Annotated in this window: 50 protein-coding genes (2 of these 50 cut by a window edge); 20 read left to right on the top strand and 30 right to left on the bottom strand. The window is 73.2% G+C overall.

The window, feature by feature from the left end; translation table 11 throughout:
* Positions 1 to 454, bottom strand: the 5' portion of a protein-coding gene (locus ACFVGS_RS18095; RefSeq protein WP_384422190.1) for a CapA family protein. 677 nt of this gene lie to the left of the window's left edge; 454 of the gene's 1,131 nt are visible here — the first part of the coding sequence; the start codon lies at positions 452 to 454; the stop codon falls past the left edge of the window.
* Between the two features lie 145 nt (positions 455 to 599).
* Between ACFVGS_RS18095 and ACFVGS_RS18090 the strand changes: the two genes are divergently transcribed.
* Positions 600 to 1,973 (top strand): serine hydrolase domain-containing protein, encoded by a 1,374-nt coding sequence (locus ACFVGS_RS18090; RefSeq protein WP_385693021.1) that lies wholly within the window; start codon positions 600 to 602, stop codon positions 1,971 to 1,973.
* A 13-nt stretch (positions 1,974 to 1,986) separates the two neighbouring features.
* Here ACFVGS_RS18090 and ACFVGS_RS18085 read toward each other — a convergent pair whose 3' ends face one another.
* Positions 1,987 to 2,841: a hypothetical protein gene (locus ACFVGS_RS18085; protein ID WP_385693020.1), complete on the bottom strand. Its 855-nt coding sequence runs from the start codon at positions 2,839 to 2,841 to the stop codon at positions 1,987 to 1,989.
* 61 nt (positions 2,842 to 2,902) lie between these two features.
* On the opposite strand from ACFVGS_RS18085, the gene ACFVGS_RS18080 reads away from it, so the two are divergent.
* Positions 2,903 to 3,355, top strand: coding sequence for a hypothetical protein (locus ACFVGS_RS18080; protein ID WP_384422196.1), 453 nt, complete (start codon positions 2,903 to 2,905; stop codon positions 3,353 to 3,355).
* Positions 3,356 to 3,371: 16 nt separating this feature from the next.
* Here ACFVGS_RS18080 and ACFVGS_RS18075 read toward each other — a convergent pair whose 3' ends face one another.
* Positions 3,372 to 3,971: a hypothetical protein gene (locus tag ACFVGS_RS18075; RefSeq protein WP_385693019.1), complete on the bottom strand. Its 600-nt coding sequence runs from the start codon at positions 3,969 to 3,971 to the stop codon at positions 3,372 to 3,374.
* A gap of 170 nt (positions 3,972 to 4,141) precedes the next feature.
* Between ACFVGS_RS18075 and ACFVGS_RS18070 the strand changes: the two genes are divergently transcribed.
* Complete coding sequence (locus tag ACFVGS_RS18070; protein ID WP_385693018.1) at positions 4,142 to 4,789, top strand: NADPH-dependent F420 reductase; 648 nt, start codon at positions 4,142 to 4,144, stop codon at positions 4,787 to 4,789.
* Here the strand turns inward: ACFVGS_RS18070 and ACFVGS_RS18065 are convergent, their stop codons facing one another.
* Together ACFVGS_RS18065 and ACFVGS_RS18060 are read right to left on the bottom strand one after the other, a co-directional pair.
* On the bottom strand, positions 4,790 to 6,217 hold the full coding sequence (locus tag ACFVGS_RS18065; protein ID WP_385693017.1) for an aspartate ammonia-lyase: 1,428 nt from the start codon (positions 6,215 to 6,217) through the stop codon (positions 4,790 to 4,792).
* A 443-nt stretch (positions 6,218 to 6,660) separates the two neighbouring features.
* Positions 6,661 to 7,722 carry an asparaginase gene (locus ACFVGS_RS18060; protein ID WP_385693016.1) on the bottom strand — a complete coding sequence of 354 codons (1,062 nt, stop codon included), beginning with the start codon at positions 7,720 to 7,722 and terminating at the stop codon, positions 6,661 to 6,663.
* A 109-nt stretch (positions 7,723 to 7,831) separates the two neighbouring features.
* Between ACFVGS_RS18060 and ACFVGS_RS18055 the strand changes: the two genes are divergently transcribed.
* The 5 genes from ACFVGS_RS18055 to ACFVGS_RS18035 all read left to right on the top strand — a co-directional run bounded on the left by ACFVGS_RS18055 (position 7,832) and on the right by ACFVGS_RS18035 (position 13,522).
* On the top strand, positions 7,832 to 8,287 hold the full coding sequence (locus ACFVGS_RS18055) for an Lrp/AsnC family transcriptional regulator (protein ID WP_385693015.1): 456 nt from the start codon (positions 7,832 to 7,834) through the stop codon (positions 8,285 to 8,287).
* Positions 8,288 to 8,666: 379 nt separating this feature from the next.
* Positions 8,667 to 10,157, top strand: a complete 1,491-nt coding sequence (locus tag ACFVGS_RS18050) for a hydrolase (protein WP_385693024.1) — start codon at positions 8,667 to 8,669, stop codon at positions 10,155 to 10,157.
* A gap of 89 nt (positions 10,158 to 10,246) precedes the next feature.
* Positions 10,247 to 11,059: an endonuclease I family protein gene (locus ACFVGS_RS18045; RefSeq protein ID WP_384422207.1), complete on the top strand. Its 813-nt coding sequence runs from the start codon at positions 10,247 to 10,249 to the stop codon at positions 11,057 to 11,059.
* Between the two features lie 67 nt (positions 11,060 to 11,126).
* Positions 11,127 to 12,002 carry a helix-turn-helix domain-containing protein gene (locus tag ACFVGS_RS18040; protein ID WP_385693014.1) on the top strand — a complete coding sequence of 292 codons (876 nt, stop codon included), beginning with the start codon at positions 11,127 to 11,129 and terminating at the stop codon, positions 12,000 to 12,002.
* Between the two features lie 122 nt (positions 12,003 to 12,124).
* Positions 12,125 to 13,522 (top strand): alpha/beta fold hydrolase, encoded by a 1,398-nt coding sequence (locus ACFVGS_RS18035; protein ID WP_385693013.1) that lies wholly within the window; start codon positions 12,125 to 12,127, stop codon positions 13,520 to 13,522.
* Between the two features lie 72 nt (positions 13,523 to 13,594).
* On the opposite strand, the gene ACFVGS_RS18030 is transcribed toward ACFVGS_RS18035, so the two are convergent.
* The 6 genes from ACFVGS_RS18030 to ACFVGS_RS18005 form a co-directional block, all read right to left on the bottom strand.
* Positions 13,595 to 15,007: a serine/threonine-protein kinase gene (locus tag ACFVGS_RS18030; protein WP_384422213.1), complete on the bottom strand. Its 1,413-nt coding sequence runs from the start codon at positions 15,005 to 15,007 to the stop codon at positions 13,595 to 13,597.
* Between the two features lie 10 nt (positions 15,008 to 15,017).
* Positions 15,018 to 15,797, bottom strand: coding sequence for a serine/threonine protein kinase (locus tag ACFVGS_RS18025; RefSeq protein ID WP_385693012.1), 780 nt, complete (start codon positions 15,795 to 15,797; stop codon positions 15,018 to 15,020).
* A 222-nt stretch (positions 15,798 to 16,019) separates the two neighbouring features.
* Positions 16,020 to 18,065, bottom strand: a complete 2,046-nt coding sequence (locus tag ACFVGS_RS18020) for a glycosyl hydrolase family 32 (protein ID WP_385693011.1) — start codon at positions 18,063 to 18,065, stop codon at positions 16,020 to 16,022.
* Positions 18,066 to 18,091: 26 nt separating this feature from the next.
* Positions 18,092 to 19,558 (bottom strand): hypothetical protein, encoded by a 1,467-nt coding sequence (locus ACFVGS_RS18015; protein WP_385693010.1) that lies wholly within the window; start codon positions 19,556 to 19,558, stop codon positions 18,092 to 18,094.
* 13 nt (positions 19,559 to 19,571) lie between these two features.
* Positions 19,572 to 21,215, bottom strand: a complete 1,644-nt coding sequence (locus tag ACFVGS_RS18010; protein ID WP_384422219.1) for a peptidoglycan DD-metalloendopeptidase family protein — start codon at positions 21,213 to 21,215, stop codon at positions 19,572 to 19,574.
* Between the two features lie 14 nt (positions 21,216 to 21,229).
* Positions 21,230 to 22,210, bottom strand: coding sequence for an alpha/beta hydrolase-fold protein (locus ACFVGS_RS18005; RefSeq protein ID WP_384422221.1), 981 nt, complete (start codon positions 22,208 to 22,210; stop codon positions 21,230 to 21,232).
* A 241-nt stretch (positions 22,211 to 22,451) separates the two neighbouring features.
* Between ACFVGS_RS18005 and ACFVGS_RS18000 the strand changes: the two genes are divergently transcribed.
* Positions 22,452 to 26,102: a LamG-like jellyroll fold domain-containing protein gene (locus ACFVGS_RS18000; protein WP_385693009.1), complete on the top strand. Its 3,651-nt coding sequence runs from the start codon at positions 22,452 to 22,454 to the stop codon at positions 26,100 to 26,102.
* A gap of 66 nt (positions 26,103 to 26,168) precedes the next feature.
* Here ACFVGS_RS18000 and ACFVGS_RS17995 read toward each other — a convergent pair whose 3' ends face one another.
* Positions 26,169 to 27,119, bottom strand: coding sequence for a hypothetical protein (locus tag ACFVGS_RS17995; RefSeq protein WP_385693008.1), 951 nt, complete (start codon positions 27,117 to 27,119; stop codon positions 26,169 to 26,171).
* Between the two features lie 351 nt (positions 27,120 to 27,470).
* On the opposite strand from ACFVGS_RS17995, the gene ACFVGS_RS17990 reads away from it, so the two are divergent.
* Complete coding sequence (locus tag ACFVGS_RS17990) at positions 27,471 to 28,187, top strand: flavodoxin family protein (protein ID WP_384419288.1); 717 nt, start codon at positions 27,471 to 27,473, stop codon at positions 28,185 to 28,187.
* 17 nt (positions 28,188 to 28,204) lie between these two features.
* Here ACFVGS_RS17990 and ACFVGS_RS17985 read toward each other — a convergent pair whose 3' ends face one another.
* Complete coding sequence (locus ACFVGS_RS17985; protein WP_385693023.1) at positions 28,205 to 29,593, bottom strand: amino acid permease; 1,389 nt, start codon at positions 29,591 to 29,593, stop codon at positions 28,205 to 28,207.
* Positions 29,594 to 29,908: 315 nt separating this feature from the next.
* Positions 29,909 to 30,523, bottom strand: a complete 615-nt coding sequence (locus tag ACFVGS_RS17980) for a TIGR03086 family metal-binding protein (RefSeq protein ID WP_385693007.1) — start codon at positions 30,521 to 30,523, stop codon at positions 29,909 to 29,911.
* Between the two features lie 62 nt (positions 30,524 to 30,585).
* Here ACFVGS_RS17980 and ACFVGS_RS17975 point away from each other — a divergent pair, with 62 nt between their 5' ends.
* Entirely contained in the window at positions 30,586 to 31,542 is a 957-nt protein-coding gene (locus ACFVGS_RS17975) for a helix-turn-helix transcriptional regulator (RefSeq protein ID WP_385693006.1), read from the top strand.
* Between the two features lie 75 nt (positions 31,543 to 31,617).
* On the opposite strand, the gene ACFVGS_RS17970 is transcribed toward ACFVGS_RS17975, so the two are convergent.
* The 3 genes from ACFVGS_RS17970 to ACFVGS_RS17960 form a co-directional block, all read right to left on the bottom strand.
* A complete protein-coding gene (locus tag ACFVGS_RS17970) occupies positions 31,618 to 32,724 on the bottom strand; it encodes a ricin-type beta-trefoil lectin domain protein (RefSeq protein ID WP_385693005.1) in 1,107 nt (368 codons plus the stop codon).
* Between the two features lie 26 nt (positions 32,725 to 32,750).
* Positions 32,751 to 34,397 (bottom strand): glycoside hydrolase family 27 protein, encoded by a 1,647-nt coding sequence (locus tag ACFVGS_RS17965; protein WP_385693004.1) that lies wholly within the window; start codon positions 34,395 to 34,397, stop codon positions 32,751 to 32,753.
* Positions 34,398 to 34,484: 87 nt separating this feature from the next.
* Positions 34,485 to 35,912 carry a non-reducing end alpha-L-arabinofuranosidase family hydrolase gene (locus tag ACFVGS_RS17960; protein WP_385693003.1) on the bottom strand — a complete coding sequence of 476 codons (1,428 nt, stop codon included), beginning with the start codon at positions 35,910 to 35,912 and terminating at the stop codon, positions 34,485 to 34,487.
* A 566-nt stretch (positions 35,913 to 36,478) separates the two neighbouring features.
* Between ACFVGS_RS17960 and ACFVGS_RS17955 the strand changes: the two genes are divergently transcribed.
* On the top strand, positions 36,479 to 36,682 hold the full coding sequence (locus ACFVGS_RS17955; RefSeq protein WP_385693002.1) for a hypothetical protein: 204 nt from the start codon (positions 36,479 to 36,481) through the stop codon (positions 36,680 to 36,682).
* Positions 36,683 to 36,736: 54 nt separating this feature from the next.
* Positions 36,737 to 37,285 (top strand): hypothetical protein, encoded by a 549-nt coding sequence (locus ACFVGS_RS17950; protein ID WP_385693001.1) that lies wholly within the window; start codon positions 36,737 to 36,739, stop codon positions 37,283 to 37,285.
* 123 nt (positions 37,286 to 37,408) lie between these two features.
* Here the strand turns inward: ACFVGS_RS17950 and ACFVGS_RS17945 are convergent, their stop codons facing one another.
* Positions 37,409 to 38,080, bottom strand: coding sequence for a GntR family transcriptional regulator (locus ACFVGS_RS17945; RefSeq protein WP_384419308.1), 672 nt, complete (start codon positions 38,078 to 38,080; stop codon positions 37,409 to 37,411).
* Between the two features lie 159 nt (positions 38,081 to 38,239).
* Here ACFVGS_RS17945 and ACFVGS_RS17940 point away from each other — a divergent pair, with 159 nt between their 5' ends.
* The 3 genes from ACFVGS_RS17940 (at position 38,240) to ACFVGS_RS17930 (ending at position 41,041) form a co-directional block, all read left to right on the top strand.
* Complete coding sequence (locus tag ACFVGS_RS17940) at positions 38,240 to 38,839, top strand: hypothetical protein (protein ID WP_384419311.1); 600 nt, start codon at positions 38,240 to 38,242, stop codon at positions 38,837 to 38,839.
* 88 nt (positions 38,840 to 38,927) lie between these two features.
* Entirely contained in the window at positions 38,928 to 40,229 is a 1,302-nt protein-coding gene (locus tag ACFVGS_RS17935; RefSeq protein WP_385693000.1) for a VWA domain-containing protein, read from the top strand.
* Positions 40,229 to 41,041: a hypothetical protein gene (locus tag ACFVGS_RS17930; RefSeq protein WP_385692999.1), complete on the top strand. Its 813-nt coding sequence runs from the start codon at positions 40,229 to 40,231 to the stop codon at positions 41,039 to 41,041. Before ACFVGS_RS17935 ends, ACFVGS_RS17930 begins: the two co-directional genes overlap by 1 nt.
* Positions 41,042 to 41,185: 144 nt before the next feature.
* Here ACFVGS_RS17930 and ACFVGS_RS17925 read toward each other — a convergent pair whose 3' ends face one another.
* The 5 genes from ACFVGS_RS17925 to ACFVGS_RS17905 form a co-directional block, all read right to left on the bottom strand.
* Positions 41,186 to 41,872, bottom strand: coding sequence for a response regulator (locus ACFVGS_RS17925; protein WP_384419319.1), 687 nt, complete (start codon positions 41,870 to 41,872; stop codon positions 41,186 to 41,188).
* Positions 41,869 to 43,161 (bottom strand): sensor histidine kinase, encoded by a 1,293-nt coding sequence (locus tag ACFVGS_RS17920; RefSeq protein ID WP_385692998.1) that lies wholly within the window; start codon positions 43,159 to 43,161, stop codon positions 41,869 to 41,871. Before ACFVGS_RS17920 ends, ACFVGS_RS17925 begins: the two co-directional genes overlap by 4 nt.
* Positions 43,162 to 43,204: 43 nt before the next feature.
* Positions 43,205 to 44,374 (bottom strand): acyltransferase, encoded by a 1,170-nt coding sequence (locus tag ACFVGS_RS17915; protein WP_385692997.1) that lies wholly within the window; start codon positions 44,372 to 44,374, stop codon positions 43,205 to 43,207.
* Positions 44,367 to 45,413, bottom strand: coding sequence for an alpha/beta hydrolase (locus ACFVGS_RS17910; protein WP_385692996.1), 1,047 nt, complete (start codon positions 45,411 to 45,413; stop codon positions 44,367 to 44,369). The genes ACFVGS_RS17915 and ACFVGS_RS17910 overlap by 8 nt, the downstream gene beginning before the upstream one ends.
* 201 nt (positions 45,414 to 45,614) lie before the next feature.
* Positions 45,615 to 46,271, bottom strand: a complete 657-nt coding sequence (locus tag ACFVGS_RS17905; protein ID WP_384419329.1) for a maleylpyruvate isomerase N-terminal domain-containing protein — start codon at positions 46,269 to 46,271, stop codon at positions 45,615 to 45,617.
* 147 nt (positions 46,272 to 46,418) lie between these two features.
* Between ACFVGS_RS17905 and ACFVGS_RS17900 the strand changes: the two genes are divergently transcribed.
* A complete protein-coding gene (locus ACFVGS_RS17900) occupies positions 46,419 to 47,552 on the top strand; it encodes an NAD(P)/FAD-dependent oxidoreductase (protein ID WP_384419331.1) in 1,134 nt (377 codons plus the stop codon).
* A gap of 226 nt (positions 47,553 to 47,778) precedes the next feature.
* Here ACFVGS_RS17900 and ACFVGS_RS17895 read toward each other — a convergent pair whose 3' ends face one another.
* Complete coding sequence (locus tag ACFVGS_RS17895; RefSeq protein WP_384419440.1) at positions 47,779 to 48,213, bottom strand: MarR family winged helix-turn-helix transcriptional regulator; 435 nt, start codon at positions 48,211 to 48,213, stop codon at positions 47,779 to 47,781.
* Positions 48,214 to 48,363: 150 nt separating this feature from the next.
* Between ACFVGS_RS17895 and ACFVGS_RS17890 the strand changes: the two genes are divergently transcribed.
* Positions 48,364 to 48,729: a hypothetical protein gene (locus tag ACFVGS_RS17890; RefSeq protein ID WP_385692995.1), complete on the top strand. Its 366-nt coding sequence runs from the start codon at positions 48,364 to 48,366 to the stop codon at positions 48,727 to 48,729.
* Positions 48,730 to 48,902: 173 nt separating this feature from the next.
* Here the strand turns inward: ACFVGS_RS17890 and ACFVGS_RS17885 are convergent, their stop codons facing one another.
* The 6 genes from ACFVGS_RS17885 to ACFVGS_RS17860 all read right to left on the bottom strand — a co-directional run bounded on the left by ACFVGS_RS17885 (position 48,903) and on the right by ACFVGS_RS17860 (position 54,452).
* Positions 48,903 to 49,673, bottom strand: a complete 771-nt coding sequence (locus ACFVGS_RS17885) for a hypothetical protein (protein ID WP_385692994.1) — start codon at positions 49,671 to 49,673, stop codon at positions 48,903 to 48,905.
* A gap of 97 nt (positions 49,674 to 49,770) precedes the next feature.
* Positions 49,771 to 50,409 (bottom strand): dihydrofolate reductase family protein, encoded by a 639-nt coding sequence (locus tag ACFVGS_RS17880; protein WP_385692993.1) that lies wholly within the window; start codon positions 50,407 to 50,409, stop codon positions 49,771 to 49,773.
* A 45-nt stretch (positions 50,410 to 50,454) separates the two neighbouring features.
* Positions 50,455 to 50,934 (bottom strand): (2Fe-2S)-binding protein, encoded by a 480-nt coding sequence (locus ACFVGS_RS17875; protein ID WP_384419343.1) that lies wholly within the window; start codon positions 50,932 to 50,934, stop codon positions 50,455 to 50,457.
* 47 nt (positions 50,935 to 50,981) lie between these two features.
* Positions 50,982 to 53,357, bottom strand: coding sequence for a molybdopterin cofactor-binding domain-containing protein (locus ACFVGS_RS17870; RefSeq protein WP_385692992.1), 2,376 nt, complete (start codon positions 53,355 to 53,357; stop codon positions 50,982 to 50,984).
* Between the two features lie 352 nt (positions 53,358 to 53,709).
* Positions 53,710 to 54,165 (bottom strand): glutaredoxin domain-containing protein, encoded by a 456-nt coding sequence (locus ACFVGS_RS17865; protein ID WP_385692991.1) that lies wholly within the window; start codon positions 54,163 to 54,165, stop codon positions 53,710 to 53,712.
* Between the two features lie 11 nt (positions 54,166 to 54,176).
* Positions 54,177 to 54,452, bottom strand: coding sequence for a hypothetical protein (locus ACFVGS_RS17860; RefSeq protein WP_384419352.1), 276 nt, complete (start codon positions 54,450 to 54,452; stop codon positions 54,177 to 54,179).
* Between the two features lie 230 nt (positions 54,453 to 54,682).
* Between ACFVGS_RS17860 and ACFVGS_RS17855 the strand changes: the two genes are divergently transcribed.
* Positions 54,683 to 55,477, top strand: coding sequence for a type 1 glutamine amidotransferase (locus ACFVGS_RS17855; RefSeq protein ID WP_385692990.1), 795 nt, complete (start codon positions 54,683 to 54,685; stop codon positions 55,475 to 55,477).
* A gap of 119 nt (positions 55,478 to 55,596) precedes the next feature.
* A protein-coding gene (locus tag ACFVGS_RS17850; protein WP_384419357.1) for an OsmC family protein crosses the window boundary here: on the top strand, positions 55,597 to 55,724 show its 5' portion. It continues 316 nt past the right edge of the window; 128 of the gene's 444 nt are visible here — the first part of the coding sequence; it begins with the start codon at positions 55,597 to 55,599; the stop codon falls past the right edge of the window.

Raw genomic sequence — 55,724 nt, 5'->3', positions numbered from 1 at the left:
CCCCGGCGGTGCGCAGCCCGGCGCCGGCGAGGGCGTCGAGGGTGTCGTCGAGTCCGCGCCTGCCGTAGTCGAGGACGTGGTTGTTGGCGAGGACGACGACGTCGGGGCGTACGACGGTCAGCGCGGGCAGGTTCGCCGGATCCATGCGGTAGTGGACGGCCTTGCCGGGCGCGGGTACGTCGTTCCGGGTGACGGCGGTCTCCAGGTTGACCACGCGGGCGGCGGGCCCGGCCGCGTCGAGAAGGTCGAGCGCCTCGCCCCAGGGGTAGGCGGGCGCGGCGGGCCGGGGCACGGGCCCGGAGACGGCCTCGGCGAGCGTCACGTAGTCCCGCGCGTCGCGCACGTACCGCTCGGGCAGCGCCGGGTCGAGGGGATGGGGAAGGATCTGGTCGACTCCCCGGCCCAGCATCACGTCGCCGCAGAGGAACAGTCCGGTCAGGCCGCCGCCGCCCATACACCCAGGCTAGTCCCCCGGACGTCATGCGTTCCGATGATCGAGATCGTTCCGGGGACGGACGCGGGGCGCGGGCGGGCCCGGCGAGGATGGTCGGTCCGCGCACGCATCGTGCGCGGACGACCGACGGAGGGGGACTTCCTTCATGCGCTCCACGCGCTCCTCGCGCACCACCCGTGCGACCCGCTTAACCGCCCCGCCCCTGGCCCGCACCACGGCCGTGCTCGCGACCGCCCTGCTCGCCCTGTCCGTGGGGGTGCTGCCGGCCCAGGCCGCCGACGCCGCGGGGGCGCCGGCGGCCCCGACGGCGGCAGTCCACCGGCTGCCGGCCCTCGACCGGGCGGCCCTGCGCAGCTCGCTCGACGCCTTCCACGCCGCCGGCATGTACGGCGCGTTCTCGGCGGTTCGGGACGGCTCCGAGCAGTGGCGGGGCGCCACCGGCGTCGCCGACCCGGCCACCGGGCGGCCCATGGCCCCGGACCTCGAGCACCGGGTCGGCAGCATCACCAAGAGCTTCACCGCCGTCGCGATCCTGCAGCAGGTGGAGCGCGGCCGGATCGACCTGGACGCGCCCGTCGGCCGCTACGTCCCGGACCTCGTGCCCGGCGAGCGCGGCCAGCAGGTGACGGTCCGGATGCTGCTCAACCACACCAGCGGCATCGCCGACTACGTCCTGTCCGCCTTCCCCGGGCTCCTGGAGAACCCGGGCCGGACGCTGGACGGGAACCGGCTGCGGCACATCGCGCCGGAGGAGCTCGTGCGCCTCGGCCTCGCCGCCCCGCCGGTGCAGGAGCGCGGGAAGTTCGCCTACGCCAACACCAACTACGTCCTCGCGGGACTGATCCTGGAGCGGGTCACGGGCCAGGACCCGGAGGCGTACATCACCCGCCACGTCATCCGCAGGGCCGGCCTGCGCCACACCTACTTCCCGGCCGCGCCGTCCCTGAAGGGCCCGCACGCGGGGATGTACGAGTCCTTCTTCGGCCTCATCGACCCGCCGCGCGACTACAGCACGTACGACATGTCGTGGGCGAGCACGGCCGGCGCGCTGGTGTCGACGACGAACGACCTCAACGTCTTCTACCGCAAGCTGCTCACCGGGAAGCTGCTCGGCCCGGCGGCGCTGCGCGCGATGAAGACGACGGTCCCGGCGTACGAGACGGCGCCCGGCGAGGAGGCCGCGATGCGCTACGGCCTCGGCCTGTACACCCTGAAGATGCCGAGCGGCGGCTGGTACTGGGGCCACGACGGCGCGGTGTTCGGCGCGGGCACCTGGTCGCTCGCCACGGAGGACGGCCGCCGCCAGATGTCCGTCGCCTACAACCTGATGAAGTACCAGCGCCTCGACGAGCAGGGCCGGCCGCTGCCGGAGCCGATCACCCCGGCCCTGTACGCCTTCGTGGACGGCGCCCTGAGCGGCGGCGCCCCGGCGGACGGGCAGCGCCCGCGCTCCGCCGCACCGAGCACCGCCGGGCTCCCGCCGCTGGTCGACCGGCTGCCCGTGGCCCGGGGGCGCTGAGCTTCCGGGCGCCTCAGCGGAAGGCGGGGAGGGCGAGGGCGATCGTGCCCCAGCCGACGAGACCGGTGATCGCCACGAGGATCAACGGCAGGGCCAGCCAGGCGAGAACGGCCCCCAGGCTCTTGCACGCGACCACGCGCGCGGGGTGCCGGGGGTGGTAGGCGACGTGGTACGCGTCGCCCCGTAGGCCGCTTGTGCCGGGAGCCTGGCGGAGCCTGCCGTCGGTGGCGGTGTAACCGAAGGCCACCTGGCCGTGGATGAGGACGGGCCGCGCCTCCACCGTGATGCCGTGGCGGGGCAGGTACCACTCGTTCCACAGGATCGCCGCCGCGCGGACCGCCAGCCGGCCGATCGCCAGGCCGGTGCCGCCGAGCAGCAGCACCGCGAGCGCGCGGCTCACCCGGTCCCCGGCGCTCACCACGCCCGCGGCGAGGGCGACGAGCCCCAGGCCGACCGCGGCCATCGCGCCGCGGATGACGATCTCGGCCGGCTGTCGCGGCTCCGCGTCCTCCTCGGCGTCCACCTCCGGGCCGGCGTCCGCGTCGGCCCGGGGCGTGACCGTCACGAGCGCCGAGCCGTCCACCGGCTCCTCGTCGGTGGGGCGTTCGGGCAGCGAGCCGTTCACCGCCTCCGCGAAGACGACGGCCGAGGCCCGGCTCACGCCCTCGATCCGGTACAGGGCCGACTCGGTCCCGGCCGGGGCCGTCAGCTCCACGGCCACCATCCGTCCGTTCGCGTGCACGTGCGCGACGGCGGCGAAGGGGATGCGGACCTCTTCGTGGGGGCGACGCAGGAGCAGTCCGCCGCTGTCGGCGCGGAGTTCGGCACCGTCACCCAGGAGGACGGGTATGGACGAGATGATCGGCATGCGCGTGATCGTAAGGGGCGGGGGTTCCCCCGAGGTACCCCGAAGACGTACGGTCACCGCTGTGGACATGGTCATCCTGGTGCTCAGCGTGTTCGTCCTGGCGGGCGGCGGCCTTTTCCTCTTCGGCCTCCTGTGGCTCAGCGGCGAGCGGAGCGAGCTCCGTGCGATGACGGAACTGGCGGAGACGGGCGTCGAGGTCCGCGCGGCCCTGGTCGCACTGCAGCCCCTGGTCCGCACCGACACGCTGCGCGCTCACTACGAGTATCCGGCGGCGGACGGCTCACGGGCCCGGCACACCACGGGCGTCAGCCCCAACCCCCTGTACCGCGTGGGCGAGACGTACTCGCTGGTGCGGCTGCCGCGCGTGGCGAAGAAGGTCCACATGGGCACGATGGCCGCGGTGCGCAAGGAGCGCGCGGACCGCGAGAGGTACGTTCGCCAGGCCGTGTGGCTGGTGATCGCGGGCTTCACGGCGTGCGCCACGGCCGTGACGGGCCTCGTCCTCGTCCCTTGACCCCGCTCGTCGGCGCTCAACGGCCCACCCGGGCGGCGCGGCGGATGGTGGCGTCCACCAGGGCGAGCGCTTCGGCCGCGGTGCGGCCCGGGGCGCGGTTCCAGGGGCCGACGAGCTCGGTCCAGCCGCGTGAGCGGAGCTCTTCGAGCATCCACGCCCCCGCCTCGTTCATGGTGGCCGCGCTGCCGTAGCCGAGGCGGTGGGCGGCGAGCATGGCCCCGCACACGCAGCGTGCGCCGCGGGCGTCGCGGAGCCTGTACGGGGTGTTCTGCCAGCCCCACTCGGTCAGGACGCGCCGGGCGTGCGCGAGGTGGACCGAGGGGCGCACGTCGGGGCTGCCGATGCGTCGCCAGACGTGCAGCCGGTCGGGCAGGATCGCGCCGAGACGTCCGGGGAGCGGCCGTTCGGCGGGCTGGGGGGCGGGGAGGGCGTCGAGGGCGTCCGCGACGAGCCGGTCCACGGGGACGGACAGCAGTCGCCGCCAGTCGGCGGCCTCCTCCCGTACCGGCAGGGCCTCGGCCCACCGGGCGACGATCTCCCGCCAGGCCGCGGTCTCCAGCAGGGCGGCCGCTTCGCGGTCGAGCGCGTCGGGGGTGGTGGCTGCTGCGGTGGTCATGCGGGCGACTCCACGACTCGATTGTTCCCACTTCGGTAGGAATGTCGGCCTTGTCGGGCGCGCACTTGAGTCGTACGCGCCTCCGCGGCCCCGCGAGGGTTTACGGTCGCCCCTGGGAGTCCCCCACGCCACGGTCCCGGTTGCTCGACCCCACGAAGGAGTGCACGCGCATGAAGATCGCCGTACTCGGCACCGGAGAGGTCGGCCGACGGCTCGGGAGCAAGCTGGTCTCGCTCGGCCACGAGGTGATCCTCGGGTCCAGGTCCGCGGATCACGCGGGCGCGACGGCCTGGGCCGCGGAGCACCAGGCGGCGCACGGCACCTTCGCCGATGCCGCGTCCGGCGCCGAGCTGGTGGTGAACGCGACCGGCGGGCTGGTGTCGCTGGCCGCGCTGCAGGCGGCGGGGGCGGAGAACCTGGAGGGCAAGGTCCTGGTCGACGTCTCGAACGCGCTCGACTTCTCGCAGGGCATGCCGCCGAAGGTGGTGACGCCGGAGGGCGGCAGCATGGCCGAGCAGATCCAGCGGACGTTCCCCGGCGCACGGGTGGTGAAGACGCTCAACACCATGACGAACACCGTGATGGTGGACCCGGGCCGTGTCCCGGGCGAGCACGTCGTGTTCGTCTGCGGCGACGACGACGAGGCCAAGGCCGTCGTCACCGGACTGCTGCGGTCCTTCGGCTGGCCGGACGAGCGGATCCTGGACCTGGGCGACCTGACGGGGGCCCGGGCGACCGAGCTGCTGCTGCCGCTGTGGCTGCGGCTGATGGGGACCTTCGGCACCGCGGAGTTCAACTTCGCGGTGCCGAAGGCCTGATCAGGCGTTCAGCGGCCCGGCCGCCATGCCCGTGAGGCGCGCGGGGGTGAGCAGCTCGGCGAGCCGCTCGGGCGGGAGGAGGCCCTTCTCCAGGGTGAGCTCGGCGACCGAGCGGCCGGTGGCGAGGGCCTCCTGCGCGATGGCGGTGGCGGCCGTGTAGCCGAGGTGCGGGTTGAGGGCGGTGGCGAGACCGATCGAGTTCTCGACGCTCGCGCGCATGGCCTCGGTGTTGGCGGTGATGCCGGTGACACAGCGCTCGGCGAGCGTGAGGCAGGCGGCCCGCAGCGAGGTGATGCTCTTCGACAGGGCGTGGAAGATGACCGGCTCGAAGGCGTTGAGCTGGAGCTGCCCGCCCTCGGCCGCCATCGTGATGGTCATGTCGTTGCCGATGACCTCGAAGGCCACCTGGTTGACGACCTCCGGGATGACCGGGTTGACCTTGCCGGGCATGATGCTCGAACCGGCCTGCACGGGCGGCAGGTTGATCTCGCCGAAGCCGGCGCGCGGCCCGGAGGACAGCAGCCGCAGGTCGTTGCAGGTCTTGGAGAGCTTGACGGCGATCCGCTTGAGGACGCCGGACAGCTGGACGAACGCGCCGCAGTCCTGGGTGGCCTCGACCAGGTTGACGGAGGTGACCAGGGGCAGGCCGGTGATGTCGGCGAGGTGGCGGCGCGCGGTCTCGGCGTAGCCGGGAGCGGCGTTGAGCCCGGTGCCGATGGCGGTGGCGCCGAGGTTGATCTCGTGGATCAGCTCGATCGCCTCGGCGAGTCGCCCACGGTCCTCCTCCAGCATCACGGCGTACGTGGAGAACTCCTGGCCCAGCGTCATGGGCACCGCGTCCTGGAGCTGGGTGCGGCCCATCTTGACGACCTCGGAGAACGCGACGGCCTTCTCCGCGAAGGCGTCCTGCAGCACGGCCATGGCGCGCAGCAGCTCGCGGGCGGCACCGATGGCGGCGATGCGGATGGCGGTCGGGTAGACGTCGTTCGTGGACTGGCCGAGGTTGACGTCCTCGTTGGGGTGGAGCAGGTGGTACTCGCCCTTGCCGTGGCCGAGGAGTTCGAGGGCGCGGTTGGCGACGACCTCGTTGGCGTTCATGTTGGTCGAGGTGCCGGCGCCGCCCTGGACGACGTCCACGACGAACTCGCCGTGCAGCGCGCCGCCGCGGATCTCGCGGCAGGCCGCGACGATCGCTCCGGCCTTGTCGGCGGGGAGCAGGCCGAGCTCCTCGTTGGCGAGGGCGGCGGCCTCCTTGACGGCGGCGAGCGCCTCGACGAGCTTCGGGTAGACGGAGATCGGGGTGCCGGTGATGGCGAAGTTCTCCGTGGCCCGCAGGGTGTGGACACCCCAGTAGGCCTCGGCGGGGACGTCGCGGTCGCCGAGCAGGTCGTGCTCGCGGCGGACGTTCTTCTGCTGTGCGGGGATCACGGTGACGGATGCCTTACGCGTTGGGGAGGGACGGCGGAGGACAAGAAGGAAAAAGGGGGACGCCACCCGGCAACGGGGGCAGGATCCGGGCGCCGGAGGCCGAGACGGGAGGGCACTTGGCCGCGGCGGCAGGGTGCGGCGTCCGGGCGGCTGCGGCCCCGGCGGCCGACGACGGCGGCGGAGGGGTCCGGAGACCGGGCAGACCCAAGGCCGACGACGGCGGCGGAGGGGGCGAGGCCGGGCGGGGCGGGGGTGCGGTGCGGTTGTGGGGTGCGGGTTTCCGGACGCGGCGGCGCCCGCCACGAACGAAGCCCGTCGGCGTGCGCGGTCCGGCCGCACGGGCACCCCCACCTCCGCAGAGACCCCGGACCCCGCACCGCCCACGGGTGTGAGGGTGCGGCGCCCACGGCGTTCAGCTCCGGGAACCCGCCGGCTCCGGCGCGTCAGTGCGCGACGGCGAGCGCGGGCTCGGCGCGGACCGGTCCTTCGAGGAGGGTGCGCAGAAGCTGGTTGCGGCGCTCCGGCGAGCCGCTCTCGGCAAGGAGGCCGGCGAGCAGCGCCATCCGCGCCTGGCCGGGGCGCAGCGTGCCGGCCAGCACGGCGCCGGCGGCGGCCAGGTCGACCGCGCCGCCGCCCGTGTAGACCTCGGCGACCGGGCCGGAGGACACGCGGGTGGACAGGACGACGTGCACGCCGTCCTCGACGGCGCGGGCGACGGCCTCGGCTATCTCGGGCGTGGCGTTGCCCGCGCCGGTGCCGACGAGGACGATGCCTCGGGCGCCGGCCGCGACGGCCGCCTCGAAGAGGACCGGGTCGTTGTCGGAGTGGTGCATGACGATGTCGACGCGCGGCACGCGCCGCCCGCCGGCGCTCGCGTCGGTCGCGGCCGCGGGCAGCGCCAGCGGCGCGGGCCGCTCGGGCTCGCGCTCGATGTCGACCTGCCCGAAGCCGAGCCGGCCGACGCGCCGGCCGGAGGGGTCGGCGAAGGGGTCGGAGTCGAGCGTCTTGGTCTTGACCGTGCCACGGGCGGCGTGGACGAGGCCGTCGAAGACGACGAGGACGCCGAGGCCGCGGACGGTGGCGGCGACCTGGAGGGCGTCGTAGAGGTTGCCGGGCCCGTCGCCGTCCCCGGTGCCGAAGGGCCGCTGGGCCCCGGTGAAGACCACCGGGCGGGGGTCGGAGTGGTGCAGGTCCAGGAAGAAGGCCGACTCCTCGAGGGTGTCGGTGCCGTGGGTGACGACGATGCCGTCGACGTCCGGGTCGGCGAGGGTCTCGTGGACGGCGCGCAGCAGGGCGAGCTGGCGGTCGGTGGTCATCCGGGAGCTGTTGACGTTGAAGAGGTCGAGGACCTCGACGTCGACGTTGTCCGGGACCGCGGCGGTGGCCACGACGTCGTCGCCCGAGGCGTCGGCGGCGTATCCGCTGCCGGTCCAGCGGCTGGCGATGGTGCCGCCGGTGCTGATGACCACGATGCGGCGCGGCCGGGCGTCGCGCGTCCACTTCATGATGGTGCTGTCCTTCCCTGGGGTGCGCGGCAACCATAGGCCAATCGTCACGCAACGCGATTGCCAATCCAGCCCGGGGAGCGAGTGGAGTGTGGTGGATAATTGCGCCATGGACCGAATCGATCTCCACATCTTGCGCGAGCTCCAGGCCGACGGCCGGCTGAGCAACCAGGAGCTCGCCCAGCGGGTGGGCCTGAGCCCGTCCCCCTGCCTGCGGCGGGTCCGGCAGCTGGAGCAGGACGGGGTGATCCAGGGCTATCGCGCGGTCATCGATCCGGAGGCGGTGGGCCGCGGCTTCGAGGTGCTGGTGTCGGTGGAGGTGAAACGGGACCGTGAGACGGTGGAGGCCTTCGAGGCGGCCCTTCAGGACATCCCGGACGTGATCGAGGCGTACCGCCTCTTCGGCAGCCCCGGCTGCCTGCTGCGGATCGCGGTCGCCGACCTCTCGGCGTACGAGCGGCTGTGGATCGAGCGGCTGACCACCCTGACCGGCGTCACGGAGGTCAACTCGCAGATCATCATGAAGCGCGTGAAGGAGCCGCGCGGCCTGCCGGTCGACCGCTGACCGGCGACCCCAAGGCCGCGGCCCGGCCACCGCACGACCGCCGCCCGGTCACCGCCGGACCGCTGCCCGCACCACCCCGGCCGACCACCACCCGACCCCCCGCCCGCCATCGCTCGACCGCCACCCGTCGACCACCCCCGGCCGGCCGACCCCCGCCCGACCCCAGCCGGCCCCCCGCTCACCCCCTGAACCTCCGTCATTCGAGGGCATTCGCACGGAGGAAGGCGTTCCGTCGACGCTATTTGGTCATGTACGGTTCAACAGCACGTGCGGAGGACGACCGGTTCCCGATGTTCTACGCGCGCAGAGTTGGCACCCGCACCCGCCTTCCCCTCACCCCTCATCCCTCACGGAGGTCCGACGGATGCCCGGACTACGGATGCCCGGACTCGCGGAGTCCCGCCGCCGCTTCGCCGCCCTGACCGCACTCGGCGCCCTCGTCGCCGCCGCGCCCGCGCTCGTCACCCCCGCGGCCGCCGCCCCGTTCACCCAGGCCGCGCCGGCCGCCGGGACCACGGAGACCGCGGCGGCCGCGGCGGCCACGCCGCTCCGCGTGCTCTTCGACAACTCCAAGGCGGAGACCGCCGGGAACGCCGACTGGATCATCGGGACCGGCCAGCCGGATCCGCTCACCCAGGACCCCACGCCCACGGTCGAGACCGACTGGACCGGGGCCATCTCGGCCTGGGGCGTCGCCCTGCAGAAGACGGGTCGCTACTCGCTCAGGACACTGCCCTCCGGCGGCACGATCACCTACGGCACCACCGCCGCCACCGATCTGCAGAACTTCGACACCTTCGTGCTGCCCGAGCCGAACGTGCGGCTGAGCCCGAGCGAAAAGACCGCAATTATGCGGTTCGTCCAGAACGGCGGCGGCCTCTTCCTCGTCTCCGACCACACCGGAGCCGACCGCAACAACGACGGCTGGGACGCGGTCGAGGTCATCAACGACCTGATGTCCGACAACGGCGTCGACGACACCGACCCCTTCGGCTTCACCGTCGACACCGGCACCGTCCAGACCGACAACCCCCGCGCGATCGCCGACACCACCGACCCGGTCCTCAACGGCTCCTTCGGCAGGGTGACCGGCAGCATCATCCGCAGCGGCACCACCGTGACCCTGAAGCCCGCCGCCAACCCGGCGGTCAAGGGCCTGGTCTACCGCACCGGCCAATCCGGCACGACCGGCGCCTTCTTCGCGACCAGCGCCTTCGGCGCCGGCCGCGTCGCCGTATGGGGCGACAGTTCGCCGGTCGACGACGGCACCGGCCAGTCCGGCAACACGCTGTACGACGGCTGGAACGATTCCGCGGGCACCAACGCGGCGCTCGCCCTCAACGCCACCGACTGGCTCTCCGGCGCGACGAGCAGCGGCGGAGGCGGTGGCGGCACCTGCACCGCGGGCCAGCTGCTCGCCAACCCCGGCTTCGAGTCGGGGAACACCTCCTGGACCGCGACCTCGGGCGTCATCACCGACGACAGCGGGCGCCCGGCCCGCACCGGTTCGTACAAGGCCTGGCTGAACGGTTACGGCTCCGCCCACACCGACACGCTCGCGCAGACGGTGACGATCCCGGCGGGCTGCACGACCGCCTCCCTCGTCTTCCACACCCGCATCGACACCGCCGAGACCACCACGACCACCGCGTACGACACGCTCAGGGTCCAGGTCCTCGACAGCGCCGGCAGCGTGCTGTCGACGCTCGCGACCTACTCCAACCTCAACGCGTCGAGCGGCTACGTCCAGCGGAGCTTCAGCCTCGCCGCGTACGCCGGCCGGACCGTGACGGTGAAGTTCACCGGCACCGAGGGCTCCCAGCTCCAGACCTCCTTCGTGATCGACGACACCTCCCTCACCGTGGGCTGACCGCCCGACTCCCTCCCCCCGCACACCCCCGTGCCGCACCGCCCGTCGGTCGCGGCCCGGGTCAGTCCGCCACGTCAGAAAGGGCCCCCATGTCCCCGAACCCGTCCTTCGCGAAGAGATCCGGCTGGAAGACCTGGGCGGCGATATCCGCCGTCCTCGCCGGCCTCGCCCTTCCCACGGTCACCGCGACCCCGGCCGGTGCCACGACCACCGCCTACGACAGCACGTACTACAAGAACGCGGTCGGCAAGACGGGCACCAGCCTCAAGTCCTCGCTGCACACCATCATCAGCAGCCAGAGCAAGATCTCGTACGACGCCGTCTGGAACGCGCTGAAGGTCACCGACCAGGACCCGAACAACAGCGCCAACGTGATCCTGCTCTACAGCGGCGTCTCGCGCAGCAAGAGCCTCAGCGGCGGCGACGTCGGCGACTGGAACCGCGAGCACGTCTGGGCCCAGTCGCACGGCAGCTTCGGCACCTCGGCCGGCCCCGGCACCGACCTGCACCACCTGCGCGCCTGCGACGTCCAGGTCAACAGCACCCGCGGCAACAAGGACTGGGACTTCGGCGGCAGCGCGGTCAGCGGCGCCGCCGGCAGCTACACGGACAGTAACTCCTTCGAGCCGCGGGACGCCGACAAGGGCGACGTGGCCCGCATGATCCTCTACATGGCCGTACGGTACGAGGGCGACGACGCCTTCGCCGACCTGGAGCCCAACGAGTCGTCGACCAACGGCAGCGTGCCCTTCCACGGCCGGCTCTCGGTCCTGAAGCAGTGGAACGAGCAGGACCCGCCGAGCGCCTTCGAGGAGCGGCGCAACGACATCATCTTCAACTCGTACCAGGGCAACCGCAATCCGTTCATCGACCACCCGGAGTGGGTCGAGGCAATCTGGTGACCCGAGCGTGAGACGCGCCGGGCTCCCGACGGGGAGCCCGGCCGCACGATGCGGACGGGGGACGGGCGTGGACGACGAACCGCCGTGCCGGGAGGCGGCACGGGAAGCCGCACGGGAGCGGCGCGGCAGGCTGTGCGGGCGGATCACCGCGGGCGGGATCACCGTGCACGACATCCTGTGCACCGAGGACAGCACCGGCTTCGTCGGGCCCGGGCACGCCGACGCGTACACCGTGGTCCTCACCCGCTCCGGCGGCTACGTCCGCCGCGTCGCGGGCGAGGAGTTCTTCGCCGACGCCGCCGGCGGCTATCTCACCCGCCCCGGGGACGAACACCACGTGGCGCACCCGGCGGGTCCCGGCGACCGGTCGACGGAGATCCGCGTCGGCCCGGAGCTGTTCGCGGACCGCTTCGACGGACGGCCGGTCTCCCGTCGCCTCACGGTCACCGGCGCCACCGACGTCCGCCACCGCGCGCTGCTGGCCGCGGCCCGGCGCGGCACCGACACCTTCGAACTGGCCGACCGGCTCCACCGGTTGCTGGACGGCGTCGCCGCCTCCGCCGGCCACTGGCGGACCGACACCGGTGCCCGGCCCGCGACCGCCCGCGCCCACGCCCGGCTCGTCCGGGACACCTGCGCGCTCCTCGCCGGCGGGGCCCCCGCGCTGCGGCTCCCGCTGGAGGAACTGGCCCGCGGCGTGGGCAGTTCCCCGCACCACCTGAGCCGGGTGTTCCGCGCCGTCACCGGCACCAGCCTCACCCACTACCGCAACGAGCTGCGGATCCGTGCCGTCCTGCACGCCCTGGAGGAGGGCGAGCACAGCCTGCGCGTCCTCGCCCACGCCCACGGCTTCGCCGACCAGGCCCACCTGACCCGGCTCTGCCGCGGCCACACGGGTCAGCTCCCCAGCGCCCTGCGGGTGCTTCTCTCGGATCGCGCATGAATGTCCAACGCGCCTCGCGCGGGCGGCCCGCAGGATGGCACCGGCCGGAGCCCCGGCCGGTGCCGCGGCGTCATGGGGACGCCACCCGCGGCATCCCGTCTTCCGAGCGGGGGAACGCGACGATGACCCTTCTGACCAGAGCCGGTACGGCGCTCGCGGCCGTCCTTGCCGCCGCGGCGTGCGCCACCTCGGCGCCCGGAGCCGCCGGCGCGCCCTCCACGCCCGCGGCCCGCGCCGACGGTTCACCCGGTCTCACCGGCCACCGGCCGTGCCCCGGGCAGCCGGACGTGACCTGCGCCGACCTGACCGTGCCGCTCGACCGCAGCGGCGCGGTGCCGGGCACCCTGAAGCTCCAGGCGGCCGTCTTCGGCCCGGCCGACGCGCCCCGCGGGACCCTGCTCTTCCTCACCGGAGGGCCGGGACAGCCGGGAGTCCCGTACGTGGCGCGGATCCGCTCCCGGCTGCCCAAGGCGCTCGCCGACTACCGGCTCGTGATGATCGACCAGCGCGGCACCGGCGGCACCGCCGTCGACTGTCCGGCGCTGCAGAAGGAGGTGGGCAGCAGCGACACCGTCGCTCCCACCCCGGCGGCCGTCACCGCCTGTGCCGACGGCCTCGGACCGCGCCGGAACGTCTACACCACCTCCGACACGGTGGCCGACCTGGAGGACCTGCGGCGCGCCCTGGGCGTGCGCTCGTGGACCGTCGACGGCGTCTCGTACGGCACGTTCACCGCGAGCCGGTACGCGCTCGCCCATCCGCAGCGGGTGCGCCGGCTCGTGCTCGACTCGGTCGTGCCGCTCGACGGCGCGGGCGTGCTCTACGAGGCCGCGCTCGGCCACTCCGGCCGGGTGCTGCGCACGGCGTGCCGGGAGCAGCGGTGCGGCTTCGACCCGGCCGCCGACCTCGCGAAGGTGGTCCGGCGCGACGGCAACGGCGTCGGCGTGTTCAACCTCCTCGTCATCGCGAGCATCATCGACCCGAAGCTGAACGACCCGCGGTTCGGCATCCTGAGCGCCCTGCACGCGTCGGCGGGCGGTGACCGTGCCCGTCTGGACGGTCTGGTCGCCGGCTTCTCCGGCCCGTCCGACGAGTCTCCGGCCGACTTCAGCTCCGGACTGCACGCGGCGACGCTCTGCGCGGACTCCCGCTGGCCGTGGGGCGACGCCTCGGCGCCGGTCGAGGGCAGGGAGCGGGCGCTGCGGGAGGCCGTACGGCGGATCAGGCCGGCGGAGGTGTGGCCGTTCCAGCGGGAGACGGCGGGCGAGCAGGGCATTCCGCAGACCTGTCTGCCCTGGCCCGCCTCGCGCCCGAACCCGCCGGCGGCGGGGCGCACCCTGACCATGCCGGTGCTGCTGCTCGCCGGTGACCGGGATCTGTCGACCCCCGTCCAGTGGGCCCGCGAGGTGGCCGCCGCCACCCCGAAGGCCGAACTGGTCGTGATCGAGGGCGCGGGGCACTCCACGCAGAGCCGCAGCGACGGCGGCGCCCGCGCGGCCGAGGCGTTCCTGCTGCGCTAGCGGAACTCCGGCGCCTGCGATGCACCGCACCAGAGGCCGCGGCCTGTCCGGCCCTGATCCGAAAGAAACGGCCTAGTTCCCGTCCGGGTCCATGCCGCCGAGGCTCGGGCGGGCGGGGTGCGCGGGTCCGGCGCAGCGCGGCAGCGCCGGATGGTCCCTCGTGCGGACGGCGGGCAGCCAGGCCGTGGCCGCCGTGTCCGCGCGTGGGAGGCGGATACGCAGCCAGACGGAGGAGCGGCGGTCGTCCTCGTCGATGATGGGCTGTCCTTCGGGCAGCTGGCAGTCGGCGTCGAGGAGGTCGCCGTGCCACACCCGGGTGGGGACGACGTTCTCGGCGGTGTAGGGCCGCAGGGGGTCGATCGCGAGGCCGAGGCTGCACTCGGGGGCGCGGTCGGTGCGCTCCTGGCAGCCACGCTCGGCGTTGAACACCCGGACCCGGGCGGGTCCTTCGCCGGCCCCGTCCGGTCCCGCGTACGACCAGAGGGCCGCGCCGGCCGCCGCGCACACGGCGAGGGCGAGGAGTGCGGAGCGCCGCAGGAGCCGCCGGGTGCGCGGCGGCCCGGGAGTACGGGCCGCGATCCGCGCGAGCAGGCGCTCGGCGGTGTGCGGGGCGCGGGCGGCGTGGGTGGGCGCGAGGCAGTCGGTGGCGAAGGCGCGCCAGAACTCGGGAACGGCCGGGTCGAGCCGCAGGGCCGCGCGGCCCTCGGCGTACTCCTGCACCGCGGCTCCGCGTGCCGTCGGCGTGGCGCCGGGGAAGGGCGGCGCACCGGCGGCGAAGACCTCGTGCACGACGATCCCGAGCGCCCAGATGTCGGCGGTGGGCCGCACCCGGACGCCCTGCTCGCCGAGCCGCTCCGTCCAGCGCTCGGGCGGCAGGTAGTCGAGGGTGCCCATCGGGGCCGAGTAGCCGTGGGTGCCGCTGAGTTCGATGGCGAAGCCGAAGTCGGAGAGGCGCACCTCGCCGTCCTCGCCGATCAGGATGTTCTCGGGTTTGAGGTCGGTGTGCACCCAGCCGGAGCGGTGGAGATGGGCGAGTCCTTCGCAGATCCCGGTGATCAGCCTGGCTCCCTCGGCCTCGTCCACCGGGGAGCCCAGCAGCTCGCGCAGGGTGCAGCGGGCGCGTTCCATGACGAGCACGATCGCGCCGTCCAGGGACGGCCGGTCGGGGGCGGTGAGGACGAGTGAGTCGAGGAGCCGGACGAGCCTCGGGTGGCTCGCCCTGCGGCCGAGTTCGACCTCGCGGCGGGCGGACTCGGCGACGTTGCGGGCCTGTCGGGGCGCGAGTCCGGCGGTGGGCATCACCTTGAGGGCGACCGGCGGTCCGCCGTGCCCGTCCGCGTCGACGGGGTGGGCCGCGTAGACGGTGGCCCAGCCGCCGGCGCCGATCGGCTCGTCGACGATCCAGGCGCCCACCCGGTGGCCGCGGGGCAGGAGTTCCGGCCCGTCGCTGTCCCAGGAGCCGGCCAGGTCCCGTGACGCCCGCATCACGCCGTCCTCACCGCCTGGCGTCCGGCTCGGCCGGTTCGGAGCGCGGCGGCAGGAGCGCGAGGTGCTCCTCCCGTACGATCCCGAACTTGAGGGCGAGCCCGACGACGGCCTCGCGCTTGCCGTTCCTGCGGTCGGCCCGGCCCGCCGCGTCGGGGGCGGGGGCGCCGATACGCAGCTTCTCGTCGGCGAGGTAGTCGATGTGGGCGCTGACGGCGCGGGCGGTGAGCCGGGCACAGGAGGCGTGTCCGCGCAGCCTCTCGACGACCTGGGGCGTGGTGGGCACGGCGACGGGTGACCGGTCGCGCAGCCACGGCTCGCAGAGCGCGACGAGCACCAGGAAGTAGGTGGCGGTCTCGTCGAGGGAGTACGCGGTGAGGGTGCGGCTCTCCCACGAGCCGCCGGCGGCGTGCGGGTCGAGATAGACGTGGTCGGGGGCGAACACCTGGAAGAAGACCGGCGTGTCGCGGCGCGAGGGCAGCACCACGCGGGAGAACTCGAAGGGGATGGGAGCCCCGAGTCGCCGCGGCGGGACCCGCAGGTACTCGCCCGCGCCCTCCGGGTTCTCCACCAGGTAGCCGTGGGTGGTGCTGAGGTTGCTCAGCTGCCAGTGGTCGTCGGTGGCACGGATCTCTCCGGCGAGGCGCGAGACCGCCTCGTCGGCGATGCGGAGTTCCACCGGGTGGGCGGCCGAGCCGCGGCCGAACCGCACCCGCTCCCCCGGCCCGAGCCGCAGGGTCACGGCGTCGCCGCCGCTCCCCTCGGGTAAGTGGACGACAATCCCGCTCACCGCTCCCCCGTCCCGTCCGTCCCATGTGTCCCGGCCGCTGTCCGACACAGCGAACGTTACCGCCTGCGCACGGGTATTCACCGCGTGGCATCGGCCACTTCGGCCGGACGCGGTGACGCGGCGGAGGGGGGTGGTGGGGAGGGGAGCGACCGGGCGGGGTGGGCGGGGTGGGAGCGGGCATCAGGGATCCGGCGTCACGGTGCCGGCGTCCGTGAGCGGGCGTCAGGGAGCGGGGCTGCCCGTTCTCAGGGGCGCGATCGCGCGGTCGCCGAAGGCCGTCCAGGGCAGCCAGCCGCCGCCGGGCCGTTCCTGGACGCGGGTGCGGATCCGCCCGTCGGTCATGACGGCGAAGACATGGATGCGGCCGGTGGCGTCGGCCGCTGCCGAGGGCGTCGCGGCGAGTTCGGTGCCGGCTTCGCCGAAGTCCTCGCCGAAGACGTCGGCGGGTGCCCAGGCGCCGCCGGGTGAGGTCTGCCAGCGGTGGGCGAGCCGGCCGCCGCCGGGAGCGAGGGCGAACGCCTCGAGCCGTCCGTCGTCACCGGGTACGAGCAGCGGTGCGGCGGTCGACCAGCCGAGCAGCGGCTGCCAGTCGTCCCAGCCGCCGCTCGGCACCGACTGGCGGCGCTGGAAGGCCGCGACACCGGACGGGGCGATCGCGGTGACGGTGAGCCGGCCGCTTCCGTCGCGGCAGACGCGGGGTGCCGCGCCGGCGGCGGTGCCGAAGCGGTTCCACGAGGACCAGGATCCTCCCGGGGCGGTCTGCCAGCGGTGCAGGAGCGCCGTGCCGCCGGGCGCGAGCACGAACACTTCGAGGCGGCCGTCCGCGTTGGCGGCGACGACCGGCGGCGCTCCCGCCGCACCGCCGAAGCCGGGGTCCCACGGGTCCCAGGCCAGGGCTCCGGGTGACGACTGGCGCCGGCGGGCGACGACCGCGCCGCCGGGGCTGAGCGCGAAGACCTCCAGCCGGCCGAGGGCGTCGCGGGCGACGGCGGGCGCGGCGCCCGCGGGGCCGCCGAACTCCTCCCAGTCGTCCCAGGTGCCGTCGGGCCGCTGGACCCGGTGGTGCAGGCGGGCGCCGCCGGGAGCGAGCGAGAACACCTCCAGACGGCCGTCGGTGTCGCGGCCGAGCGTGGGCACCGCTCCGGCCGGGCCGCCGAACCGCTCCCACTCCGACCAGGTGTCCGTGCCGGCGTCGAGCTGGACGCGCCGCAGCATGGACCGGTCGCCCGCGTCGAGGGCGAACAGGGTCAGCCGGCCCCGGACGTCCAGGGCCGCGGCCGGGTTGTCGGGGCTCTGCCACGTCGGAGGCGTGTCCTGCCACCTCAGGGGGGCGACGTACAGGCCGTGCCCGAACCAGCCGGCGGCGCTCGCGTACCACTGCTGCCCGTCGGTGAAGGGTTCGACGGCGTGTCCGGGCACGTGTCCGGCGTAGCCGTCGAGGCCGAAGCGGAAGGGGTCGCGCGAGGCGAGGACGTCGGTGCCGTCGTAGCCGCCGCGGGGCCCGAGGAACAGGTGGTACCAGCCGTCCCGTTCGACGACGAACGGCGACTCGGTGACCGAGACGCCGGACGAGGCGGTGGACTCGTCGGCGAAGGCGGTGCCGGGTGCGCTCCAGTGCCGCAGGTCGGTGGAGCGGCGGTACGCGACGAGGTGCCGGCCGTCGGTCGCCGACAGCTCCGTGTAGTACATGACCCATGCGTCGCCGATCCGCACGACCATCGGGTCGCGTGCGGCGATGCCGCGGAACAGCGGGCCGGACGGCACGCGGGTCCAGGTGAACAGGTCGGTGGAGGTGGCCAGGTTGATCGCGGCGCCGGAGCGGCCGCCAGCGGCGTAGAACATCCAGTAGGTGCCGTCCGCCTCGATGACGTGCGGCGCCCACAGGTGTTCCTCGCCGTGGTACGAGGGGTCGACGGTCAGGGCGTCGGGGTGGCCGGTCCACGGGCCGTACGGGCTGGGGGCGGAGGCGTGCAGGAAGGCGGTCTCGGCGGAGCTGTCGGGCGCCTGTCCGGGCGGGGCGCTGTCGCCGACGATGCCGAACAGGTGCCAGCGGTCGCCGGCCCGGACGAGGGTGTGGTCGTTCAGGTAGCGGCGGCGGCCGGGGAGCGAGGGGTCGTGGACGTGGGTGAAGGGGCCGGCGGCGAGCCACTGGTGGGGCGGGTCGGCCGCGTACGCGGGGGTGGCGGAGGCGGTGCGGGCCGGGAGCGGGAGCGCGAGGGCTCCCGCTCCGGCCGCACGCAGCAGGTTCCGCCTGCTGAGCGGTCGCATGACGGTTCTCCAGGGGGACCCGGGGGTCAGTTGACGGCGGGACCGGAGGTGGTGTTGAGCCAGGCCCATTCGGACCAGCTGGCGAAGCCGGTCTGCCACTTGTGGAAGACGCCCGCCTGGCTGGTCCCGAGGACCTCGATGCGGCCGTCGGCGTTGGTGGCGGCGGTGACCTCCGTGCCGCCGGTGCCGAAGGTCTCCCACTGGCCGTAGGGGGCGTTGACGCCGGTCTGCCAGAGGTGCTGGGCGACGCTTCCGTTGATGGCGAAGACCTCGACCCGGCCATCGGGAGAGCGTTCGCTGGTGAGCTGCGAGTCGGCGGGACCGCCGGTCGGCTCCCAGCCGGACCAACCGGCGGGGCCGGTCTGGTACTTGTGGAAGACGCCGACGGGGCCCGAGGCGAAGACCTCCAGGCGTCCGTCCTGGTTGTGGTCGACGGTGAGGTCGCGTCCGCCGCCGCCGAAGTCCTCCCACGCCGACCAGCCGCCGTTGACCGCCGTCTGGTACAGGTGCTGGAAGACGTCGCCGTTCAGCGCGAAGACCTCCAGACGCCCGTCCGGGGCCTTCTCGACCTCCACCCGGCTGTTCGCCGGTCCGCCGCCGGCGGACTCCCACTCCGACCAGCCGCCGTTGGGGGCGGTCTGCCACTTGTGGAAGACGCCCACGGGTCCGGAGGCGAAGACCTCGAGTCGCCCGTCGGCGTTCGCGCCGACGGCGATGTCCTTGCCGCCACCGCCGAACGCCTCCCAGCCCGACCAGGCCCCGGAGGGCTGAAGCTGGTACCGGTGCTGGAAGACGTTCCCGTTGATGGCGAACAGTTCCAGCCGGCCGTCCGCGTTCGGCCCGACGGCGAGTTCGGCTCCGCCGGGGCCGCCCAGGGACTCCCACTCCGACCAGGCGCCGTTCACGCTCGTCTGCCACGCGTGGTGGATTCCGTCGGCCCCGGCCGCGAACACCTCGAGCCGGCCGTCGGCCGACCGCGCCGACACCACCCGGCCCGATTCCGCCGGGTAGACCAGCGGCGCGGGCCCCGGCTCGTGGTGGCCGAGGCGGTCGACCGCGGCCCGGGCCTCGTCCATGTGCCGCCAGTGGTGTCCCGCGTTGTACGTGGACCAGGGCTGCCAGTTCGTGCCGCCGTTGGAGATCTCGTGGGCGGCGTTCGCGTTGCACTGGGCGTCGTAGGCGCAGGCGTCGTCGACCTCGGGGTGCCAGTAGTCGTTGATCTGCCACAGGCCCCGGTCGCGGGACGGCGGCGTGTTGTTGTACGTGTTGGTCGCCGACGGGTCGCAGCTGGACTCGGCGAGGGCGACGGCGACGGCGGTCACCAGGGCGTCGCCACGGAAGCCCGCCTGGTAGCCGACCTGGGCGCACAGGTCGCTCGGGGCGGCGTACGCGGGCGAGGCGCCGGCGAGGACCCCTGCGGCGAGGAGCAACGAAACGAGCGCCGACAGGACGACGCGACGGGGCGCTCTTCGAGCGCGCTGTGTGCTTGCCACCTGTTCCTTCTCCTCAACTGACGGCGGGGCCGGAGCTGTTGTTGAGCCAGGCCCATTCGGACCAGCTGGCGAAGCCGGTCTGCCACTTGTGGAAGACGCCCGCGTGGCTCGTGCCGAACACCTCGATGCGGCCGTCGTCGTTCGCCGTGGCGGTGACTTCCGTACCGCCGGTGCCGAAGGACTCCCACCGGTCGTACGGCGCGTTCACCGCGGTCTGCCAGATGTGCTGGGCCACGGTGCCGTTGACGGCGAACACCTCGACCCGGCCGTCGGCGGTCCGCTGGCTGGTCAGCTGGGAGTCGGCCGGGCCGCCCGTACCTTCCCACTCGGACCAGCTCGTGGGACCCGTCTGGTACTTGTGGAAGACGCCGACTGGGCCTGAGGCGAAGACCTCCAGACGCCCGTCCTGGTTGTGGTCGACGGTGAGGTCGCGTCCGCCGCCGCCGAAGTCCTCCCACGCCGACCAGCCGCCGTTGACCGCCGTCTGGTACAGGTGCTGGAAGACGTCGCCGTTCAGCGCGAAGACCTCCAGACGCCCGTCCGGGGCCTTCTCCATCTCCACCCGGCTGTTCGCCGGTCCGCCGCCGGCGGACTCCCACTCCGACCAGCCGCCGTTGGGGGCGGTCTGCCACTTGTGGAAGACGCCCACGGGTCCGGAGGCGAAGACCTCGAGTCGCCCGTCGGCGTTCGCGCCGACGGCGATGTCCTTGCCGCCACCGCCGAACGCCTCCCAGCCCGACCAGGCCCCGGAGGGCTGAAGCTGGTACCGGTGCTGGAACACGTTCCCGTTGATGGCGAACAGTTCCAGCCGGCCGTCCGCGTTCGGCCCGACGGCCAGCTCCGCGCCGGCCGGGCCGCCCAGGGACTCCCACTCCGACCAGGCGCCGTTCACGCTCGTCTGCCACGCGTGGTGCACTCCGTCGGCCCCGGCCGCGAACACCTCCAGGCGTCCGTCGGCCGACTTCGCCGACACCACCCGGCCCGACTCCACGGGATGCACCAGGGGTGTGGGGCGTGGACCGCTGCCGGGCACGCAGGGCAGCTCCACGCCGCCCTCCGCGAGGTACGGCTCGGGGTCGATGCCGTACGTGGCGGACGGGTCGCCCCAGATCCGCAGGTGGAGGTGCGGGCCCGACGAGTTGCCCTCGGAGCCGATCAGGGCGATCTGCTGGCCGGCCACGACGCGGTCGCCCACGAACACGTCGCGCTGGAACATGTGCCCGTACTCGGAGATCTTTCCGTCGGGGTGCTGGATGCGGATCCACTGGCCGTAGCCGGGCTCGTATCCCGAGATGGTGACCTCGCCGTCGCCCACGGCGTAGATCGGCGCCCCGTAGGCGCCGCCGATGTCCACGCCGTTGTGGCCGCTGTGGTAGTGCTGGGTGACGGGCCCGGCGGCCGGGCACGCGATGGCCGAGCCGAGGACCCGCGCGGACGTCCGCGCGGATGTCCGCGCGACTGCCTCAGCCGACGGCTGCGCGGATGTCTGAGCCGACGGCTGCGCGGATGTCTGAGCCGACGGCTGCGCGGATGTCTGAGCCGACGGCTGCGCGGATGTCCGCGCGTCGGCCGGGGACGCCAGGAGCAGGCCCGGCACCAGGGCCGCGGTCGCGGCGAGCAGGACGCGCAGCGCGCGTCGGGGAAGACCGGACAGCACGTGACGCCCTCCCGTCACGCCTTGCGCAGGCGGTCGATGACGCCGTTGATGTCCCGCTCCAGCATGTCCCGGCGCACGTAGTGGCCGCCGGGCAGCTCGTACGACTCGTGCGGGATGCCCACGCGGTCGAGGTTCCACTTGAACTCGCGCTGGGTCTCCAGGACCACGGTCTCGTTGGCGTAGCCCTGGATGTCCTCGGGGCTGGTGCCGGCGACGAGGAAGACCCGCTTGTGCCGGTAGCTCTCGATGCGCTGGATCGGGTTGTCGGCGCTGACCCGTGCCTCGTCCCAGAACGGCATGCCGTAGACGCTGCCGCCGTTGAGTTCCACGGCGGCCGAGGACAGGTTGGCCCAGTGGGTGACCGCGCCGTTGCTGCCGCGCAGGCTGGCCGGGCCGGAGTGGGCGCTGACGGAGGCGAAGTGGCCGTAGTACTTGGCCGTGTACTTCAGCGCGCCGAAGCCGCCCATGGAGAACCCGGAGACGGCGCGCCCGTCGTACTCGGCGTACGTACGGAAGTTGGCCTCGACCCACGGCAGCAGCTGCGCCATGTGGAAGTGCTCCCAGTTGCGAGGGCCGGCGGCCGAGCTGACCGGGTTGGAGTACCAACCGGCGCGTCCGCCGTCGGGCATGACGACGATGAGGCGCTTGCCGGCGGTCAGGCCGCGGATGTCGTGGTGGGCGTCGAAGGTGATGAAGTCCTCGAGTCCGCCGTGCAGGAGGTAGAGGACGGGGTAGGTGCGTCCGCTCCAGTGGTAGTCGTCGGGCAGCAGGACGTTGACACCGGGGTTCCAGCCGATGGCGTCCGTCTGGAAGCGGTAGTACCACATGCGGGGGTCGCTCTCGTTGCGGTCGACGATGCGCAGGCCGAAGCCGTCGCCGGCCGCCGCGGCCGTCGGCGCCGCCGCGAGCACGCCGCCGGCGCCGAGGGCCAGGGCGGCGGTGAGCCCGCCGGCCGACTTGAGGATGTTCCTGCGGGAGGGGTGGTGCGCGGTCAACGTGACCTCCAGGGGAAGACGCGTGGCGAAGGCCGTTCCGGCCACCGTGGAACGGGCCGTTCGGACGGTAGTGACGCGCCTCCCCGGCGGAGAACCCGGAACCTTCCGGACTGACAGTGGCGGCCCGCGTGAGCTAGGCCGTCCCTTCCGGATCTCGGCCGGGTGCTTCCGAGAGAAACGGCCTGGGGTGACGGCGGCCCTGCGTAGAGTGACCGGTCGGGGGCAAGCTACCTTCGTGATCATGAAATGGTCACGATCACGGTCGCGACGACGACCCGTCGCCCTGCTCACCGCACTGGCTTCCTGCGCCTCCCTGCTCGGCCTCGCCGCCGCGCAGCCGGCGGCGGCGAGCGGCACCGAACTCTCCGGCGCGGCAAGCCTCGGAGTCCAGCAGCAGGTCCTCTTCCGATCCGGAACCGCCGGCTACGGCTGCTTCCGCATACCCACCCTGACGACCACGAAGAACGGCACCCTCCTCGCGTTCGCCGAGGCCAGGACCTCTCCGTCGTGCGCCGACCGCGGCCCCGTCGACATCGTGATGCGCCGCTCCACCAACGAGGGCCGCACCTGGTCCCCGATCCGGGTCGTCTCCTCCGGCCGGGCGAGCGCGGCCGGGCCCGCGCAGGTGCGGGGCAACCCCTCGCCCGTCGCCGACGTGATGGACGACAAGAAGGGGGCCGTGTTCCTCTTCTCCAACTCCGAGCCCGCGTTCCCCGGCGGCACCCGGATGTCCTGGGTGCAGCGGAGCGACGACGACGGTCTCACCTTCCAGGCGCCGACGGCCGTCCCGCGCCTGACCACCGGCACGGGATGGTTCGGCACCGGGCCCTCCCACGGCATCCAGATCCTCAAGAAGGACCATCCGCACGAGGGACGGATGGTCGTCGGGGCGTACGAGACCGTGAACGGGGACGACCAGCGCGTCGGCGTCCTCTACAGCGACGACCGGGGCGCGAGCTGGAAGAGCAGCCTCACCGAGGACTCGTTCCTGCGGGCCAAGGAGGTCCCCGGCATACCGACGGCGTCCGATCCCGACAGGAAGGACTGGGGCCCGGAGTCTCCCGTGGCGAAGCCCGGAGAGCCGGTGGTCGCCGAGCTCGCCGACGGCAGCGTCTACGTCAGTGCCCGCAGCCCGTACGACGTCCGCGTCAACACGACGCTGCCGGCGACGTACGAGGACCGGCACCGCATGCACGTCACCGCCACCGAGGTGGTCGACCCCGTGGACGCGCAGACGAAGGTCAAGGTGCCCAGGCTCGGGTACACCCAGGGCTGGGTGGGCCCCGACGTCCAGGTGTCCGTCCTCGCCCCGCGCAAGACCTATGAGACCGCCCCGGGCGATCTGCTCCTGATGTCGAGCCCCTCTCACCCGGACCTGCGCCAGGAGATGAGGATCCGCTACTCGCTCGACGACGGGGCGACCTGGAAGGACGCGCCGGGCGGGCAGGTCAGCAAGGTCCTCGGTGACCGGGCCGGCTACTCCGACATGGCCGAGCTGTCGGCCGGTGACATCGGCTTGGTGTACGAGGGCGGCACGTCGTTCTCCGCCCAGCACATCTACTTCAACCGCTTCACGGTGGACCAGCTCCGGCTTCCCGAAGCGGGCACCTTCGCGGCCAAGGGTGCCGGCCTGCCGCAGCAGGCGCCGGCCGCCGGGCGGACCACGCCCGACACGACCGCCGAGGCGAACGACGCCTACCTCGGCAACGGCACCGTCTCCGGCCCGGGCGCGGCGTTCGGGGGTGTGACGTTCGGTCAGGGACTGAAGCTCAACGGCGGCGCCGGCGGCACCAAGGGTCACGCCGACCTCCCTTGGACCGCGTCGCTGAACGGCGGCTCGGGCGACATGACGTACTCCCTGTTCTTCATGTACGACGCGACGTCCGCGTCCCCGCAGCAGGCCCTCATGTGGGCGTACGGCGTCGGCGATCCGAAGCAGCAGGTGTGGGCCCGGGTCCAGCCGGAGCACAACCGGGTCATGGCGCGCGTGGAGGGTGAGAAGGGCGCCGTGACGCTGACCGTCGAGGCGCCGCTCGACAAGAAGGCCACGCCGGCCTTCGGAGACGGTGTCTGGCATCACCTGGTGCTCACCCGCAAGGGCACCGAGATCAAGCTCGGCGTCGACGGGCTCCCCCCGGCCGTCAAGACGTTCGACCTCGGCCGGCTCGCCCCCTGGCGCAAGGACGACGTCCAGGGCATCCGCCTCGGCGACAAGCTGGACACCGGCGTCGCCGACGTCGACGCCAACGACGGGTTCACGGGCACGCTCGACGAGTTCCGCCTCTACCGCGAGGCCGTCGATCCCACGCTGTGGCCGGCGCTGCGCGGCGCCGGGCGGGAGACCGTTGCCCCGGCCTCGCTGAAGGCCCATCTGCCCTTCGAGGTCGTCGACACCGCCGGGGCCGCGTCGCTGACGAACGTCCGCATCCAGGACGACGTCTCCGGCCGGTGTGCCGACGGCACGCTGCTCGGCACCCGGAACCCGGAGAGCGCACAGGTCCCGGGGCGCGTCGGCGGCGCCGCGCTCGCCGTCTCCAAGGACCTCCCGGGTGTGGAGGTGCCCTACGTCCCGGCCGTGGACAACGGCACCGGGGACTTCACCTTCGCCCTCTGGTTCCGGTACGACTCCGCCGTGAACCCCGAGGGCGCCACGCTGCTGTCGGCGTACGGGTCCACCGACGGGAAGCCGTTGCTGTCGGTCGGCGCGAAGCCGTCGACGAAGCGGCTCCACGCCCGTGCGGTCACCACCTCCGCCTCCGTCACGATCGATCTGGAGGACACGAGGACCGGCCGGGCGTTCGGCGACAACGCGTGGCACCTGCTGACCCTGACGCGCGCCGGCGGCACCCTGACGATGCGCGTCGACGGCGAACCTCCGGCCACCGCGACGGGATTCACCGGCTCCTTCACGGACGGAGTTCCCGCCCCCGAGGGCGTCAGGATCGGCTCGAAGCGCGACGCCACCGGTACGAAGCCCGAGGGCATCGAGATCCTCACCGGACAGCTCGACGACTTCCGCTTCTACCAGCGGGCGTTGAGCGAGGCGGAGCGGGCCGACATCCTCGACACGGTGGAGGGGCGCTGGAGCCCGCCGCTGACCCCCGCGCCCACCGTCTGGTGGAGCATGGAGCCCGGCAACACGGAGCAGCACCTCGTGATGCGGCCTGCCGACGACCCCGCCGCGCGCGGCACGTACGACGCCTCGTCGCAGTGCAACAACGCCCTCGTACGCGGCGGCGCCACCGTCACGGACGCGGACGGCAGGTTCGGCCGCGGCCTCGGCTTCGACGGGGTGGACGACTCCGTGGAGCTGCCCTACGGGGAGGCGGAGGCGCTCGGCGACGGTGACTTCACCCTGGCGGCCTGGGTCCGCTACCAGGCGGCCGAGAACGACGAACCGGTGCTGGTCAGGGCGTACGGGGTCGGAACCACCGAACGCCAGCTGTGGATCCGTGCCAGGTCCGGCACGAACGACGTCGTCGCCCATGTCCAGACGGACCGGGGGATCACCAGCCTGGTGGCCAAGGCCCCCGCGAACACCGTGTTCGGCGACGGCACCTGGCGGCACGTGGTCCTGCGCCGCGACGCCGGGGAGCTGACGCTGTCGATCGGTGACGGGACCAAGCTGCTTGCGACCGCGTCGGGAGCCGTGGCCGGCTCGCTGACGTACCAGGACGGATTCGACGTCCAGGGCATCCTGCTGGGAACCCGTCCGGACGCCCTGCCCAAGGACTGGTTCCGGGGCTCGATGGACGAGTTCACGCTGGTCCGCAGGTTCCTGACGGACGACGAGATCAAGGCCGTGGGGGCGCCGCTTCCCGCGGACGGCTCCACGGTGGTCCGTCTGCCCTTCGACACGATCACCCCGAAGGGAACGCACGTCCGTCTGTGACGGGCACGCACCAAGGGGGCCGGTGCCGGGAACGTGCCCGGCACCGGCCCCGCCTGCTCCACGGCCCTACGGAACGCGTGCGGGCTCCTGGACGCTTCCGGGCTCCGGCGCGCGCCCGGGCTCCGCCCCGTGGCGCTCGGGCTCCGCCCCATGGCTCTCCGGGGCGCCGAACCACGCGACCGCCACCGCACCCGCGACCGCCAGGACGAAGCCGAGGACGGCCAGCCAGGCGAAGCCGGCGCGGGAGGCGTCGCCCAGCCACCACACGCCGATCATCCCCGGCAGCACGGTCTCGCCGACCACGAGCGCCGCCGTCGCCCCGTTCACCGAGCCGATCTGCAGCGCGACCGTGTGCAGGTACATCCCGCCGACGCCGGCCACGAGGATCGCGTACAGCGCCGGGTCCGTCAGGAGCGCGCCCGGGTCGAAGGGGTCGATGCCGTTCAGGATCCGCACCCCGACCCCGAGCGCGCCGAAGCCGAGGCCCGACAGGAGGCCCGCGAGGATCGCCGCCCGGGCGCCGAGCACCCGTACGAGGACCGTGCCGCCGGCCATCAGCAGCAGCGAGACCGCGAGCAGCCACCAGTGCGTCGCGATCGGGGTGCGCCCGCTGCCCTCCGGGCCCGCCGCGCTCGCGAGCAGCACCAGCGCCGAGCAGACCACACCGATCGAGGTCCACTCGGCGCGGGTCAGCCGGATGCCGAGGAGCCTCACGCTGAGGACGGCCGTGATGACCAGGTTGGCGCTGATCACGGTCTGGGAGAGGAACAGGGGGAGCAGGCGGGCGGCGAGCGCGCCGAGGCCGAAGCCGACGAAGTCCAGGATCGTGCCGACGATGAACTCCCAGGTCATCGCGGCCTTCGCGGTCGACGACAGGCTCGGCCCGCCGTGCTGGGTGGTCTGCCCCGCCGCGGCCGCCTCGAGGCGGGCGGACCTGCGGGAGCCGACGGCCTGCAGGACGGATCCCGTGCCGTAACAGATCGAGGCGGCGACGGCGGTCAGCAGTCCTATGAGCACAAGCAGGTCCCTTCACACGCTGGGGGTCGGTCCGCCCAGTTCGTTCTCCGCTTGCCAGACGTCGGATCGGCCGCCCGCGTTGCCTCCGGTCCGCGAGCGGTCCCGGGAGCTCGCCCGCGGCCCCGCCCTCACGCGTTCGGGCGCGCGCAGGGGATACATGTCGTCGGTGCGGGCCACGTGGGTGATCGGAGGTCGATTTCGCTGCCGTTGGCGCGGCGTTCGGCCGTTCCGTCCGACGGGGCGGGACAGTGGACGGGATTTCCGGCCGGCCCCACCCGGAGCCCCATCGACGTCGGCAGCCGGGCACGTCGCGCCGCCCGACCGCCCATTCGTCCGCAGGGGAACGCATCCATGACCGACACCGCCACGTCCTACCGTGATCTCCGCGCCCTGGTGATCAACTGCACGCTCAAGCGGTCGCCGGAGCGGAGCCACACGCAGGGGCTGATCGACATCAGCACCGGAATCATGGAGCGCCAGGGCGTGCAGGTCGAGGTGCTGCGGGCGGTGGACATCGACATCGCCACCGGTGTCTGGCCGGACATGACGGAGCACGGGTGGGAGACGGACGAGTGGCCGGTGATCTACTCGCAGGTGATGGCCGCCGACATCCTGACCCTGGCGGGGCCGGTGTGGCTGGGAGACAACTCCTCGGTCATGAAGAAGATCGTCGAGCGGCTGTACGCGTGTTCCTCGATCCTCAACGAGCGCGGCCAGTACGCCTACTACGGCCGCGTGGGCGGCTGCCTGATCACCGGCAACGAGGACGGCGCCAAGCACTGCGCGATGAACGTCCTCTACAGCCTCCAGCACCTCGGATACGTCATTCCGCCGCAGGCCGACGCGGGCTGGGTCGGCGAGGCCGGCCCGGGCCCGTCGTACCTCGACCCCGGCTCCGGCGGGCCGGACAACGACTTCACCAACCGCAACACGACCTTCATGACCTGGAACCAGCTCCACCTGGCGAGGATGCTCAAGGACGCCGGCGGGATCCCCGCCCACGGCAACCAGCGATCCGAGTGGGACGCCGGCTGCCGCTTCGACTTCGAGAACCCCGAGCACCGCTGAGTGCGGGCAGCGTGGGTTCAGTCGGCTTCGGCCCGGGCCTCGACGTCCTCGATGCCGCTGGGGCGGCCTGCCCGTGTCCAGCGGAAGTAAAGGCCGCCGCCGACGGCGAGGGTGGCCACGAGGGAGAGGATCGGCCAGCCGCGGAGAAGGTTGACCAGGAGGGTGAAGGCGACCGCGGCTGCGGCGATGCCGTTGACCGCGGCGAGCACCGGCTTGCGTTCGGTGCGGGCGAAACGGGTCATGGCGACCAGGCCGACCAGGAAGCTGACGAACACGGAAACCGCGTAGAACAGCACCAGCTCCTGCTCCTGGCCGCCGGCTGCGACGATGATCACCGCGGCAGCGCCGAGGAAGACCACGACGGACCAGTACGGGGTGTGATGCTTGTTGCTGCGGCCGAGCACGGTCGGCAGTACGCCGGGGCGGTCGTCGCTGCCGGCGAGGGCCTTGAGGAGTCCGGGGCCGGCCTGGAAGGAGGAGCTGGCGGCGGCGAGGAGCAGCAGCGAGCTGGTGAGCTGGAAGGCTCCGTAGAGCCAGCCGGGTCCGGCGGCGGCGTGGGCGATGTCGGCGATGTGGGTGGAGTCGGCACCGGGCAGGCCGATGTGGAGCTTCACGGCGAGGGCGGTGAGGGCGAGGGTGAGGCCGCCGACGATGACCAGGAGCAGGGCGAGGGTGCCGCGGCCGAAGCGTCGACGGTGGGTGTCGTCGAGCTGGCCGAGCTGGGCGATCGCGGTGGAGGGTGCTTCGACGCCGGTGGCGAGTGCCATGGCGACGGGGAAGGCGAGGACGACGGCGAGGACCGCCGAGCGGCCGGGATCGGTGTGGGCGGGTGCGGTGCCGGTGCTGTGCGGGGCGGTGAAGCCGAGCACCACCACGGCGGTGGCCGCGAGGACGAACACCACGGTCATCGCGGCGAACAGCAGTCGGCCGCGGTGCCCGAACCAGGTCAGTCCGGCCACCATCACGAGCAGGACCAGGGCGAGCGGGATGCGTGCCGGTGCCAGGTCGGGGAACAGGGCGACCACGGCGCTCGCGGCGGCGGCGATGGAGATGCCGATGGTGAGAACGAAGTCGACCACCAGGGCGCCGATCGGCAGGAACGTCCACCTTGCGCCGAACGCCCGCCCGGCCGCCGCGGCGGCGCCGCCGCCCTTGGGGAAGCGGCGCACCAGCTGCCAGTAGTTGGCGGTGACGACCACGACCAGGCCGACCACCAGGGCCATGGTGGGCAGCAGCAGGGCGAGGTCGCCGTGCAGGGCGTGCAGGGCGGCTTCGATCGCGTAGGCGACGGACGAGACCGGGTCGGCGATCACGGCGAACGCGAAAGCGAAGAACAGCACCGCGCGGCGCGGGCCGCGGCCGGCCGCGGCCGGCGGTGTGGCAGCGGGTGCGGTGCGCTTGGGCATGGTCACGGCGGACCCTTTCCGGGAAGGGAAGAGCGATTACACGCCGACCAGACTTCCCGGCACACCAGACGGAAAATGTACGTCAAGGACCCGCTAGTAGCGCGTCAGAGAGTCGTTAAGACTTCGGCTGCAGCTGGTGACTCTGTGCGCACCGCGATCGTGCTCCGCGCCCTCGCGCCCACGTCATGGGCCCCGGCCGGCCGGCCCGCGCCGTCGCGGCGCTGACATCGCAGCCGGCCGGTCGGCGGCCGCGCGCACCAGCCCCGTGCCGGCGGCCCCCGGCCACGGGGCCGCCCTCCCGGTTTCGGATGCTGTCTACGGCTTGCGTCCGCACCACGCCACGAGGCGGTCGATGGCCGGCGCGTCCGCGTCGACGTCCACCGCGGCCCCGAACGGCGCACCGTCACGCGGCCCGGTGGGCAGCCCGCGCCTCATGGCGGCGTACGAAATCGCCACGAGTTCGGGGTCCCAGTCCGGGAGCTGTCCCGTCGCGGTGGCCACGTCCCAGGTGTGCACGGTGAATTCCGACGTCCAGACGGCCGCGGCGGCGGCACCCGGAAGGCTGCCGAACGGCAGTGTCAGGATCCGGTCCAGGACCGCGGGATCCGCCCACGCCGCCTCGACCTCACGCACCGCGGCGTCCCACGCCTCTTGCCATTCGGTGTCCGCGAGGTCGTCGGCGACCGTGGGCAGACTCGTCACGTCGCCGCCGCGCCCGGCGAGGGCGATCCGGCGCAGCACCGCGACGAGGTGCCCGGCCAGCCGCCGGACGGTGAACTCGGTGCAGGGCGTGGGCCCGTCGAACTGCTCGGGCCGGACGGCGGCGACGGTGCGTCCGGCCAGTGCGATCGCCTTCAGAAGGCCCTGGCGAGGGTCGGCGGTGGCATCAGAGGTGGCAGTGGGCCGCGGGGTGTTCTCGATCTGTGTCATGCCTTCATCCTGGAAGCCGAATAGGTCATCTCCTGGCCGCTTTCCGGAAGAGAATGGCCGCCATGAGAGCCGATCGCCTGGTGGCGACCCTGCTGTTCCTCCAGACACGCACCCGTGTGACCGTGGCCGAGGTCGCCGCCGAACTCGAAGTGTCGCCACGGACCGCACGCCGCGATCTCGAGGCCCTGTCCACCGCCGGCATCCCCGTCTACTCGCAGCGTGGCCGCGGCGGCGGCTGGTCGCTGGTCGGCGGGGCCCGTACGGACCTGACCGGGCTGACCGCCGAGGAGATCCGGGCGCTGTTCCTGCTCGCGGGACCTTCGGCAACCACACCCGAACTCCGCACGGCGTTGCGCAAGCTTGTACGCGCGCTGCCCGCACCCCTGCGTGCGGGAGCCGAGGCGGCGTCGCGGGCCGGCCTTGCCGACGGCACGGGCTGGTCACGCGTCGATGTCACGGCAACCGGGCCGCACCTCGACGCGCTCCGGCGGGCCGTGGTGGAGGGGATCCAGGTGCGGCTCGGGTACGCCGGGCCCGGCAAGCCCGTCGGCGTGCGAACCGTCCATCCGCTCGGGCTCGTGACCAAGGCCGGTCACGAATACCTCGTCGCCGAGACGGAGCGGGGCCTGCGAACCTTCCGGCTCAGCCGGGTCGCGTCGGTCCAGGCAACCGGCGAGCCCGTCGTACGACCGCCCGGCTTCGACCTTGCCACGGTCTGGCGTTCGTTCGCCGCGCGTTTGGAGGAGCGGCTGTACGCGGCGACGGTTCGGGCGCGGGCCGAGCCGGGTGCCATGGCGATCCTGGAGCGGCTGTTCGACGGTCGTCTGCACGTCGGTCCGGTGCTGTCCGACGGGTGGACGGAGATACGGGTCGACGGGCCGACGCCGGAGGTCGTCGCGACTCAGCTGGCCGGGCTGGGGGCACGCATCGAGGTGCTGGATCCGCCGGAGGCACGGGAGCGGCTCGCACGTCTGGCGGTCGAGCTGTCCGGTGTGTACGGGCCGCCGGGCCCTTGCTGAGCAAAGGTGGCCCCGGCCGCCGGAGCCTCTTCCGGGATCCGAGCCCGGCAGGGTTTCGGATCCCGGGAGCGGCCGTCATCCGGCGGTCAGGGTGGTCCACTTCTGGTTGGAGCCGCTGTGGCAGTCCCACAGCTGGAGCTGTGTGCCGTCGGTGGTGGAGGAGCCCGGGACGTCGAGGCAGCGGCCGGAGGCGGGGTTGCGGTAGCCGCCGTTGTAGGGCTGCCAGACCTGGTTGGCGCCGCCGTGGCAGGCCCAGAGCTGCGCCTTGGTGCCATTGGTGGTGCCCGCGCCGGCGGCGTCGAGGCACTTGCCCATGGAGCGCAGGGTGCCGTCGGTGTACGCGGACCAGAACTGGTTGGCGCCGTTACCGCAGCTCCATGTCTGGACCGCGGTCCCGTCGGCCGTGCCGGCGCCGCTGACGTCCATGCACTTGCCGGCGATGCCGGACTGCACGCGGGCGGGGGCGGGGGCGGGGTTCCTCAGCCACCCGGCGCTGTCCGCGGCCTGGACGCCCCGGTGGAAGGCGTCGGCCATCTTCCGGTAGCCGGAGTCGTTGGGGTGCAGGGCGTCGGCCAGGTCGGCCGTGGTCAGGCCGCTCATGTCGACGTACGCGACGCGCTTGCCCGCTGCCTGCGCCTCGCTCACGATCTGGGGAATGGCCCGGTTGTATGCGGCACGGTACTGCTCCTCGGACCCGCTGGTGGACACCACCAGGGAGGCCACGAGGACGGTGGCGTCGGGTGCGGCGGCGGTGATCCTGCCGACCAGGGACTTCAGGCGGGCGGTGGCGGTGGACACCTGGTGGGATCTGTCGAGGTCGTTGGTGCCGATGTGCAGCGTCACGACGTTGGGCCGGTAACGGGTCAGTGAGGCGTCGGTGAGGGCGGCGATCTGCTCGATGAGGTATCCGGAGTGGCCTTCGTTGTCGGAGTCGGACATCGAACCGGCCCGTCCCGAGCCCACGAGGTCCACCGGGTGGCCGTCCGCCGCGAGCCTTTCCCACAACGGCCCCCGGTAGCCGTTGCCCGTGCTGCTTCCCACGCCCCAGGTGATCGAGTCGCCCAACGGCATGACCCGCAGAGGTGTGTCGGAGGCGGCGGAGGCGGGGGCCGCTCCTGCCGCCGTCACTCCGAGCACGGCGGCGACGAGCGCGATCAGGGGGCGGATCCAGGACCTTCTCATGGGGTTCCCTTTCTTGGGGTCGCGCGTCACGGGAGGGTGGTCCACTTCTGGTTGTTCTGGCCGTTGCAGGTCCACAGGACGACGGGGGTTCCGTTGGCGGTGCCGGCCCCGTTCGCGTCGAGGCACAGACCGGCGTGGACGTTGCGGATCGACCCGTCGGCCTGCGCGGTCCACTTCTGGTTGTTCTGGCCGTTGCAGGACCAGACGACGACCGGCGTGCCGTTGGTGGTGCCCTGGCCGGAGGCGTCCAGGCACTTGTCGCCGTAGACGCGGATCTCGCCACCGGCCCACGTGGTCCAGAGCTGGTTGGCGGCGGTGTGACAGTCCCAGATCAGCGTCCGCGTCCCGGCCGCGGTGGAGGCGCGGTCCACGTCCAGGCAGCGGCCCGATCCGGTACCGCGCAGGCGTGCGGTGGTGGCGGCCAGCGGGCTCCCCCCGGTCATCCTGAACACGGCGACACCGTGCGCGGGTACGCTCGCGGAGATCTGGCCGGAGGTGCTCGACGTGCCGCCGGTCCACAGATCGGTGAGGGCGAAAGACTGCCCGGCGAGGCCGACCTGCGCGGCCGTGGCGGTGATGGTCGTCGCGCTCCCTCCCCTGTTGAGCAGGCCCACGGCGACCGAGCCGTCGGCCAGGGGCTTGGCGAACACCTCGGTGCCGCCGTCGTCTCGCACCCTGCGTCCGCCCGCGCCCAGCGGGTCCTGGTTCACCGCGACCAGGCGGGGGTTGCGCAGGATGGAGCTCACGTCGGCGGACATGGTGCGGATGTCGTTGCCGGCCATGAGCGGGGCGCCAAGCAGCGCCCAGAGGGCGAAGTGGGTGCGGGACTCGGTCAGGGACAGGCCGGGGCGGCCGACGACCAGCATGTCGGGGTCGTTCCAGTGACCCGGACCCGACTGGGCGGCCAGCGGCGCGGTGACGTCCAGGACGTTGCCGACGCCCATCGGGTAGCTGTTGGTGTTGTTGTTCTGCCAGATGTCGAGCAGGTCCTCGGTCGTCCGCCACAGGTCGGCGACCTCGCCCCAGTCGTATGTGGCGCCGGTGGGGGCGTGGAAGCTGTTGGGATTGATGCTGTAGACGATCGGGCGTCCGGTGGCGCGCAGGGCGTCGCGCATGATCGTGAACCGTTCGACCTGTTCACCGAGGGTGCCGTTGCCGGAGCACCAGTCGTACTTGAGGTAGTCCACGCCCCAGGAGGCGAAGGCGGCGGCGTCCTGGGACTCGTGGCCCTTGCTGCCGGTGGAGCCGGGGTAGGTGCCCACGCCCTGCGCGCAGGTTTTCTCGTTGGGCGCCTGGTAGATGCCGAACTTCAGGCCTCTGCTGTGGATATAGTCCCCCAGCGCCTTCATGCCGCTCGGGAACGTGGTCGGATTGGCCCGGAGGTTGCCCGCCGCGTCGCGCTGCGGGTCGAACCAGCAGTCGTCGACGACGACGTACTGGTAGCCCGCGTCCTTCATGCCCGAGGACACCATCGTGTCGGCGGCCTGGCGGACCTGTGCCTCGGTGATCCCGCATCCGAAGCTGTTCCAGCTGTTCCAGCCCATCGGCGGGGTGAGCGCCGGGCTGCCCGGCGCGGCCTCGGCGGTCGTGTGGGCGGAGGCGGTGACGCACGCGGTGAGCGTCAGCGCGGTGGCCGCGAGAAGACGCAGTAATCGTCTGTGCAGGGGAACCACGGGGTTTCCTTCCTGGCCCGCGAAGCGGAAGCCGCTGTGCGGGCCGGATCGGCGGGGGGTATGAGCCGGTGGTCAGGTGCGCGATGATCAGCGCTGCAGGGTGAGCAGGCCCGGCCGGTACGGCAGTCGCTGGTACGGGGTCCCCTGCGGGGTGCCGGGGTCGTAGCCCTGGTAGAGGAACCGCAGGTTGCAGGGGTCGACGGTCATGGTCTGGTCGGGGCCGACGCGGACCAGGTCACCGTGGCTGATGTCGTTGGTCCAGGTGGCACCGCTGTTGGCCTTGCCCGCGAAGGGGCTGCTCTCGTTGCCGGCCTGGAGGGTCCACGGGCCGTTCAGGCCGGAGGCGGTGAACGAGCGGAAGTAGCGGTGCTCGTTCGCGCCCCGGGCCTCGACGATCATGAGGTACTGGTTCCGGCCCTGGACCTTGTAGACCTCCGGCGCCTCGAACAGGTTCTTCGCCGTGTCGCTCATGACCGTCGTGTACGACGAGCCGAAGCTGCTCGGGAAGTTCCCGATCGGCATGGTCGACTGGTAGATCTTGCCGTTGTCGTCGGCGAAGAAGAGGTGCATGTTCTGGTCGTCGCCGATCAGGGTCGGGTCGATGGGACCGGACTCGGGGAGGCTGCCCGTGAACAGCGGTTGCGGGGCGGACCAGCCGTTTGGATTGGTCGGGTCGCTGGACGTGCGGTAGGTGAAGGGCCAGGCGGTACCCCACCCGTTCGAGGCCAGTACCCAGACGTTCTTGGGCGCGAAGTAGAACAGTTTGGGCGCCACCGCCAGTCCCTGGCTCATCCCGGTCTGGGTGGCCGTCGCCATGTCCGACCAGTTCGTGAAGGGACGGAACGCCATCGCGCCCCACGACGAACCGTCGGATGTGGTCGCGTAGACCAGGTTCTGGCCGTTGTACGGCACGGTGGTGAAGTCCTTCAGCGCGACCCACCCGTTCGCCGGCTGCGCCAGCGGACCTGTCGAGGTCCACCGGTACGTCGACGGAAGGGAACACGTGTTGCCCGGCTCGGACGGACCGGTCCACTTCTGGTTGCTGCCGCCGTTGCAGTTCCACAGCTGCACCGCGGCGCCGTTGGCCGTACCGGCACCCGAAACGTCCAGACAGAGCCCGGACTCCACGGCGAGAACCGTGCCGTCGGCGTTGACCCGCCACTGCTGGTTCGTACCGCCGTTGCAGCTCCAGATCACCGGCCGGGTCCCGGCCGTGGTGGCGTGGCCCGGAACGTCCAGGCACTTGTCGCCGTACACGGTCAGCCGGTTGTCGTCCGTCAGGGTCCACCGCTGGTTGGTCCCACCATGGCAGTCCCAGATCTGCACGTTCGTGCCATCGGTCCGGCCGGCGCCCGGCACATCGAGACACCGGCCGGAACCGACACCGCGTAAGGCGCCGCTGGTGGCCGCCTCGGCCGGGCCGGCGACGAGCATCGCAGCCAGCGAGACCAGGGCCGCAAGCACGGCGGGGAGCGCCAGGGACGGGTGTCCGCGGTGGAGTCGGCGTCTGCGCATGGTGACTTCTCACATCCTCGAGTAGGCGGTTCGAGCGCTGCCGGCGGGACGAGTGACAGGGTGCCCAGCGGGGCGAGCAGCGTTCTGACCGTTCCGTTCCACGCATCCTCAGGACCCCGGCCGTTCCGCGCGGTCGACCCGCTGCGCCGGAGGGCCTGATTGTTCGAAATGACGAACAGTGTGCGGCACTTCGAGCAGAAGATAGATTTCGGGCTGAGGTTCCGTCAACGCTTTCGACGAGTCACATTTCCGGCGCGTTACACCCCGCCCGGATAACAGAAATCCGGGGACCTCACACAAGTTGACCTGAATAAGGCGTGCCGTTACGTTCAGCGCCCGTGTTCGGCAATTCGACCTGTTCGGTATTTCGGTTACCTGCTCGTGTCGATGGTTCCGGGCCTCGGGTGAATGCCCGTCAGGGGGCCGTAAGGGAAAGACCTCTGCCCTTGCCCGGGGACGCGGCCGTACACCACGCGACCGGCGTACGGCCGCGTGTGCCCCGAGGGGTGACGGTGCGGCGGCTCCGTCCGGAGGACGGTCCGGCGCTCGCCGCGACGGACCCCTCCATGAGCTGGATCCAGGCCACGTGGGGCGGTCCGACCGGCCTCGCCGCCCGTGGCAGAGCCGCCACCTGGAGCTGCTCCCCCGACGACCGCGCCGGCCGCCTCCTGGCCTGGACCTCCGGCTTCCGCCTCGTCCGCGAGTACGTGCACCACACGACCGGACCCATGGCCGTCAGGAACCCGTCAATTCTGCGGGTTGCCGCGTAAGTACGGCGTCGGGGCTCGGTGGCGCGGCCCGCCCGCAGGCCTAGCGTGAGCTCCATGGAACCGCCCCGCCGTTTCGCCCGTCCCGTACCGGACTCCCCCGGTGACGTGCTCTCGGATGTGGGATGGCCGGCCGAGGCCAGGTCCGCCGTCGGATGCGCCGCCCTGCTGCTCGCGGCATCGCTGACCGTCGAGGCCGGCACGCACGGCCTGACCCCGCTCCGCACTGCCGGATTCATCGCTCTCGCCTCGGTGATGCTGGTGGTCCTGCTGCCGGCGCGGGTCAGCGCCGCGCCGGACTTCCTGATCGTCCGAGGTCTGTGGGTGACGAGGACGGTCCGCACGGACCGGCTCGCGGCACTCGCCTGGCCGACCGGAGGCACCGCCCAGCGCGTGATCCTGAGGGATGCGGGAGGCGGTCGAGCCGAAGTCGACCTGCGTGTCCTGACAGCCAACCCGGCGATCTGGCTCCGGCTCGAGGCCGGCGCCCGTGCCTCCCTGCAGCGCGGCACGCTGAGCCGCGCCACCAGCGATCTGGCCCGGCTCTCCCTCCACATCCACCGTGAGACGGCCCGCTCCGTCCTGAAGGTGTCAGGGCTGGACTAGATCCTTCTGCCCGTCGGGCGCGAGGGCGGCCAGCCCCGCCGAGTCGACCGCGACCAGCCCACGAGCACCGGTGAGCCCCGTCGGCCGCGCCGGTCGTGCCGGGCGGGCTCTGCCGCCCCGGTCTCAGTCCTCGAAGAGGAGCCGGAGCGCCACCTCGCGGTAGTGGCCGACGTGGTGCAGGGCCAGGTGCTGGGCGGCGTCCGCGTCACCCGCGCCGATCGCCTCGTAGAGCAGCCGGTGTTCCTCCCACAGCGGTCCGGGCTCGTCGACCTGCTGGAAGAGCCAGCGGAGCCGGCCTTCGAGGGATTCGAGGGTGGTGACGAGGAGTTCGTTGCGCGACATGCGCACGATCTGCGCGTGGAAGGCGGTGTTGGCACGGGAGAGCCGTTCGGGTCCGCCGTCGTCGGTGGCGGCCCGGGCCTCCGTGAGGAGCCGGCCGAGGGTGTCGAGTTCGGCCTCCGTCCGGCGCTCCGAGGCGCGGCGCACGGCGAGCACCTCGAGGGCCTCGCGCATGTCGAAGAGGTTCTCGACGTCCTGCCGGGTCATCCGGCGGACGACGATACGGCGCTGGGAGACGGCCTGGAGGAAGCCCTCGCCGATGAGGATGCGGATCGCCTCGCGGACGGGGACGCGGGAGACGCCGAACTCCTCCGCGACGTCGCGTTCGACCAGCCGGTCGCCCGGCTTGAGCCGCCCGGTGATGATGCGGTCGCGCAGCCCCTCGCAGACCTGGTCGCGGAGCCAGCCGCCCGCGCGGGCGGGCGCGGTGGGGTCGGCCTCCCGTGTCCCGGTCATGTGTCCTCCCGGTGTCGATCACCTCACGGTATGCCACCCGAGCGGCGGCTCCGGTTCCGGGTGGTGGGACGCCCGTCACGATCCACTTGACGTGGACACAAGAGCAACTTAGCTTCGCCTTACCTTACCTCCGTTTCCGTCGCCCGAGAGACCACCGACATGCCGAGAACCCTGCCGCGTCCGCCCCGCACCCCAGCCCTCAGCGCGGACGCGGCAGCCACCGAGGAACCCCTGCCCCGCCTCACGCCCGGCTGGCTGCTCACCGCCTTCGGCGTGCTCACCGCGGGATTCCTCACGGCCTGCCTCTGGACCGCCGGGCACGTGCACGCCGACGCCACGCTGCAGAACACGGCCCGCTTCCTGCACGTGGCGAGCCTGGTCGCCGGCCTCGGCTCGGTGCTCGCCGTCGACTGGCTCGCGGTGCTCTGGCTCAGCGGCCGCCGGCCGCTCGCCGCCGTCCTCGACACGGCGTGCGCGCTCCAGACCCCGATCTGGGCGGGGCTCGGCGGTCTCACGGTCACCGGCCTCTTCCTCCGCCCCGACCTGGGCTCGCCGCTGACGCTGGTCAAGCTGGGCCTGGTCCTCGCCGTCACCCTCAACGGCCTCCACGCCCACCGCCTCGGACAGCTCCTGGATCGCTTCCGGGACCACGCCCAGGTGCCCCGCCGGCTCCTCGTCCGCTCCGCGGCCGCGGCCGGGATCAGCCAGATCGGCTGGTGGGGAGCGACCCTGATCGGCTACCTCAACAGCCGGTCCTGACCGCCGGTCAGCAGCCCTCCTCCGCACGTCTCCCGCCGGGCCCGCACCCGGTTTTGGTTCTGCGGACGATCATCCCTACGATCCTCCGATGATCACGAGAAAACGGCTGGCGACCGGGGCCTGCGCACTGCTCGCCGCCCTGACCGTCGGGCTGCTCCCGGCCACCGCCACCCCCGCCACCGCCGACGACGGACCCGTCGCCGCGGACACCGCCAAGGAACCGCCCAAGGTCGAGCTGGTGCTCGACGTCAGCGGCTCGATGCGGGCCCGCGACATCGACGGCCAGTCCCGCATGTCCGCCGCCAAGCAGGCCTTCAACGAGGTCCTGGACGCCGTCCCGCAGGAGGTGCGGCTCGGCATCCGCACCCTCGGCGCCGACTATCCCGGCCAGGACCGGCAGCGGGGCTGCAAGGACACCCGGCAGCTCTACCCGGTCGGTCCGCTCGACCGGACCGAGGCCAAGACCGCCGTGGCCACCCTCGCGCCCACCGGGTGGACGCCGATCGGCCCCGCGCTGCTCGGCGCCGCCGAGGACCTCAAGGGCGGTGACGCCACCAAGCGGATCGTGCTCATCACGGACGGCGAGGACACCTGCGCCCCGCTCGACCCGTGCGAGGTCGCCCGCGACATCGCGGCCAAGGGCATCCACCTGGTCATCGACACCCTCGGGCTCGTCCCCGACGCCAAGACCCGCCGCCAGCTGATGTGCATCGCCGAGGCCACCGGCGGCACCTACACCTCCGTGCACCGCACCAAGGAGCTCTCCGGACGCGTGCGGCAGCTCGTCGACCGCGCCGCCGACCCGGTCGTCACGCCCGTCGCCACCGACGGCGCCGCGCGCTGCGCCGACGCACCGACCCTCAAGCCCGGCCTGTACACCGACCGGCAGGTCATCGGCACCCACCGCTGGTACCGGGTCGACGTGCTGCCCGGCCAGGAACTGCGCGCCTCGGTCAGCATTTCCGCCGACCGCGCCGTCCACGACGACTACGGGGTGCTCCTGCGCGCCGTGACCCTGCACGGGCGCGAGATCGTCCGCGGCTCCGAGGCCGGCGACGGGCGCACCGACGTCATCTCGACCGGACTGCGCTACCCGAAGAAGGAGGACGAGGAGGCGATGGACGACGACACGAAGTCCGCCGCCGAGACCGTCTGCCTCCAGGTCAGCAACTCCTTCTCCGCTCCCCCGTCGGTGAAGACCACGCCCGGCATGCCCGTCGAGCTTGCGATCGACGTCGTCGACGGTCCCGGCTCCGCCTCGGACGTCGCCTCCTTCGGCCTCGGCCGCGGCTGGTGGCTGCTCGGCGCCCTGGCGCTCGCCGGGTTCCTCGGCGGCCTCGTCTGGGGCTGGCTGTCCCGCTGGCGCATCGCTGTCTGGAGGACCCACTGATGCGTACCGTACGCAGACTTCTCACCGCCGTCGCGCTCGCCGGCGCAGCGCTGCTGGGCCCGGCCGCCACGGCCGGAGTCGCCGACACCGCGACCCCGACGCCGAGCGGCACCGCGAGCGGCGACGCCGCGGCGCAGGCCGGACCGACCGAGGCCGGCACCTCCTTCCGTACCGCCGCCTTCTTCCGGCAGGAGCAGCAGGCCACCGCGCAGGCGTCCACGGGTGACTACCTGTACTGGGTCTTCCCCGCCGACACCGGTCAGCGGCCGACCGTCACCGCCACCGTCACGCTCCCCGAGGCCGCGCTGCGGCACGGCTCGTCGACCTGGCGGATCGACGTCTACGACGGGCTGCGCAGGCGTCAGCCGTGCATGTACGGCATGCAGTCCCGGGTCGCGGCCAAGGAGGCGGCCACGGTGGAACTGGCCTGCACGCTGCGGCCGGTGCGGGCCGCGGCCGACACCTGGTCCCAGGACCCGCTGCCGGGCAGCTATTTCATCCGGCTCACCACGACCGCGCTGCCCGAGGAGGACTCGGGCCAGCCGTTCTCGGCGCGGATCGCGGCGACCTCGCGTGACATGGGCGGGGCGTACGCGACGGACGGCGCGCTCGCCGTGCCGCTGGTGCCCGGGGCGACGACGCCGGAGACGGTGGAGGCCCGGGCGCCCGAGGACGGCTGGTCCTCCGGCTGGTGGTCGGACCGCTGGCTGTGGACCGCCGCCGGCGGCGTGCTGGCCGCGCTCGCGGGCATCGGCGGCTACGTCCTGACCCGCGGCTCGGGCCGTCCGTCCGGGGTCCCTCCGACCGCCTGACCGCCTGACCGCCCGGACGCGTGACCGCGTGCGGCGTACCCGGCCCCCTGTCGCTCCGCCGACAGGGGGCCGGTCCGCTTCTCGCCGTCTCTTCGCGTCGTGGCGTCTGGAGCCGTGGCGTCCTGGCATCGTGGTGTCCTGGCGTCAGCGTCCGCCGGGCCGGACCAGTCCCGTCTCGTACGCGTGGACGGCGGCCTGCGTGCGGTCGCGCAGCGACAGTTTGGTGAGGATCCGGCTCACATAGGTCTTCACGGTCTGCTCGGCGACCACCAGCCGGGCGGCGATCTCCGCGTTGGACAGGCCGTGCGCGATGAGCGTGAGCACCTCGGTCTCGCGTTCGGTCAGGGTGCCGACGCGGTCCTTCAGCGGGGCGCGCGGGCCGTCGCTCAGCCGGGCGAACTCGGCTATCAGCCGCTTGGTGACATGGGGCGCGAGCAGCCCGTCGCCGCGGGCCACCACCCGTACCGCCTGGGCGAGTTCCTCGGCGGACGCGTCCTTCAGGAGGAAGCCGGAGGCGCCGGCGCGCAGTGCCTCGTACACGTACTCGTCGAGGTCGAAGGTGGTGAGGACGAGGACCTTGACGGTGGCGTCGGCCGGGGCGGTGAGGAGCCGGGTGGCCTCGATGCCGCCGGTGCCGGGCATGCGGATGTCCATGAGGACGACGTCGGGGGCCAGTTCGGCCGCCTTGGCGACGGCGTCGGCCCCGTCGACGGCCTGGCCGACCACCTGGATGCCGGGCTCGGCGTTCAGCAGGACCGTGAAGCCCTGCCGGACCATCGCCTGGTCGTCGGCGATGAGCACCCTGATGTCGCCGGTGCCGTCGTGGGTCATGGACCGTCCTTGGGGTCGAGGGGCGCGGGCAGGGTGGCGGTGACCTCCCACCCGCCGTCGGGCGTGGGTCCCGCGGCGAGTTCCCCGCCGAGCATGGCGGTGCGTTCGCGCATGCCGAGCAGTCCGTGGCCGGGTTCCCCGCCGGGGCCGGCGGGCGCCGGGCCGGGCGGGCGGGCCGGGGCCGTGTTGGTGATCCGTACGGTCAGTCCGCCGCGGTGGTAGTGGGTCCGCACCACGGCCCGGGCGCCGGGCGCGTGGCGCACGGCGTTGCTCAGGGCCTCCTGCACGATGCGGTACGCGGAGAGTTCGGTGCCAGGGGAAAGGGGCCGGGGCTCGCCGTGCGACTCGGCCGTCACGTCGAGGCCGGCGGCGCGGACGTTCGCCAGGAGTTCGCCGAGCCGCTCCAGGGTGGGCTGCGGCGCGTGCCGTACGCCCGCTGCGGCGTCGCCGGCCGCGCCGTCGCCGCGCAGCACGCCCAGGACGCGGCGGAGTTCGGTGAGCGCGTCGACGGCGTTCTGCCGGATGCCGGCCAGGTTCTCGCGGAGCTCGGGTGACGGGTCGGCGACCAGGTGGGGGGCGACCTGGGCCTGGATGGAGATGACGGACATGTGGTGGGCGACGACGTCGTGGAGCTCGCGCGCGATCCGGCCGCGTTCCTCCAGGAGGGCCCGGCGGGCGCGTTCCTCGGCGGTCAGTTCCTCCTGCTCGACGAGGCGGGTGCGGGAGACGCGGGCCGCGCGCAGGGAGCCGCCGATGACGGTCGCGGCGGCGAAGGCGACGGCGCCCTGGGGAAGGGTGACCAGTCCGGGTACGGGGTGCGGGAGGACGGCGCCGATCCCGGTGAGCAGGGAGATCCCGAGCGCCGCGACGGCGGCGGTGGGACGCACCCGCAGGGCGAGCAGGAGCAGCACCAGCGTGTGGAGGGCGATGGCCGGGACGCTCCACGGCCGTGCGCCGCCGAAGACCGACGAGGTCAGCGCGGCGGTGAGGGCGAGCGCCGCCGTGGAGACCCACAGGGCGGCGGCGGGCCGGCTGAGCGCCAGGACGGGCGCGGCACTCTGGAAGACGACGAGCAGGGAGACGGCGGCGGTGGCGGGCTGCATGAGGCTCTCGTGCTGGTTCTGGTCCCAGATGCCCATGAGGACGCAGAACAGCACGATGTGCCCGTGGGCCAGCCGGCCGAGGTGGCGGTGGCGGGGCAGCGGGTCGCGGCGCCCGGGCCGCAGGTCGGCGCGTATGACGCCGGGCGCGGCGCGCAGCGCGCCCTCCCACCGTGCCGTGTCCCTCACCGCAGCGTTCCCCCCGCTGGTTCCGTCGTCCTGAAGCCACAGCCTAGGCATGTCGGGTCTCCGTCCTTCTCCCGGGCCGCCGCTGCGGGGCGCGGGCCTTGCGGGTGGTGCGTTCGTACGCGTGGAAGGCGGCGACGCAGACGAGCAGCGCGCCGGCGAACAGCGGGAGCCAGCCGAGCCGGGCCAGGACCCAGTCGTGGCCGTCGGGGACGGTGTGCAGTCCGGTGAGCGGTGGGAGGCCGAGGCGGTCGGCGGTGAGCAGTCCGCCGGCGGTGACGGCGATCATCGCGGTCTGGTGCCACAGGAAGACCGTCACCGCACCGAGGTTGAGCGCGGCGACGGCCGCCCACGCGACGGGCCGGCGCAGGGCGCGGCGCAGCGGGCCGAGCAGCAGGACGGCCGCTCCGCACTGGGCGAGCCCGAAGGTGACGGCCGCCAGCGTGGGCGGGTTGAGGTTGGAGACCGGGGCTCCGGGCACGCCGACCATCGCGCCGGGGTAGCCGGCGAAGGCGACCAGGAGGCCCGTCGCGCCGGCCCCGCCGAGCAGCAGCGTCCAGGCCGCGGCCGGAGCGAGCGGACCGCGGCGGGCGAGCAGGGCGCCGAGGCAGTACGGCACGAGCCAGCCGGCGGGGACGTTGAGCCCGCCGAGCCAGGACGGGCCGTCGAAGCCGAAGCGGATCACGTCGACGTGGAGGACGACGGCGAGCGGCCACAGCGGGTGCACGCGGGCGACGAGCGGTGTGGCGGCGGTGAGGGCGGCGAGGACGAGCAGGAACCACAGCGGTGACAGCACGAGCTTCCCGAGCGTGTACACGGTCTGCCACGGCACGCCGCAGCCGAGCATGACGGTGCTCGCGACGGTCCAGACCGCGAGCAGCGGCACGACGGGCCGGAAGAACCGGCCGAGCCGGGCGGCGGTCCACCGACCGTGGCTCTCGCCGCGGGCGCGGGCGGCGGTGTGGCCGCGGGCGGCGACGTACCCGCCGACGAGGAAGAAGACCGCCAGGGTCTGGAACACCCAGGACACCGCGGTGATTTCGGGCAGGTGGCCGAGCGGGCTCTCGACGTGCAGGGTGCCGCTGTCGGCGACCAGGGCGGTGACGAGCCAGTGGCCGAGGACCACGCCCAGGATGGCGAGGGCGCGCAGGGCGTCGAGGGCCCGGTCCCGCCCGGGCGGGGTGGCGGCGCTGACGCGGCGGACGACGTCACGCATCGGCGGGCTCCTGCCCGGCGACGATACGGGCGAGGTTGCGCAGCGGTACGGATCCGGGGGCGAGGTAGTCGCTGTGGCCGCCGTCGCCTGCGGCGAAGCGCCGGGCGCCGAAGGCCGGGTCCACCGGGTCGGCGCCGAAGCCGAGTTCGGTGCCGGGAAGCAGCGGGACACGGACGTGCGGCACGTCGGCGACCCAGTCGCCGCTGGAGCGTCCGGCCCAGACGGCGGCCCGGGTGCTCAGCGCGGCGACGTCGTCGGAGCCGGTGCCCGGGCTGCCGTAGAGGACGATCGCGTCGGCGGTCGTCCCGGCGGCGGCGCGGGCGCAGACCACGGAGCCGTAGGAGTGGCAGAGCAGGGTGATGCGGGCGGCGGGCCGGAGCCGGCGGATCTCTTCGACGAAGGAGCGGAGCCGGGGTGCGGCCTGGTCGGCGCGGCCGGGTGTGAGGGAGGCGGTGCCGGCGGTGGCGGGCGGCCGGTAACCGAGCCAGGCGAGCACGGCGGCAGGGGGCCCTGGCGTACGGCGAAGGGCGTCCTGAAGGGCGACCGCGCCGGCCCGGAGGCGGTCGTAGTGGTCGAGGCCGGTGTCGGCACCGGGGACGAGGACCGCGATCCGCTCGGCGCGGGCCAGATCACCGACGACCTCCACGGCGCGCCCGCCGTCCCGCCCGTCGAACGCGAGGAAGCTGCGCCCCGGCCCGGCCATCGTCCGCAGCGAGGCCGCCCGGCCGTGCGCCCCGTAGGCCTCCGCGGTCCGCGCGGCGGCAAGCAGAGCCGTCCGCTGGTGGGCGTACCGCGCGTCGAGCTGTGCGGCCTGGGCCGACGGCCCGGTGGCGGTCAACGGGACGGCGGCCACGGGCTCGGGAGCCGGCACCTCCCCGGGCCCGGCCGCCCCCGCGACCGGCACCGCGACGGCGGCGGTGACGAGGGCGGCAAGCAGCGCACGACGGAGACGGCCGGCACGAGGGGCGTCGTCTGTCCGCGGGGCGTCGCCTGTCCGGCGGGCGCGGCCTGTCCGTGGGGCGCGGGCGAGGGACGCCATAAGGCGATTCCTTCCGTAGGGGTGTTCGTTCCGCTACGGAAGCTATGAAGCGCGCTGTGTGGTCGGCGTCCCGCCGAGGAGCCAACCCCGCGCGTAGCTCTCAGGTATGACGGGTGCTCGACGAGGGCCGGCCGGTGCCGGCACGGCCGGCTCGCGGGGTGTGCGACTCGCCCCGCGCCGGGTGTCCGGGAGCGGTACGGGTCAGCCGAGGGAGAGCGGGAGCCGTACGTTCGTCGTGGCCAGGGCGGCCTGTGCGCGGGCGCCGGGTGTGCGGCGACCGGTGGCCACGAGCAGGGTGTCCGTGTCGGACAGTGCGGCGGGCAGCGGCGTGCCGACGATGCGTTCGAGGAGGTCGCGCGCACGGGCCAGGCTCTCGGCGGGCGGGCGGGGCGCCCCTGGCAGGTGGGCGACGAGGTCGAGGTGGTGCAGCGTCCATTCCAGGACGTAGGCGGAGAGGTAGTCGGCGACGGTGAGCACCTGGCCGCGCGTACCGACCGTGAGAGCCGGGTCCGCGAGGAGGGCGGCGCGGCCGGCGGCCGAACCCACGTCGTCGAGGTGGAACTTCAGGAGTGCGGGGTCCTGGTAGGCGGCGGCGAGCCGCACGGTCAGCGCGTCGAGCGGGTCGTCACCGGTCGGCGGCGTGTCGGAGACGTCCCAGTAGCCGGCCGCGTCGCGGGTGGGCGCCGTGCCGGCGGGCGTCGCGAGCGTGATGAGGACGTCCTGAGCGTCGATGACGAGGTGGCACACCAGGTCGCGGACGAGCCATCCGGTGCAGCCGGAGGGCCGGGCGAAGTCCTCGTCCGCGAGTCCGGCGACCGCCGCGCGCAAGGCGTTCCATGCCTGTGAGAAGTGATCCACCGTCGCAAGTTATCAGCGCCACCGCCTCATGACCGCGTTTTCCGGCCAGGCCTGATCGGCCATCACTTTACAGTTCGTGAAGCGAACTACTAATGTTCGTGTCACGAACTAGGTAGCTCTTCTTTCGTCTTCCGAGGGAGTATCCCCATGTCTGGAATCGTCGCGGTCATCGGTGGCGGCTACGGCGGCGCGGCCGTCGCCAAGGCACTCGACGCGGAGCCCGCGGCCGAGGTCGTGCTCATCGAGCCGAAGGACGCCTTCGAGCACGCGGCCGGCTCGCTGCGGGCCCTGGTCCGGCCCGACTGGGCGCCGAACATCTACTTCCCCTACGACCGGCTCCTCGAGCGCGGCCGCGTGGTGCGCGAGCGCGCCGCCGCCGTCGACGCCCATGGCGTCACCCTGGCGTCCGGCGCCCGCGTGGCCGCCGACCACATCGTCATCGCGACCGGCTCCGCCTACCCGCAGCCGGCCAAGTCCGGCCTCGACTCCGCCGCCGAATCGCTCGCGGCACTCCGCGAGACCCACGAGGAGCTGGCGTCGGCCGATCGCGTCCTCATCGCGGGTGCCGGCCCGGTCGGCCTGGAGCTCGCCGGCGAGATCACCGCGGTCTGGCCCGAGAAGCACGTGATCCTGGTCGACCCGGCACCCGGGCTGTTGCCCGCCTTCGCCCCGGAACTGCGCGCGGACCTGCTCTCCCAGCTGGCCGCACTCGGCGTGGAGCTGCGCCTCGGCACCACGCTCGCCGAGCAGCCCCCCGCCGAGCCGGGCCGGGCGAAGACCTTCACGGTGACCACCACCGACGGCGCGGAACTCACCGCCGACATCTGGTTCCGCGCCCATGGCGTCCACGTCCGGAGCGGGTTCCTGAGCGGGGCCCTCGCCTCCGCCCGCACCCCGGAGGGCCGCGTCCGGGTCGACGAGTACCTCCGCGTCGAGGGACAGGAGCGGGTCCACGCGGTCGGCGACATCACCGACCTCGCCGAGGCGAAGATGGCCGGATACGCGATGCAGCACGCCGAGGTGGTCGCCCGCAACATCGCGTCGGCCCTGCGCGGCGAGCGGCCCACCGCCGTCTACCGGCCCTCCCCCGTGCCCTCGGTCCTGCTGCCGCTGGGCCCCACGGGCGGAGTGGGTCAGGTGCCGTCCCCGGAGGGGCCGCAGATCCTTCCCGCCGAGGCGGTCGCCCAGTACAAGGGCGCGGACCTGTTCACCGGCCGCTTCGTCGAGCTCTTCGGCACGGCGCCGGTGGCGACGCCCGTCGCCGCTCCCCGTCAGCGGTAGTCGTCGGGGTGGCCCTGCATCCAGGACCCGGCGTGCGTGCAGCTGTCGTTCAGGGCGGCCTGCAGTCGCGCGAACGCGTCACGGACGCCGGCTCGGGCGGCGCGGTCTCCGGCACCTCCGGCGAGGCGGAGCCGCCGGACCGCGACCCGGCCGTCGGCACCTCGCTCGACGGCGCCTCGCTCGCCGGCGCCGCCGGACCGGCGGCGGAACTCGTCGCGCCGCCGGATCAGGCGCCCGGTTCGGCGAAGACGACGGGCACCTCGTTGTCCAGGACGACCCGGGCGAGCAGCTCCGCGAGCCGGTCGCGCTCGCCCGGTTCGAGCCCCGAGGGCAGCAGGTCGATGCGACGGCACGTCTCCTCGTAGAAGGCGTCGGCGATCCGCCTGCCCTCCTCGGTGAGCACGATCCGCACCGCCCGCCCGTCCTCCGGATCCGGCTCGCGCCGCACCAGCCCGCGCTGCGCGGTCCGGTCGACGAGTCCGGTGAGACTGGACTTCGCGAGGCCCAGGACCGCGCCGAGCTCGCCCATCCCGTACGGCATGGGCATCAGCACGCACAGCAGCTGTCCCTGCTGCGGCGTGATCCCGTACTCCCTGCTCGACTCCGCGTACACCGCGTTCACCAGAAACGAGGTTCGCACCAGTGCGGCGACGACTCCCATTTTCTCATCCGTGGACTTCCCCATCGGCCCAGAATACGCCACGGGAAAGCGTCGCGAACTTCACGCGAAGCAGGAAATTCGCCCCACGAACTAGGGATTCTCCACTAGGCTCGCCATGGTCACGACCACGATCGGACGAGGGGGTACGCCATGCCGTACGAGACCGGCGCGAAGGTGAGACTGACCAGGGACGTGCAGGTCACCGGGAACGACACGACGGCCGGGGCCGGCGGTCCCGGCCCGCTGTTCCTGGCCGAGGGCCTGCAGGGCGTCGTCACGGGCTCGGCGAGGGCCGCCGGCGGCATGGCCCAGGACGCGCTCGCGAGCTTCGACCAGCAGGTGAGCGGCCAGCGGTTCGACGGCTTCACGACCGCCCTGATCGGCGACCTCCGTCAACGGCTCATCCAGCAGGGAGCGTTCGACGCCGTCGTCGGCGACCGGATCGGATACCGGGTGCGCTTCGAGAACGGGTTCGTTCTCGACGGCCTTCAGGAGGACTGCCTGACCCGGGCCTGAGACCTGCCGCCGCCTCGCCGGCGCGCCGGCGGGGCGGCGAGGGGGCCGGACGCCGATGGCGCCGGGGACGTGTTAGAAACGCGGGGGGGGCACGGCCAGAGGACCTTTGCGGCGCCGCGCCCCGGGCCGCCCCCCCCCGGGCGCGCGGCCGGGGCGGCGAGGCGGCCGGACGCCTATGCCGCCGGGTACGTGATCGAACCGAGGGGCGGGCACGGCATGAGCACGTTGCCGGCGCCCGGCCGTTCGACGAAGGCCCTGGCCTCCGCGGCCCGCAGGCGCCGGGAGTCCAGGTCGTCGGCGTGCCGGGCGTCGGTCAGCGCACGGTCGAGGTCCCACGAGTCGTCGATGAGACTCAGGCTGACGTTGCCGGAGCTGCGCTGGAACTCGGCCGCCAAGGCGGCCCGCTGGAGCCCGGTCTGGACGGCGGCGAGATCCATACGGGTGGCGAGGACGCCGAGGGTGTGCGGTGCGCGGGTCGGCAGGGGGGCCTGCGGGAGCGGCGACACCCCGGTGTCGAGGCGGCCGAGGTTGTCGACGCTCGCCGTCTGGGCGTCCCTCACCGCGATCTGCATCTCCTGGTGCAGCCAGAACAACTCGTCGAGGTCGGCCTGGGTGACGCGCATCCGCTGGTACAGGGCCTGGAAACGAGGATCCCCGTGCAGCGGACGCAGAGGGGCGACGTGGAGCGCCACGCAGTCGCTGTAGCCGGCCGCGACCGCCGCGTCGAGGTGGAAGACCGCCCGGTCGGGCTGCCCGTGCGCGGCGGCCAGGCCGCCGAGGTTCACGTGTCCCGCGGCGACGAGCCAGGTGCCGTCGGGTCCGAGCGCCGTGGCGCGCGCGACGACGTCCTGGAGGCCCGGGGCCGCCACCGCGGCGCCGTCGGTCAGGAGCGTCACCAGCACTTCGTGCAGACGGACAGTCAGCGAGTCGACGCTGTCGGACATGGCTCTCCTCGGTCCTCGTCGGTGAAGAACGACAGGGGTGCGGCCGTCAGTGGCGACGACTCCCGGGAGGAGGACGGACGGAGGGGGCGAGTGGTTCCTACTCGCCCTCAGTTGTTGTCACTTGTCGCTCTTCGATCCGCAATGCCGCTCGTTCCGCGCCCCCGGCCGTCCCGCGCTCGCGCTCGTACCTCAGCAGCACCACCCCGTTGCCGAAGGAGCGCGTCCGCTCCAGGCGCAGGGAGGCCCCGGTGTCCGTGGGCGGGAAGAGCGGGGTGCCGCGGCCGATGAGGACGGGGTCGACGTAGAGCTGGTAGGCGTCGATCAGGTCCAGCTCGCGGAAGGCCGCGGAGAGTTCCGCGCCGCTCAGGGCGAGATCGCCGTCGGCGGCCGCCGCGAGGGCGCGGACCTCGTCGGCGTCCACGCGGGACACCACGGTGGTGTTCCAGTCGGCCCGCTCGAGCGTCGTGGAGTAGACGACCTTCGGGGTCGAGCGCCAGATCCCGGCGAACTCCCGCATCGCGGGTGTGCACTCCGGGTCGGTGTCGGCGTTAGGCCAGAACTCGGCCATCAGCATGTGCGTCCGCCGTCCGCTGAGGAACCCGCCCATGGCGGCGAGTTCCTCGTTGAGGTGCCGGTGGAGCTCCTCGTCGACGCGGTGCCAGCTGATGTCGTGGTCCTCTCCCTCGATGTAGCCGTCGAGGGAGACGGTGGTGAACTGGACGATCTTTCCCGGCACGGGCGGCACTCCCCTGGTTCACGGAGGCCGCCCGTCACACCGGTTTCAGGCCATGCGGCGGGCGCCCTCCTTGATGGCCTCACGGATACGGTTATAGGTGCCGCAGCGGCAGATGTTGCGGATCTGGTCGAGGTCGGCCTCGTCGATCTCCCGGCCGGCCTCGTGGGCGCGCCGTACGGCCGCCACGGCGGTCATGATCTGGCCGGGCTGGCAGTAGCCGCACTGGGCGACGTCGATGTCGAGCCAGGCCTCCTGCATCGGGTGCAGGTCCTTGCCGACGGTGCCGGGCAGGCCCTCGATGGTGGTGACCTCGTCGTCGTCCGTGAGCTCCTTCACGGGGACGGAGCAGGGGGTGAAGGCCTTTCCGTTGAGGTGGCTCGTACAGGCCTTGCAGACGCCGACGCCGCATCCGTACTTGGGTCCGGTGACGCCGAGGACGTCACGGAGCACCCAGAGCAGCCGGACGTCGTCCTCGACGTCCGCGGTGACGGCCTTGCCGTTGAGGATGAAGGTGTGCTGGGGCACGGTGGCTCCTGTTCTGCGGTGCGCTCGCGCGCGCGGCCCGCGGCGGTTCAGAGGGCGCGGTCGCGGCCGTCGGTGGGGGCGGCGGGGATCGGGGGCACGGTGGGCAGCGGGGTGAAGGGCAGCGGCGCCGTGTGGTTGACGGGGAATGTGGTCGGCATGGTGCCGGTGGCCCGGCCGTAGGCGCAGGCGACGGCGGCCGCGGCGGCGGCGACGGCCAGCTCGCCGGCCCCGCCCGGCTTGTCACCGGTCGACGGCATGACGACGATCTCCAGCTCCGGCGGGGTGTTCCACTGCCGGGTGTAGAAGTAGTTGTCCCAGCTGCTCTCCAGGAAGTGGCCGTCCTTGAGGTGGAGGCCGGAGGTGAGGGTGAGGGCGATGCCGTCGCTGATGCCGCCCATCATCTGGGCCTCCAGGCCGCGCGGGTTGACGGCGAGGCCGACGTCGACGGCGCAGACGACCTTGGTGACGCGCGGGCCGGTGTAGGCGTCGGGCACCTTGCGTCCCGTGGTCGCGGGCCGGCAGTCGATCTCGGCGAGGACGGCGACGACGGAGTGGTACTCGGGGTGGATGGCGATGCCCTGGGCGGTGCCGGGCTCCATCTGCCTGCCCCAGTGCCCGAGTTCGGCGACCTTGTCCAGGACGGCGCGGGTCCGCCCGTCCTTGAGGAAGCGGCGGCGGAAGGCGAGCGGGTCCAGTCCCATCCGCGCGGCGAGGGCGTCGACGACGAGCTCCTGGGCGGTGCGCACGTTGGGCGAGTAGATGTTGCGCATGGAGCCCGTGTTGAAGCCGTGGTCGACCTCGCTGAGCAGTTGCGTGGTCACCCCGAAGTGGTAGGGGCTGGACTGGGTCAGCTGGAACATCGTCTCGGAGAACGTGAGGTTCGCGACCGGCAGCTTCGCCGCCTCGGAGGTGATGATCTCGCCCACGCCGTGGCCGAAGTCGGTGGCGACGGAGGTGTGCCGCTGCTCGTACGTGAGGACCTCGCCGAGCGCGTAGGTGGCGCGGACCCGTGAGGTCGACATCGGGTGCGTACGCCCCTGCCGGAAGTCGTCGGTGCGGTGCCACATGAGCCGTACGGGCTTCCCCATGGCCTTCGAGATCTCGGCGGCCTCGCTGGCGGCGTCGTGGAAGAGCTTGCGGCCGAAGGAACCGCCGCCCTCCGTGACATGGACCTTCACGGCGCTCACCGGCAGGCCGAGCTGGAGGGCGATCTTCTCCTGCGCGACGATCGGCGACTTGAGGCTGGCCCAGATCTCGGCGGAGCCGGGGCGCACGTCGGCGACGGCGCAGTTGGTCTCCAGGGCGCCGTTGCTGGCGAAGTGGAAGGTGAAGCGGACGTCGACCGCCTTGGTGAGCAGGTCGAGCGGCGGTACGACGAGGGGCAGTTCGGCCCGGCGCAGCTTCTCCAGGACGGTCGCGTCGGACGCCCCTTCCGCCGTGCCGGGGCCCCAGGTGACCTTGAGGGCACGGATCGCGTCGATGCACTGGCCGAAGGTACGGCCGCGGACGGCGACTCCCGTGGAGACGGTGGCGACGTCGGTGATGCCGGGCATGGCCGCGACCTCGGCCAGGTTGTCGACGGAGCGCACGGTGCCGTTGATCGTCGGCGGGCGGCAGACCATGGTCGGCAGCGCGTCGGGGACCCGGACGTCCATGGCGAAGGTCTTGCGGCCGGTGACGGCGGCGAGGGCGTCGAGGCGCCGCTGGGAGGTGCCGATCACGGTGAAGTCGTCGGGATTCTTGAGGGTGACGGCTACCTGGCTGTTCGTCAGGGCAGCTGCCTTGACCGCGAGTTCGCCGTAGGTCAGACGGACCCCGGCGGCGGAGGTGATGACGCCGGCCTTGGCCGTGAGGGTGGAGACGGCCTCGCCGAGTTCGAGGGCGGCGGCGCGCAGCAGCCGGTCGCGGGCGACGGCGGCGGCGACCCGGATCGGGGTGAAGGTGGACACGGTGGTGTTGGAGCCGCCGGTGAGCTGATTGAAGAGCAGTTCGGGCCGGGCGTCCGCGAGGGTGACCCTGACCCGCTCGACGGGCAGGTCGAGCTCCTCGGCGACGATCATCGCGGTGGAGGTCGTGATGCCCTGGCCGACCTCGGCGCGGGGCAGCGCGAAGTGGGCGGTGCCGTCCGGGTCGAGACGGATGGTGATGAGGTTCGCCGTCGGCAGGGCGGCGGCGGTGAGCAGGTCGTTGAGGTCGAGGATCTCGGCCGGCCCCGGGAGCGACGGCACGACGGCGGGCACGGCGGCCGGGGCGGCGGCCGCCGCGGGGGTGGCCGCGAGGGCGTCCGCGCCGATCCGGGCGGCGACCGTGAGGGTCGGCGCGGCCAGTACGTACCCGAGGAACCGCCGGCGGCCCAGGGCCCGCCCGCCGCGCGGCGGCTCGGCTTCCTGTTCGGGTTGGGATGCGCGGTCCTGCGCTGCCATGAGGGGTGCCCTTTCGACGTCGGCGGGGGGCGTGGATGCGCCGAGCCGATCATCACCCGTTCGGCCCTGCCGCGGGGCGGGAACCGCGCAGCTTTCACTGCTGGCTCTTGAGGCCCTCACGTGAGGAGGAGGGGCCGGATGGGGGCGAGGTCGGAGGGCTGGGCTGGGTTGGGTGGACTGGGGTGGCCAGCTGGTTTGGGGGGCTGGGTCGGGAGCTGCGTTGGGGGGCTGGGTTGGAGGGTTGGGTCGGGGGCTGGGTTGAGGGGCGGGGTCGGAGGGCTCGGGGAGACGAGGCCGCCCGCCAGGGGTGGGGACGTCAACGGGACGAGGAACGAGGGCACACGAGCGGAGGTCAGCGGGCTCGGGAGCGGGAGGAGGACGGCGGCAGCTGCCCGCGCACCCACTCGACGTCGGGATTGGTGTGCGGCCGGCCGGCCACGAAGACGGTCGGAACCGTCTCATTCCCGTCGTTGGCCGCCCTCACCTCCGCCGCCCCCTCCGGATCCCGCCAGATGTCGACCCAGTGCACGCGGCGGGCGTCCCGGCCGAGCCGTACGCGAAGGCTCATGCAGAACGGGCAGCCCGCGCGCCAGTAGACGACCGGCCGCCCGTCCTCCGCACTGCGGCGCATCGCTTCCGACGCGGTGATCGACCGCGGGAAGAGCAGAGGTGAGTTCACGCCCGCGAGCCCCAGGAATCCCACGAGGAGCACGGCGGCGGGCACGGGGCTGCCCTTGGCGACCATCCCGACGGCGACCAGTACGCCACAGAGCCCCAACAGAATCGGCAGAAGCCAAGCACGCGTCATGAACATGCAGGCTATCGCTCGCGCAGCGCGGAGTGGGCGAGGACCCCGCGGGCCGTCGCGACGGCCCGGCCGCGAGAGGCCCGCAACTGCGCGCGGGAGAGCCGGGCACGCTGGCCGCCGCCGGCGATCAGCGCGTTGACGGAGACCATCGGGTCCCCGCCCGCCGTACGGGCCAGCAGCGCACCGACCACGACGGGCAACAGCGCCACGGCGAGCGCCGAGCCGGTGGCGGTGGCCGTGGCCGTGACGTTGCGGAGGGGGCGGGGGCGCGGGGCGTCGTCGGTCATGACGACAGTCCACCAGCGGGGCGGGGGCGCGGGCATCGGGCGCGGTACTCAACTGCCGGGGCACACGTCGGCGAGTCCGGCGACCGGGTACTCAGTCCGCAAGGGAGTCCGTACTCACATACCGCGGCAAGTCCTGGAACCGCCCGCGCCGAAACGATTCCTCAGCAACCCTGGAGACCTACCACGGGCATCGACGAACGACGGTCGACGATCACGGAGGCGCAACGACTGTGACCGACACTTCCACGGACTCCTGCCGCCCTGGCCGAACCGGCCGCCCCGTCCTGGTGGTCCAGCACGAGGACGGTGCCGGGCCCGGGCTCGTCGGCGAGCGGCTGCGCGCGGCCGGGCTGGACGTGCGGGTCGTCCACCCGTGGCGGAGCGAGGCGCTGCCCGCGTCCCTGGACGGCTGGGCGGGGCTGCTCGTCCTCGGTGGTTCGGTCAACTGCGAGGACGACACCGCCGCGCCCTGGCTGCCGCAGGTCCGGTCGCTGGTCCGGGCGGCGGTGGAGGGCGGGACCCGGGTTCCGGTGCTGGGCATCTGCCTGGGCGCGCAGATCATGGCCCACGCTCTCGGCGGCCGGGTCGTGCGCCGTTCCCAGGGCCCGGAGCTCGGCGCCGTACCGCTGCGCCGGCTGCCCGCCGCCGACGGGGACCCGGTCCTCGGCGGCGTGCCGGAGGGCGCGCCCGCCGCCCAGTGGCACTGGGACGAGATCGGCGAACTCCCGCCCGGAGCGGTGCCGTTGCTGACCGGTGACGACTGTGCGTACCAGGCCTTCCGTGTCGGGTCGCACGCGTGGGGCGTGCAGTTCCACCCGGAGGTGCTGGCCGACACGGTCGCGTTCTGGGCCGCCGCCGACGAGCCGCAGGTGCGGAGCGCCGGATTCGACCCGGAGGCGGCCGTGGGCTCGGTACGGGACGCGGAGCACCGGCTCCGCCAGGTGTGGGGGACGGTGGCGGAGGCGTGGGGTGCGGTCGTGCGGGACGCACGCGTGCCCGTGCCGGCTCGGCCTGGAGAAGGGTGATGGGATGGACCGACGTCACCGACGTCACCGACGTCACCGACATCTTTGACGCCTTTGGCGCCTTTGCTATCGGTGACGTCCTTGATTCGTTGTCCGCACCACCGAGGAGAGCCCGCGCCATGGCCGACGAGTACCGCATCGAGACAATCCGCACCGGTTACCGCACCTGGACCGCCCGGAACGACCGTGGCGCGGAGGTACGGATCGCCGCCGCCGACGACGCGGACGCGCAGCCGTCGTTCACGCC

It is taken from the genome of Streptomyces sp. NPDC127114, from assembly GCF_042677525.1.
Taxonomy (GTDB): Bacteria; Actinomycetota; Actinomycetes; order Streptomycetales; family Streptomycetaceae; genus Streptomyces.
The sequence above is the reverse complement of the archived record's forward strand: the minus strand, read 5'-3'. Positions and strand labels throughout refer to the sequence as shown.

What these genes read in the sequence shown, in the direction of transcription:
- ACFVGS_RS18090 (WP_385693021.1), top strand. Translation starts at nt 600, where the DNA reads ATGCGCTCCACGCGCTCCTCGCGCACCACCCGTGCGACCCGCTTAACC.
- ACFVGS_RS18085 (WP_385693020.1), bottom strand. Translation starts at nt 2,841, where the DNA reads ATGCCGATCATCTCGTCCATACCCGTCCTCCTGGGTGACGGTGCCGAA.
- ACFVGS_RS18075 (WP_385693019.1), bottom strand. Translation starts at nt 3,971, where the DNA reads ATGACCACCGCAGCAGCCACCACCCCCGACGCGCTCGACCGCGAAGCG.
- ACFVGS_RS18070 (WP_385693018.1), top strand. Translation starts at nt 4,142, where the DNA reads ATGAAGATCGCCGTACTCGGCACCGGAGAGGTCGGCCGACGGCTCGGG.
- ACFVGS_RS18060 (WP_385693016.1), bottom strand. Translation starts at nt 7,722, where the DNA reads ATGAAGTGGACGCGCGACGCCCGGCCGCGCCGCATCGTGGTCATCAGC.
- ACFVGS_RS18055 (WP_385693015.1), top strand. Translation starts at nt 7,832, where the DNA reads ATGGACCGAATCGATCTCCACATCTTGCGCGAGCTCCAGGCCGACGGC.
- ACFVGS_RS18050 (WP_385693024.1), top strand. Translation starts at nt 8,667, where the DNA reads ATGCCCGGACTCGCGGAGTCCCGCCGCCGCTTCGCCGCCCTGACCGCA.
- ACFVGS_RS18045 (WP_384422207.1), top strand. Translation starts at nt 10,247, where the DNA reads ATGTCCCCGAACCCGTCCTTCGCGAAGAGATCCGGCTGGAAGACCTGG.
- ACFVGS_RS18035 (WP_385693013.1), top strand. Translation starts at nt 12,125, where the DNA reads ATGACCCTTCTGACCAGAGCCGGTACGGCGCTCGCGGCCGTCCTTGCC.
- ACFVGS_RS18030 (WP_384422213.1), bottom strand. Translation starts at nt 15,007, where the DNA reads ATGCGGGCGTCACGGGACCTGGCCGGCTCCTGGGACAGCGACGGGCCG.
- ACFVGS_RS18020 (WP_385693011.1), bottom strand. Translation starts at nt 18,065, where the DNA reads ATGCGACCGCTCAGCAGGCGGAACCTGCTGCGTGCGGCCGGAGCGGGA.
- ACFVGS_RS18000 (WP_385693009.1), top strand. Translation starts at nt 22,452, where the DNA reads ATGAAATGGTCACGATCACGGTCGCGACGACGACCCGTCGCCCTGCTC.
- ACFVGS_RS17990 (WP_384419288.1), top strand. Translation starts at nt 27,471, where the DNA reads ATGACCGACACCGCCACGTCCTACCGTGATCTCCGCGCCCTGGTGATC.
- ACFVGS_RS17985 (WP_385693023.1), bottom strand. Translation starts at nt 29,593, where the DNA reads ATGCCCAAGCGCACCGCACCCGCTGCCACACCGCCGGCCGCGGCCGGC.
- ACFVGS_RS17980 (WP_385693007.1), bottom strand. Translation starts at nt 30,523, where the DNA reads ATGACACAGATCGAGAACACCCCGCGGCCCACTGCCACCTCTGATGCC.
- ACFVGS_RS17975 (WP_385693006.1), top strand. Translation starts at nt 30,586, where the DNA reads ATGAGAGCCGATCGCCTGGTGGCGACCCTGCTGTTCCTCCAGACACGC.
- ACFVGS_RS17970 (WP_385693005.1), bottom strand. Translation starts at nt 32,724, where the DNA reads ATGAGAAGGTCCTGGATCCGCCCCCTGATCGCGCTCGTCGCCGCCGTG.
- ACFVGS_RS17960 (WP_385693003.1), bottom strand. Translation starts at nt 35,912, where the DNA reads ATGCGCAGACGCCGACTCCACCGCGGACACCCGTCCCTGGCGCTCCCC.
- ACFVGS_RS17955 (WP_385693002.1), top strand. Translation starts at nt 36,479, where the DNA reads ATGAGCTGGATCCAGGCCACGTGGGGCGGTCCGACCGGCCTCGCCGCC.
- ACFVGS_RS17950 (WP_385693001.1), top strand. Translation starts at nt 36,737, where the DNA reads ATGGAACCGCCCCGCCGTTTCGCCCGTCCCGTACCGGACTCCCCCGGT.
- ACFVGS_RS17945 (WP_384419308.1), bottom strand. Translation starts at nt 38,080, where the DNA reads ATGACCGGGACACGGGAGGCCGACCCCACCGCGCCCGCCCGCGCGGGC.
- ACFVGS_RS17940 (WP_384419311.1), top strand. Translation starts at nt 38,240, where the DNA reads ATGCCGAGAACCCTGCCGCGTCCGCCCCGCACCCCAGCCCTCAGCGCG.
- ACFVGS_RS17935 (WP_385693000.1), top strand. Translation starts at nt 38,928, where the DNA reads ATGATCACGAGAAAACGGCTGGCGACCGGGGCCTGCGCACTGCTCGCC.
- ACFVGS_RS17930 (WP_385692999.1), top strand. Translation starts at nt 40,229, where the DNA reads ATGCGTACCGTACGCAGACTTCTCACCGCCGTCGCGCTCGCCGGCGCA.
- ACFVGS_RS17925 (WP_384419319.1), bottom strand. Translation starts at nt 41,872, where the DNA reads ATGACCCACGACGGCACCGGCGACATCAGGGTGCTCATCGCCGACGAC.
- ACFVGS_RS17915 (WP_385692997.1), bottom strand. Translation starts at nt 44,374, where the DNA reads ATGCGTGACGTCGTCCGCCGCGTCAGCGCCGCCACCCCGCCCGGGCGG.
- ACFVGS_RS17910 (WP_385692996.1), bottom strand. Translation starts at nt 45,413, where the DNA reads ATGGCGTCCCTCGCCCGCGCCCCACGGACAGGCCGCGCCCGCCGGACA.
- ACFVGS_RS17900 (WP_384419331.1), top strand. Translation starts at nt 46,419, where the DNA reads ATGTCTGGAATCGTCGCGGTCATCGGTGGCGGCTACGGCGGCGCGGCC.
- ACFVGS_RS17895 (WP_384419440.1), bottom strand. Translation starts at nt 48,213, where the DNA reads ATGGGAGTCGTCGCCGCACTGGTGCGAACCTCGTTTCTGGTGAACGCG.
- ACFVGS_RS17890 (WP_385692995.1), top strand. Translation starts at nt 48,364, where the DNA reads ATGCCGTACGAGACCGGCGCGAAGGTGAGACTGACCAGGGACGTGCAG.
- ACFVGS_RS17885 (WP_385692994.1), bottom strand. Translation starts at nt 49,673, where the DNA reads ATGTCCGACAGCGTCGACTCGCTGACTGTCCGTCTGCACGAAGTGCTG.
- ACFVGS_RS17870 (WP_385692992.1), bottom strand. Translation starts at nt 53,357, where the DNA reads ATGGCAGCGCAGGACCGCGCATCCCAACCCGAACAGGAAGCCGAGCCG.
- ACFVGS_RS17865 (WP_385692991.1), bottom strand. Translation starts at nt 54,165, where the DNA reads ATGACGCGTGCTTGGCTTCTGCCGATTCTGTTGGGGCTCTGTGGCGTA.
- ACFVGS_RS17860 (WP_384419352.1), bottom strand. Translation starts at nt 54,452, where the DNA reads ATGACCGACGACGCCCCGCGCCCCCGCCCCCTCCGCAACGTCACGGCC.